Source organism: Peribacillus sp. NPDC101480 (genome assembly GCF_050277335.1).
Taxonomy (GTDB): domain Bacteria; phylum Bacillota; class Bacilli; order Bacillales; family DSM-1321; genus Peribacillus.
This window is the reverse complement of the sequence record NZ_JBNNSB010000003.1, coordinates 393368-451038: the sequence shown is the minus strand read 5'-3', so window position 1 is coordinate 451038 and position 57671 is coordinate 393368. Positions and strand designations below refer to the sequence as shown.

The window sequence follows — 57671 nt, the reverse complement described above, 5'->3', positions numbered from 1 at the left end:
CGCCATCTTTCATGAAATATTTTTGCACAAGCTCAGCATGGTCACGAGCAGCTGTTAAAATATCTGTAAAGATGACGCCTTGCTCTTTCACGTTTGCTGACAGATTGATATGTGCCGGCGTATTATTGCGTTGAATGTATAAGTTTTCATTTTCTTCAATGATGGATTTAATTTCCTCCGGAAGCTCCTCTAAAGAGGCAAAAGCTTCACTTTCAACCGTATGGTTCTGGAAAGAAGTAAAATTCCATTTATCGATCTTCGTTTTATCCGGCTTGGGCATCGGGAGCTTTTCTAATTCAGAAAACGCTTGAATCCGAAGCTCGGATAGCCAAGCTGGATCATTATTTTTAGTTGAATAGGAGCTTATATCCTCTTGTTCAAACGGTAATTTCGTTTCTGTAGTCATTGCAAATCCTCCTACTTACGCTTCTTCGCCAACAGTTTCGTCTTCAATGCCCAATTCTTGTTTGATCCAATCATAACCTTCCGCTTCCAAGCGGGCAGCAAGTTCAGGACCACCTGATTTTACGACGCGTCCTTGCATCATTACATGTACAAAATCAGGAGTGATGTAATTTAATAGACGTTGGTAGTGAGTGATGATCAAGCATCCAAAGTCTTCTCCGCGCATTTCGTTGATTCCTTTTGAAACGACTTTAAGTGCATCGATATCTAGACCTGAATCAATCTCATCCAAGATTGCAATTTTAGGTTGGATCATCATTAATTGGAGAATCTCGTTGCGTTTTTTCTCTCCGCCAGAGAAACCTTCATTCAAATAGCGTTGCGCCATATCTTCATCCATTTCAAGGAATTCCATTTTTTGATCCATTTGACGGATGAATTTCATCAATGAAATTTCATCGCCTTCTTCACGGCGTGCGTTAATGGAAGAACGTAAGAAGTCAGCATTTGTAACACCGCTGATTTCACTTGGATATTGCATAGCCAGGAATAGACCGACACGAGCGCGCTCGTCGACTTCCATTTCCAATACATCTTCACCATCGAATGAGATGCTTCCGCTCGTTACTTCATATTTAGGGTGACCCATGATCGCTGATGATAAAGTGGATTTACCAGTTCCATTTGGTCCCATGATCGCATGGATTTCTCCACCTTTAACTTCAAGGTTTACCCCTTTTAAAATCTCTTTACCTTCAATTGATACGTGAAGATCTTTAACTGTTAATGTAGAAGCTGACATAATAATACCTCCGTGAACTAATTCCAATTTTATTACCAGAAAGTAAAGATTACTTTCTATCACTATAATTTACGTAAAAGCATTCTCACTTTATTCTCATTCCAATTTTATAACAAATCCAATTTGGAATCAACTAAATAGATAGGGTTTCCACTTCTTCCATGTTAAAAACCTGTCCCAATTCTTACTATACTAACAGATATAGCCTATTTACTGCATAATCATACTTATTTTAGTTTTTGTTAAAATTATCTTATTATTCGGCAAATCTTCGTCCTTATTAATATATGTTCGAAGAATTCGAATGCAAGGTATGAACGTTCCGCTTTAAAAAGAAAAAAATCGGACTGTCAGGCATTATGTAAGTTTATCCAATAAGGAAACCCTTATTTTATGGACCACTTTCCATTTTACCTCTACAGACCGATCTTTTAAAGAATTCTTTTATATGCTTAGCCGTGAATTTTGCGTTGTAGGTCCTGGACCATTTTGTTGCACTTTACATGTTCCCTATCCCGTTCTTTCTCGACCTCGATACGGAGGTCTAAGTTTCTACTGTACTCACTGTAGCCAATCCCATGTGAAGACTGCATCGCCTTTTCCATTTCGCTTGTTACATTTAAATCCAGAGTATTGATAGTGAACCATCCTTTCAAATTTGTGTATCATTTTTTTACCTGCATTATCTCTATACCCTTTCCTTTCCTGATTAAACATGAAATGAATTAAATTAAGCCGCAGACTAAAACAAACTGGATCATCAATGAGTTTGTACAGTTTTTTAGGTTTTTAGGTTTCAAAATTTGAACGTTACTTTCCACTTCAGGCACTAGCTTTCCGCGGGCGGTCCGGAAGCCTCCTCGGTGCTTTTGCGCCTGCGGGGTCTCCCTTGACTCGCTTTTCCCGCAGGAGTCTCGTACCTTCCGTTCCATTCCACTAAGACTAAACAATCAGATAGGCAAAGTGCCTCACTTCTCTAAGCACGGAAAAAAATTATGAGCGACGCACTATGTGAAAGCTGAATGGACAAACCAGCTCGCTTATTCATTTATGCGTCAGAAGACCGTAACGGATTTGTGTTGGGACGATAGTAATAACCGGAAATACTCGTATTAAGAGCCTCTGATTGAACAAGTGATTAAGAAAGCTGGAAAACCTGAATCTGTTGACGCAGATTCCGCAACCATGGCTATGTGTAATATGAGCGTTTTGGTTGTTATCTCTGCCCATCGGCACTCAACAACAAATAAAGAGGGCAATTATCGGTTCAAATCCAATATAAAAACAAAAAGGTTTCGGAATGAGATCATTCCGAAACCTTTTTGTTTTTAAACTGCGGCCTGAGTTAAATCAGGTTGCCATTCTTGAATTATTTATCCGCCGGTACAACTGCACCTTTGTATTCTTCAAGAATGAAATCTTGAATTTCTTTAGAATGCAATACTTCTACAAGCGCTTTTATTGCTTCTTTATTTTCGTCACCTTTGTTTACGGCAATGACATTCACATATGGTGATTCCGAATCTTCAATCGCAATCGAATCTTCAAGCGGATTCAAACCGGCATCAATTGCATAGTTGGAGTTGATCAAGACTGCATCGCCTTCGCCACTCTCATAAATTTTAGGAAGCAGGGCCGCTTCATAATCAGCATCGAATTTAAGGTTTTTCTTATTTTCAACGATGTCTTTAGTTGTAGCCGTCGTTTTATCGACGCCTTCTTTCAAAGTGATCAGGCCATTCTTTTCCAAAAGGGATAAAGCGCGCCCATGATCAGCAACAGAGCTGCTCATAATAATTGTTGCGCCTTCCGGAAGTTTATCAATGCTTTTATATTTTTGTGAATATAGAGCAATCGGCTCGATATGGATTCCGCCAGCATTAACGAAGTCATATCCATTTTCTTTAATTTGCCCCTCTAAATATGGAATATGTTGGAAATAGTTAGCATCCAATTCCTTATCATTCAACGCCTTATTCGGTAAAACATAGTCCTGGAAAGTTTCGATTTCCAATTCGATTCCTTTTTCTTTAAGAAGCGGCTTAGCTTTCTCAAGGATTTCAGCATGAGGAACATTGGATGCCCCTACAACTATTTTCTTCGATTCTTTCTCCGTATCACTGCCGCTTTTATCCTTTTCACTTCCACAAGCAGCCAAAGCGATAGACAACACTAAAATTAATGCAAATCCTAAAAACTTTTTCATCCTATTCATCTCCCTTTATCTTTTGTCCAATTTAGATGTAATCACATCTCCAATAATTTGAATTATGAAGACGATAATTAGAATAACGATGGTCGCCACTAGTGTAACGTCATTTTGATTTCTTTGATATCCGTCCAAATAGGCTAGATTACCAAGCCCGCCTGCGCCGATGACCCCGGCCATTGCGGTATATCCAACCAATGCAATCGATGTTACCGTAATCCCGGAAATAAGGGCAGGCATTGACTCTGGAAGAAGGACCTTCCAAATGATTGTGCTCGTTTTTGCTCCCATCGATTTAGCGGCTTCAATTACACCTTTATCGATTTCACGAAGGCCGATTTCTACCATACGCGCATAAAATGGTGCCGCACCGATAATAAGTGCCGGCAGTGCAGCGTTCTCTCCGATCATGGAACCGACTAGCGCTTTAGTGAAAGGAATGAGCAGCACGATCAAAATAAGAAATGGAATGGAACGGAAAATATTGACGACAGCACTCATGATCCCGTTGACTGCCCGGTTTTCCCACATATTACCCTTCCCTGTCAGGAACAGGATCAATCCTAATATTATGCCTATAAAAAAGGTTGCCACTACAGAGACGCTTGTCATGTAAAGCGTTTCCCTCGTAGCTTCAATAATGTCTTCCCAATCAACATTCGGCAATAATTCTTCAAGCATGAGTAATCACCTCCACGCCTACCTGCTGTGCTTTAATGAATTCGATTGCGCGGAGCATTTCATCCTCAGTGCCATCAAGATGGATAAACAATGTTCCATATGAACCGCTTCTTGTTTGGGATATCTTACCTTGAACGATATTGACATCCAACTCGAAGTTACGTACAAGCTTGGTGATCAACGGGCTTTCGGCATGATCGCCTACAAAGGTCAATTGAATCACTTTGCCTGCAGGATAGCGTTCGAGCAAATGGTCCATCGTTTCTTTCGTTTCTTCCGGTTCCGTTACCTGTTGCACGAAACGCTTTGTCATTTGTTCTTTAGGGTTCTTGAAAACATCCAGGACAGGTCCCTGTTCAACAACTTGCCCACTTTCCATCACGGCGACGCGATGGCAGATTTTGCGGATCACATGCATTTCATGTGTTATCAGGACGATCGTCAACCCCAAACGCTGATTGATGTCAACAAGCAATTCGAGTATGGAGTCGGTAGTCTGCGGATCCAAGGCAGAAGTCGCTTCATCACACAGCAGCACTTTAGGGTCATTTGCCAGAGCCCTGGCTATTCCCACCCTTTGCTTTTGCCCTCCGCTTAATTGTGATGGATAGGCCTTTTCCCTGCCTTCCAATCCGACTAACTTGATCAATTCGTTCACACGCTTGGTTCGTTCAGGTTTAGAAACTCCTGCAATTTCCAATGGGAAAGATATATTCTCCTGAACGGTCCTCGACCATAATAAATTGAAATGTTGGAAAATCATGCTGATTTCTTGACGGGCCTTGCGGAGCTGAGCCCCTTTAATTTTTGAAATTTCCTTCTCAGCAACTACAACGGATCCCTCTGTTGGTGTTTCCAATCCATTGAGCATTCTGATCAAAGTACTTTTCCCCGCTCCACTGTAACCGATGATACCGAAAATCTCGCCTTTATTTATTTCAACATTCACATTATTTACAGCCTTGATTGTCTCACTGTTTCCTTTTCCTGTTCGGAACAGCTTACTGACTTTCGTCAATGTAATCATTAACCCTCACCTCTTTTATCCAATAAAACCTATGAACTTAGTTGATTTCTCTACATTATTAGTCTGTTTCTCATATCATGTAAAAGTTTACCCAATTAAAACAGAAAAAACCTTTCTGCATGAGCAGAAAGGCAGGTGAAGAAACAGGCCTTCCTCTCATCTTCCAAAGTGATTAAACTTTGTGTGAATTGGCACCTTTCCAAGGAAATCTCCTTGTCGGTTGCCGGGTTTCATCGGGCACATCCCTCCACCTCTCTTGATAAGAGCTAATATATAGAATATTTGTACATCATTAAGTTCTTTAGTATGGAGAAATTTTATCATAGATAAAAAAGGAGCGCAATGTATAATATTTCTAGTACAAGCATATAGAAACTTTACTTAAACCGTTTTGGATGTCAAGGAGACGATATTCGTCGCTTTTTCAATTGCCTGCTCCAAATCTTCTATTAAATCCTCTACATTTTCAATCCCAATCGATAAACGGACTTGGTCGGCACTCACACCCGCTTTCGCAAGACCTGCCTCATTCAATTGTTGATGGGTCGTACTGGCTGGGTGGATGATCAAGCTCTTCGCATCCCCAACATTCGCTACATGGGACCATAATTCCACCGAATTGATAAGTTTTGCCCCAGCTTCTCGATTACCTTGTATCCCAAAAGTCACAACAGATCCAGCTCCCTTTGGCAAATATTTTTCCGCAAGGGCTTTATCGGGATGATCCTCATCACCAGGATGTGAAACCCAAGTCACCGCAGGATGGTTTTTTAAATATTTAATGACAGACTTGGTGTTTGATAGATGCTCTTTCATCCTTACATGCAGCGTTTCAAGTCCAAGCGTAAACTGGAATGCACTTTGGGCACTTAGCGCAGGTCCTAAATCACGGAGTAACTGGACTCGGGCTTTCGTTATGAATGCGGCAGGTCCAACTGCCTCGGCGTATACCAGATTGTCGTAACTTGGGTCAGGCTCTGTGAAGCCAGGGTAATTTGGCGAGTTCCAATCGAATTTCCCTCCATCCACGATGACACCGCCAAGCGTAGTTCCATTTCCCAGAAGCCATTTTGTAGCGGAATGGATGACAATATCCGCTCCAAAATCAATTGGTCTGCATAGATACGGTGTCGCAAAGGTATTATCAATGATTAAAGGTATTCCGGCATCATGGGCGATTTTCGCTACCGCTTCAATATCAAGCACCCTCAAACTTGGATTTCCGATGGTTTCAGCAAAAATGGCTTTAGTTCTTGGCGTAATCGCCCTTTTGAAATTTTCAGGGTCATCTGGAGAAACGAACTTCACTTTAATCCCGTATTTAGGAAGAGTATTTTCAAAAAGGTTATACGTACCGCCATATAATGTAGATGCTGAAACAATCTCATCCCCTGCAGCGGCAATATTCAGGATTGAAAGTGAGATGGCAGCCATTCCGCTTGCTGTTGCCAATCCGCCGATTCCGCCTTCCAATAAGGCCATTCTTTCCTCAAAAACGCTGATCGTGGGATTATGGAGTCGTGAATATATATAGCCATTCTCCTTTAGGCCAAATAAATTCGCTGCATGGTCGGTGTCCTTGAACAAGTATGCATTGCTTTGGTAGATAGGAACTGCACGTGCACCTGTTTCATCAGCTTGCAGACCGCCATGAACACTCAATGTTTCGAAACGCAATTTTTTCCCTGACATATGATTTCACCTTTTTCTATGGATTTAGTTGGAATTATATGATGTCTGGCCTTTTATAAACAAAAAAACCACTTCAATAAGAAGAGGTTTCAAGAATACACCTCATCTACCAGAGCCAACACTCTGCTGGAATTAGCACCGTATATAAAAATTTATACCGGTTGCCGGGCTTCGTCGGGCCAGTCCCTCCGCCACTCTTGATAAGAACTATTAAATTCTGCCGTTACTTAATTCAAAATATAGCATTTTAGTTTAAATCAGTCAATGAATTGTTAGAATATTCTTTGTTTAATTTCATCTAACATTCATATGTCCGCAACAAAGAAACCAACCACGGTTCCGATTGGTTTCTTAGCTGATTTCCTTAAGCAATCCGTACAAATAAGGAACGGATTGAAAGGCATATATTTTTTTGTGCAGCCGTCCTTCTTTGAAAAACAATAAACATGGAACACTTTCGATTTCATATGATTCGGCAATTGCTTGGACATAATTCATATTCATTTTGCCTGCCTTCAATTCCGGGAATAGCTCCAAGGATATCGTCAGCATCTTGGAGGCAACCTGACAAGTGCCGCATAAAGGGGTATATAAATATAAGCAAAAGGTTTCCCCATTTTCAACAGCAAGCTTACACTCTTCTTCTTTCCATTCCTGCATCAATTAGTCGTTCACCCTTTGACTTAAAAATTTCATTTTCACATTCATATTGGCAGATAGAAGCACAGTTGCGATATGATGTTCGGGTGAGCTTTCCACTTCTTTGTACATTTTATTAATATACAGGTGGTTCGCCTCAGGCATTTCCCTTCGGAACTGCTTCCGCAGCTTTTCTCCTGATTCATCTGCGTCAAAAAGGAGATAAACATCACGGTCCATCAATTCATCCACTAATTCATCCAGCTTAGTTAATGATATGGTCCCATTCGTACATCTTATTTCCACATCTTCATTTAAAACGGAGGCAACTTTTCTTCTATCGGAACTGCCTTCTACAATGATCACTTTATCGAATTCGCCCCACTCCATGTCATCACTCCATCTCACGAATTATGTGCGCAACTGCCACGGTACCAAATGAAAAAGAGAGCAGGCCTTTTCAGTCCCCCCTCCCTTTTTTTTAACCGTTGATTAAACTCTCATACTCTTCAGCGCTCATCAAGCTTTCAATATCACTGCTATTAGATGGTTCAAGCACGACCATCCATGCCTTTTCATAAGGAGACTCATTTACATATTCAGGGTTGTCACTTAAATCTTCGTTTACTTCAATAACCTTGCCACTGATAGGTGCATAAAGCTCAGAAACGGTCTTAACGGATTCAACACTTCCAAATGGTTCGTTCGCTTTCAATTCATCGCCGATTTCCGGAAGCTCAACGAATACGATGTCCCCAAGCTCGGACTGTGCGAAAGCTGTAATTCCAATGCGCACTGTTCCATCTTCCGTTTTGACCCATTCATGTTCTTTTGTGTAACGAAGTTCTTTTGGTGTTGTTGTCATTATTAACCCTCCATATGTACATCTTATTTTATCTATTCCATTATAAGGTAGATTGTTTGTTTAAGTAAGGAATTAACCAAATATTTCGAGAAATTTTCAGTTCCAAACCTGTTCGAATTGCTCCTCTTTGAAACCTACCGTCACTTTGGTGCCATCCGTAACAATCGGCCTTTTCAGAAGCATGCCATCTGTGGACAATATATCAAGCATCTCTGCTTCAGAAGCTTCTTTCAGCTTATCCTTTAAGCCAAGCTCCCGATATTTTTGACCGCTAGTATTGAAAAACTTCTTCAACTCCAAATTGCTGATTTTATATAGTTGTTCTATTTCTGTTCGCGAAGGCGGATTTTCCGCTATATGGATTGCTTCATACTGCAGTTCATGATTATCAAGCCACTTCTTCGCGTTACGGCATGTGCCGCATTTTGGGTACCAATATAATGTTAAGCCCATCATTTCACCACCTATCAATAGAATACCCGTTTTCATCACGCAATACAACGAATTGTCTTTTGAATTTCCAATGCGATTTCATCAAAGGAAATAAGGGAATGCCTTCTCGGGCATTCCCTTTACTGATTTTGATTCATTTCTTAAAGAGCATATTTTTCAGCTTCGATTACCTTGACGGAAGCTTCACGTTTTTTCGCAATGACATTGATCGGATTATGCCTTGTCAGCTTACGGAGCGACGCAAGCATGATGCGAAGAGTATCGCCTGTTTCCACTGCGATTAACGTTTCCTTTGCGTGCTGTTCTATTTCATTGAAAGCTTCCTGAACGAAGATTTCTGTGTAAAGCACTTTTTGTTTGTTCTTCTCCAGACCTGTAGCTGCTATTGCTTTTTCCGTACGCAATACCACGGATTCCGCTGCATAGGCAAGGGATGCGATATCAGCAATGTTGGAGAGGATTTCTTGTTCTTGATCAAGAGTTTTGCCGTATTTCTGTGCAGCAAGGCCAGCTGCCAGAATCCCGATTTTCTTAGCATTTCTAACAAGCATTTTTTCTTGTGCCAATGGCTCATCACCAGGTTCTTCCGGCATCATCATCATTAATTCCTCTTGCAGGCTTTGAGCCTTTTGAAGAAGCGGCAATTCCCCTTTAAGTGCTTTCTTCAGGAAAGTTCCAGGGACAAGCAATCGATTGATTTCATTTGTACCTTCAAAGATCCGGTTAATCCGGGAATCACGATATGCTTTTTCAATTTCATACTCCTGCATGAAACCATAGCCACCATGAAGCTGTACGCCTTCGTCCGTAACATAATCCAACACTTCGGAAGCGAAGAATTTATTCAATGAACACTCAATGGCATATTCAGCGATTGCAGCAGCCATTGATTTCCCATCTTTCACTTGCTCATCCGTCAATTTGCTTTGTCTTTGTTCATAAAGGCCAACGGTACGGTATACAGAGCTTTCTGCTGCATAAATTTTGGATGCCATTGTTGCAAGTTTTTCTTTCGTCAAGTTAAAATCGGAAATTTTCGTTTTGAACTGTTGACGTTGATTCGTATAAGCTGCTGTAATCTCAAGGGCACGTTTAGATCCGCCGACAGCACCGACACCTAATTTATAACGGCCGATATTCAGGATATTGAAAGCGATGACATGTCCTTTTCCGGCTACACCCAAAAGGTTTTCGACTGGCACATGTACATCTTCAAGGATTAATGTACGTGTAGATGAGCTTTTGATTCCCATTTTCTTCTCTTCAGCACCAGTTGATACGCCATCATAATCACGCTCAACTATGAAAGCGGAGAATTGTTCGCCGTCGATTTTGGCGTATACACAGAAGACATCTGCAAAACCTGCATTTGTAATCCATTGTTTTTCACCATTTAAAATATAGTGTGTTCCTTCGGCATTCAATTTCGCTGTCGTTTTTGCTCCCAAGGCATCTGAACCTGAGCTTGGTTCCGTTAAGGCATACGCTGCAATCTTCTCACCCGTTGCCAGTAAAGGGAGGTATTTTTTCTTTTGTTCTTCATTCCCGAATAATACGATCGGCAAAGATCCGATACCTACATGTGCACCATGCGTAATTCCAAAGCCGCCTGAAAGTGCCATTTTTTCTGTAATCAATGCCGAACTGATTTTATCAAGACCCAATCCGCTGTATTCCTCAGGAACGTCAGCACCAAGTAAACCGATTTCACCTGCATGCTTCAGTAATTTAACGGAACGGTCAAATTCATGGTTTTCTAAATGTTCAACCTGCGGCAGAATTTCATTCTCTACGAAATCCTCGGTAGTTTTGGCGATCATTTTATGCTCATCAGAATAATCTTCCGGTGTAAACACTTGATCATACGTAATATCTTCTACTAAAAAGGCTCCGCCTTTAATGAGGTTATCTGTAGTTTGATTGGACATGTTATTTCCTCCTAAGTATTTAAGATAGTAAATCCGCCGGAAGCATGACAGCTTCCGGGGGGGGATTAAGCCAATAATTCAAATACTCCAGCAGCACCCATTCCGCCGCCGATACACATTGTCACGACTCCGAACTGTTGGTTTCTGCGCTTCATTTCATGTAGCAGGCTTAATGTCAGTTTTGCCCCCGAACATCCTAGTGGATGGCCTAAGGCGATGGCTCCGCCATTTACATTGACAATCTCTTCATTCAAACCGAGCTCACGAATGATTTGAATGGATTGGGAAGCAAAGGCTTCATTCAATTCAAATAAACCAATATCCGATAACTCAAGACCCGCTAGCTTCAAAGCTTTAGGAATGGCTGCAATCGGTCCGATACCCATGATTTCAGGCGGTACTCCCGCTACAGCAAAGGAACGGAACTTACCCATCGGTTTCATCCCTAATGAAGAGGCCTTTTCCCCATCCATGACCATGACCGCGGCTGCACCATCACTCGTTTGTGAGGAATTCCCTGCTGTTACGGAGCCTGTAACAGAGAATGCAGGTCTTAGTTTTTTTAGCACTTCAGCAGTGGTGCCTGGACGAACGCCCTCATCCTGTGTAAATGTAAATGTTTTTTCCTTTAACTTAAGATCTGGTCCCACTGAACGAAGGGTTACGTCAACCGGCACGATCTCATCCGAAAACTTTCCTTCTGCAATGGCCTTCGCCGCCTTTTGATGACTACGAACAGAAAATGCATCTTGATCGTCACGGGAAATGCCGTATTTTTTTGCAACGGCTTCAGCAGTGTGGCCCATACCCATATAATATTCCGGTGCCGTTTCCGCAAGTCTCGCGTTCGGACGTGTTACATGGCCCATCATTGGCAAAAGGCTCATGGATTCCGCTCCGCCTGCAATGACAGTATCACTTTGGCCGAGCATGATCCTTTCCGCTCCATATGCGATGCTTTGCAGCCCGCTTGAACAGTAACGATTAATCGTTATGGCCGGTACTGTATAAGGTAATCCTGCCAATGCACCAATGTTACGAGCCATGTTCAATCCTTGCTCCGCTTCAGGCATTGCACAACCGATAATCAGGTCATCGATGGTGCCTTCATAATTTCCTGCACGCTTTAACGTTTCCTTTACGACAAGAGCCCCTAAATCATCAGGACGTACACTGGCAAGAGAACCTTTTTTCGCTCTTCCAACCGGAGTCCTTGCTCCAGCTACTATTACCGCTTCTTTCATGAGGATCCCCCTTACTCATTTTTAAGCTATTGATCTATTAATCTTCGTTTTGGCCATTTCTTCGTCCATTCATCAATTACGGAGTGGTTTGCCTTTAACAAGCATATGCTGCATCCTTGCTTGGGATTTCGGAGTCGAAACCAGTTTCAGGAATGCCTGTTTTTCTAGGTTCAGGATGTATTGTTCATCTACTTCCGTGCCAAATGGGAGTTTTCCCCCCGCCAGCACATATGCAAGCTCTTTGGCTATGACAAGGTCATGTTCTGATAAGAAACCTGAAAGGCGCATGGATTCCGCCCCTAATAGAAGTGCGGCATATCCCGTTTCACCTACGACAGGGATTTTTGTGCGGGCCGGAGCGATATAGCCTTGTTCATGCATGGAAATTACCGCCTGTTTCGCATCATATAGCTGATGATCCGCATTTACGCTTATTCCATCCGCTGAATTAAGGAAATTGTTCCCTCTCGCTTCCTCGGCGGAGGTAGAAACTTTTGCCATGGCGACCGTTTCAAATACTTGGTTGGCCACTTTCTGTAAGTCGAAGTCGACGCCCTTCGGCATATTCCTCAACGTCTTCACATAAAGTTCTTTAGTCCCGCCGCCGCCTGGAATCAAACCTACACCAGCTTCCACTAGTCCCATATACGTTTCTGTCGTTGCCTGGATGCGCGCTGCCGGAAGGGATACTTCAGCTCCCCCGCCAAGTGTCATATTAAACGGTGCAACCACTACAGGAACAGCACTATACTTGATTTTAAGCATCGCCTTTTGGAATTGGCTGATGACCATATCGAGTTCAAAAATGTTGTCATCCTGTGCTTCCATCAGCATCATTGCAATATTAGCGCCTACACAGAAGTTCTTTCCTTGGTTTCCGATGACCAAGCCTTTAAAATTCGCTTCCGCTTCGTCGACCGCCGCATTGATCATTTGTATGATATCCAGACCGATTGCATTATTCGGTGAAGTGAATTCAAGAAGAGCCACTCCATCGCCGATATCCATCAGGCTTGCACCACTGTTTTTCTTGATTACGCCTTTTTGTTTCTTTATCGCTTTAAGATTCATCACTTTAGGATTTGCAACAAGTTCCTTATATTCACCATTATCATAATAGTGAACTATGCCATTTTCTTCTTTATAGAAGGAAGTGATGCCTTTAGCGAGCATATCCTTCACCCATTGCGGAACGGTGATGCCTTCCGCCTCCATTCGGGCTACCGATTTTTCTACCCCTATCGCATCCCATGTTTCAAATGGTCCTGTTGACCATCCGAAGCCCCATTTCATCGCTTGATCGATCGCCACGATGTCATCCGCGATGTCCCCAAGCAGCTGGGCAGAATACACAAGCGCCGGATTCAGGACATTCCAAAGTAATTGGCCGGTACGGTCTTCGCTATAAACAAGCGCTTTCATTTTATTTTCAAAGCCCTTGGCCTGTTTAGCCATTTCAATGGAAGGCGTTTTTAATCTTTTTCGTGCACCATATTCAAGGGTATCGGGATTCAGTTCAAGGATTTCCTTTCCTTTTTTCAAGAAAAATCCTTGGCCTGACTTGCTTCCAAGCCACCCATTCTTAAGCATTTCATTCATGAAATCAGGTATTTTGAAAACTTCTTTTTCTTCTCCATCCACCTGTTCATATACGTTTCTGGCAACATGTGCAAAGGTATCCAATCCAACTACATCAAGTGTCCGGAAAGTCGCACTAGTTGCCCTTCCAATCAACGGACCTGTAACCGAATCGACCTCACCAACACTGTATCCGCCTTTTTGCATTTCCCGCAGAGTGACCAATAAACCATAAGTTCCGATTCGGTTTGCGATAAAGTTAGGGGTATCCTTGGCTTCGACGACACCTTTTCCCAGTACATCTTCGCCGAATCGTTTCATGTATTCGAGCACTTCTGGTGAAGTTGCTTTAGTTGGAATAAGCTCCAACAACTTAAGATAACGCGGCGGATTGAAGAAGTGGGTTCCCAGGAAGTGCTTTTGAAAGTCCTCCGAACGGCCTTCTGCCATTGCTTCAATTGATATTCCGGAGGTATTCGATGAAACGATGCTTCCTGGTTTACGATGCTGATCAACCTGGGCGAACACACTTTGCTTAACCTCAAGCTTCTCAACGACCACTTCGATGATCCAATCGACATCCTTTAAACGACTTATATCATCTTCCAGGTTTCCTGCCTCGATCAACGCAATGTTTCCCTTAGCCGAAAGCGGAGCTGGTTTCTGTTTTAAAAGTTTCGTAATCGCTGTTTGGCTGATGCGGTTACGCACTTGTTTATTATCTAATGTCAGTCCCTTTTTCTTTTCATCCTCAGTTAGTTCACGAGGTACAATATCCAATAATAAAGTCGGAATGCCGATGTTAGCAAGGTGTGCAGCAATCCCTGATCCCATAACTCCTGACCCTAGAACAGCAGCCTTTCGTATTTGTCGAACCAAGTTCATATCCCCCTTACACAATTTATTGAATGAATGCTCATTCATTTTTAATTCAAAAAAATTTTGAATATTTTTTCTTATTACTAATATAGAATATATTTGGAAATTCCGCAATGATTAAACAGGAAAAAAATATTTTTTTCTCCGAGTTCCTTCGGTTATTTCTCCTCCGTTCAGTAAAAAATAACCGGGGTGGAGGTGACTAATATAATGAAGCGTAAAGATAATCCTTCTAAAGCAGCCGTAAGCGCAGCAAGCGTTAAAGGCAATGCCGGCCCTGGCGCTGAACGTCAACACGGAATCAATAAAGTGAACAGCCAGAACAATCAGTTCAAAAGATAATCTTTCTTAATTTGAGCAGCCGTCCCTTTTCCGGGGCGGCTCTCGCTTCCTATTTCTTGAATAGGCCTTTTAAAACGAAAGCAATATTGGCCGGTCTCTCTGCAAGGCGGCGCATGAAGTATCCATACCAATCCGTACCATAAGGAACATACACCCTTACCTTATATCCTTCTTTAGCAAGTTCGAGCTGCTTTTCATTGCGGATGCCATATAACATTTGGAATTCAAATCGATCACGGGGAATTCCCTGATCTTTGACCAAGTCCCTCGTATAATCAATGATCTTGTCATCATGTGTGGCAACGGCTGTGTAATTGCCATTTTGCATATGCTTCTTGATGATTTTCTTGAAATTCTCATCCACATCTTTTTTCTCGGGAAAAGCCACTTCCCTTGGTTCTTTATAAGCCCCTTTAACAAGCCTTAGATTCGGATGGTATGCATCCAGCTCCTCAATATCCTTCTCAGTCCGATACAGATAAGCTTGGATGACAGTCCCCAATTCATTATATTCAGACTTCAGGTTTTTGAATACATCCAAAGTCGGCTGACAGCGCGGAAAATCTTCCATATCAAGCGTCACGAAAACCTGATGGGCTTTAGCTTCATCCAAGACCCTCCGCATGTTATTCATTACGACTCGTTCGGACACATCCAAGCCCATCGAGGTCAGCTTCAGGGATAACTGTGAATCCAGTTCATTTCTGCCAATCATGCGGATTGCTTCAATGCACTCATCTGCCATCTTCCCTGCTTCTTGTTCATCTTCAATGAATTCACCTAAATAATCAATAGTGACGGCAAGCCCTTTCCGGTTAAGATCTGCAATCACTTCACATGCCATATCCAAGGATTCTCCTGCCACGAAACGAGATGCCCCAAACCGCAGCCCGTATTTTTTCGCTGCCTTTGTCATGCCCTTGTTCTTTGATAAAAAAAGGAATAGATTTTTCAATATTCTTTCCACTGCATTCCCCTCCAAATCATTTTGGAAAATAGATGCACAAGATTATTTTACCATTTAATGCACTTTTCAGATATTTAGAATCAAGAATAAAAAAAATCCAGAAGGGAAAATTAAGCTCGTTTAAAGAACACTTAAGGAGGTAGCAATGATGGAACAGCAAAATTCGTTTAACAGCCAACAGCAGTCCACCGGCTTTATGAAACAGCCGCCGGAAATGGTTACGGTGAAAGATAGCTTATACTTAACCGATATGCTTGCATGGAATCTGAATGCAATTAAAAAAGCACATTTTTTTGCCACACAATGCAAGGACCCGCAAATCATTGATGCTTTAAATCGGTGCGGACTCATGCATCAACGTCATTACGATACCATATTAAAACATTTGAACCCCGACCAAAATCAGGGTCAACAACAATACCAATAAAGGAGGGTTCTTGATGCCCAATGAAAACAAAGTCCAAAATCCAGAATCTCCCGTGGCAAAGACACCGCAAATGAATGACAGGGATTTTATAAATGATATGCTTTCAACTGAAAAGTACTTTTGCAACTCCCTTTCCGTTGCCCTGCATGAAATGAGTAACCAAGCCTTATTCCAAGACATTTTCTCCGTTGCCAAAGAAAATCAAGAGATGCAGCGTGAACTCTATAACCTTATGTTCGAAAAAGGCTGGTATAGTTTAGAAAAGGCGCAAGCTACCAGCTTAAGCCAATCGTATCAACAATTTTCCGGTTATAAAAATCAATTTCCAACTGGAACGAACATTCAATAAGCAAACATTCAGGGGAGATTCTGCTCCTTTTGTTTTTTTGCTACAAATAAAGCCGGCCCATCGGGGGCCGGCTTTATATTTAGATATCCGTTGAAAACATATACTTCTTATAGTGATACCGAATGCTGAATATTAAGCCCATGGCCATCATGTTCCCCATTAGCGAGCTTCCTCCATAACTGACAAATGGAAGCGGAATCCCAGTTATTGGTAAAAGGCCTACAGTCATGCCGATATTTTGAAAAACGTGAAACGTCAACATGCTTATAACGCCAACACAGATATATGTATAGAAGTTATTTTTCGTGTCCATTCCCGTTTTTGTTATATGGTAAATCAATAGGAAAAACAAGGAAATAATGATACTTGATCCGATGAAGCCGAATTCTTCACCGATGATGCTGAAAATGAAATCCGAATGACTCTCAGGCAAATACACTTCCCTCGAGCCGATTCCCTTGCCTGTGGTCTGGCCGGAGCCGATGGCCAGTAAAGATTTGGTTAAGTGATATCCTTCGGAGCTGGCATAATTATATGGATCCAGCCAAGAATAGATACGGCCGAATTGATAGGATTTTACCCCTAGGTATTTTTCCAGGATTTCCGGCTTCCAAAGGACAAAGTATAGGACCGTTGATGCGACGACAATTCCTCCTGAAACGATCGGCAGCAGGATCTTCCATGTTACCCCTGAAATGAAAATCATTCCGAGCATGATTGACATGATGACAAGCGAGGTACCCAAATCTGGCTGTTGCATGATTAACAATAAGGGGGCACCGGTCACTAGACCGATTTTAATAAGCAGCCAGATATCCGTTTGAATCGTTTTCAGCGTGTTTTTGAGATGATGGTTTGAGATGACATTCGCTAAAGCCAGGATGAGGAAAACCTTCATGAATTCCGATGGCTGAATCGAACCGATTCCCGGAATGATGAACCAACTTTTCGCACCATTCCGGACAGGAACGATGCTTTCCGGCATAATGATCAGCAAAAAAAGCAAAAACAATCCGAAGCCATAGGCGTACCAAGATATTTTTTTCAACTGATCAGAATCCAAGGTGATGAAACCTAATACGATTCCGATTCCAACTATATACCAAAAAATTTGTTTAATTAAGAAGTTTTCAGCGTACTGTCCAGTCGTTTGGGCACTATAGATTGCTAAGCAACTTCCAACGCATAATAACAGCAATATTGTGACCAAAGAAAAATCTATTCGTGATGAAAATTTATTTTGTTCTTCCATACTTAACTCTCCCTTAAAAAGGCTCCTGCGATATATCTATAAATACACTTATTCATTATACTTTAAACAAATAAAATCACAACTATATAGAAGAATAGTTTACAGGCTTCATGGAGTTATTTCCATGAAGCCTGTATGCAGAGAGAGCTATGCATGTGATTCCTTTGATTTTCTCCGTTTCAGCAATAAGCTGACCAATCCATGGTTTGGGGAAAAGAGAAAGGCCATTCCGAATAATATGGCGGCCGACCCCACCATGCAGCCTGAAATCGAGGCATCCAAAATGGTGGCAGAATAGTAGCCGATGACGGAACTTAGCACCCCTACCCCGATACTGACCAATATCATGCTGCTTAAACGGTCTGACAGCAGGTATGCTGTTGCCGCAGGTATGATGAGCATTCCAACTACTAAAATGGAACCTACACTATCAAAAGAAGCTACAGTTGTCAGTGAGATGAGGCTCATCAATAAGTAATGGAAGAACAGTACAGGAATACCCATTGCAGCCGCAAGTGACGGATCAAAAGACACGAGTTTAAACTGTTTGAAGAAAAGGAAGATCAGTACGAGATTCAGGATGAAACAACTGCCGACTATCCAAACAGCTTTTGGTCCAACTTCGATTCCCGCGATTGTCATTGTGTTCCAGGGAGTATAGGCTATTTCGCCATAAAGGACATGTTCCAGGTCAAAATCTATTTGTTGCGTATACAGGCTCACAAGTACGATTCCCGTTGCAAAAAGGGAAGTAAATACAATCCCGATCGCTGCGTCAGCTTGAACGCCCGACGATTGGAAAAGCTGGATCAAGAATACGGTAAGCAAGCCGAGCGCAGCAGCCCCGATCAGCATTGGAACCGAATCACGGGTCCCCGTTATTAAAAATGCCAATACGATTCCCGGCAAAACAGAATGACTGATGGCATCCCCAATCAACGTCATTTTCCTGACTATCAAAAAGCATCCTAATACACTGCAAGAACCCGCCACTAATGCTCCGACTAAGATAATCCAAAAATCATTCATGATGAGTGGCTCCCTTTCCTTCTATCCTGTTCGAGAGAATATTTCTTTTTCGTCGATACCCTTCTCCATACAGATGAAAGCACTCCGCGTTTAGGTGCAAAAAGCATGGAAAAGAAAAACCATACCGTCGCGGATAAGACAATTAACGGTCCTGTTGGCAAATCATTGACCGATGTACTGATCAACGTTCCAGACACACCGCTCAACATTCCGAATACACCAGACAGGATGACCATGATATGCAGCCGCTCCGTCCAATACCTCGCGGAAACCGCAGGAGTTATCAGTAAAGATGCCATCAATACGACGCCTACAGCCTGGATACCGATCACTACAGCTGCCACGATCAGCATCATGATGAAATAATCCAGAAAAACAACCGGCAATCCCATCCCCTTAGCAAACCCAGGGTCAAAGGACAGTAATTTGAATTCTTTAAAAAATATGGTACAAGTGAAAATGAGAATGAAGGAAACCGTCATCATCATATATACATCGGACATGACCATTGACGCCGTCTGTCCGAATAAAAAGGTATCCAATCCACTCTGGTTTCCATACTCGCTCTGCTGGATCTGCGTAAGCATGACAATTCCGAAGCCAAAGAAAGAAGATAAGACGATTCCCAAGGCCGCATCCTGCTTGATCTTACTGTATCTCGTAAGCACACTGATCAAGAAGACAGCCACTAGCCCTGCCAAGGCAGCACCTATTAGAAAGTAGGAAGTGGATTTCACTCCAGTTAACATAAAGGCGACACAGATACCGGGTAACGCTGCATGTGCGAGCGTGTCGCCAAGCAAAGACTGCTTTCTGAGGTAGGCAAAGCTGCCGATGACCCCGCTGCTTAATCCGAGGAACATCGTGCCAAGCAATATCCACCTTGTATTTGGATCAGTAATAATATCCAGTATGTTCATCGTGTACACCTCATTTTAATAAAAGGCCGGACTTAGTGTCTGATAGTATTGCTAGACGGCCTCCATACGTTGCCTGTAAGTATTCGGGAATGAACACTTCTTCTGTCGGACCTATTTTCATCACCTTTTTATTTAATAACATCGTCCAGTCGAAATATTCCTTCACAGTGGATAGGTCATGATGCACAACCAGAACTGTTTTGCCTTTTTCCTTCAATTCCATAAGCAATTGTATGATTGCTTTCTCAGTTGCCGCATCCACCCCTACGAACGGTTCATCCATAAAGTAAATATCCGCTTCCTGTGCCAATGCACGGGCCAGGAATATCCGTTGCTGCTGTCCACCTGATAGCTGGCTGATCTGGCGGTTAGCGTATTCAGCCATTCCCACCTTATCCAGGCACTCCATCCCCTTTTGCCTCTCGGACTTCCCTGGTCGCTTCAGCCATCCGAGATGACCATATCTGCCCATCATCACGACATCGAGTGCGTTGGTTGGAAAATCCCAATCCACTGACTCACGCTGTGGTACATAGCCAATACTCTTCCTCATCGATTTATAAGTCGAACCCTTTATTGTGATTTGCCCCGATATTTTTGGGATCAATTCCAGTATTCCCTTTATCAAAGTGGACTTCCCTGCTCCATTGGGGCCTATGATACCGATTAAATTCCCTTCCGGCACCTCAAATGAAACATCTTCGACAACCGGCTTCTTATGATATGCAATCGTTAAATTCTCGACCTTCAAAGCTGCTTGATTCATAGTTTCTCCCCCTTATTTCAAAGCATGGACGATGGTGTCGGTATTATGACGGACCATCCCGATATACGTTCCTTCTTCCGTCCCTTTTTCACCCATTGCATCCGAGAATAATTCACCGCCGATTTCAACTTTGTGGCCCTGCTTCCCTGCACCTTGAATGACAGCCTCGATAGCCTTCCTTGGTACGCTTGACTCAATGAAAATCGCTTTTATTTTGTTCTCCACAAGATAATTCCGCATATCAGTAACATCTTTTGATCCATATTCCGATAATGTATTGATTCCTTGGAGACCCCTTACGTCCAGGCCATATGACTTACCGTAGTATCCAAAAGCATCATGTGCTGTAACGAGCACCCGTTGATCTTCTGGAATTTTATTAATTTCATCTTGAACATATTTATCAAGTTCCTCCAATTGCAGGACGTACTCTTCATAATTTTCACGAAACTCTGCTTCATGGTCCGGATCATTGGCAATCAACTCTTTCTTGACTGTGTCCGCCGCTACGATCCAAAGCTTTACATCAAACCATACGTGGGGATCATGCTCCGTAGCACTCACTTTACGAAGCTGGTTCTCCTTGAAGTCCTCCGTTACGGCAATCGTCGGTTTATCCTTGCTCATCATTTCGAATATATCCGTCATTTTCCCTTCAAGATGCACACCATTATAAAAAATCATATCAGCCGAATCCAGTGTCTCCACATCACCCTGTGTCGCTTTATATAGATGGGGGTCGACTCCCGGTCCCATTAAACTGGTGACCTCGACATGTTTACCGCCGATATTCTCAACCAAATCCCCAATCATTCCCGTTGTTGTAACGACATTTAGCTTGCCATTGCCTTTATCCCTATCGGCTGTATCATTACCGCACCCCGTTAAAATCAGCAATGCAGCAAGCACACCCCCAATAGATTTTAGAAAACCCATCCATATTCCCTCCTCTTTTTCATTTCCCTAAAAATGTTTGCCGAACGCAAAATTAAGTGTAAATTTTTTTACATTGTCGTAAATGCTAAAAAGTTTCCTCTACACAACTTATTTTATACTATACACAAATATACAAAAAAAGTGCAACTATTTTTTAAACATTTCAAAAAGGCGAATGACTTTTACACACAATAAAAACTGTCAGGAATCTCACTAGGGAGCTCCCTGACAGCCAGTCATTCCGTACATGAAACGTAACGAGAAGTTATATTTATATTGTGGAGTTTTAATGGTGAATATAATATAGGGGAGCTATTTCTGGACGACATGAAATTCACGAGTAAATGTGTGAATTTCACGAGTAAACTGCCAAAATTCACGAGTAAACGTGGTTTCCTCGCGTAATACCGCGGAATTCTTGACTGGCATTGCCACTCATTTTTCCTGTTTCAATGAAATTGCCAAGTACGCAAATCCCAATTCGATTCCGCAAAGCACAACCAGGGTGATTAAAGTTTGGAACATCATGATTTCCTCCTCCTCTAAGACTTAAACAAATCTTAAAGGATGAAACCAATACCAGAACAAGACCTTATTTGAAGAAATCTTCAGCAGTCCCACACTGTTCCCTTGCCCTGAAATGGGTTTCATACTGTACAATAAAAAAAAAGAAAAAACGGTGATACCATGACAAATATTAAAGAAATAGCTCAATGTGCTGGTGTATCTGTCTCAACAGTGTCTCGTGTATTGAATGATCATCCATATGTAAGCCCCGATAAAAGAAAGAGCGTCTTAGAAGCGATCAATCGTTTGAATTATACGAGAAACATCAACGCCATTCATCTTTCAAAAGGCAAGACCAATCTTATCGGCATCATCATCCCCTTCAACAATCACCCATATTACGGGGCAATCGTTAACGGAATCACTAAACAGGCAAATGCAATCGGCTGTCATATCGTCATCTTTCAAACAAATTATGATAGAGAGAAAGAAATCCAGGCTTTTAATATGCTGCAAATGAAGCAGCTCGATGGCATTATCGTTTGTTCAAGGATTTCAGAAATGAAAATCCTCTTGGAATATCAAAAATACGGACCGATTATTTTATGTGAAGATACAGCTCAGGCTGAATTCTCATCCATCAGCATTGATCATTATGCAGCTTTCTCCTGTGCCCTTGAGTACGTGATCGCTAAAGGATATAAGAAAATCGGATACAGCCTCGGCCGTAAAAAAAGCAGAAATAGTTCCCACCGCACAAAAGCCTTTAACGATATCATGAGTAAACATCAACTGATAAACAATAAAGAATGGCTGTTTGAAGGCAGTTATCACATCAAAGACGGTGAACAATTGTTTCAGGAATGGAATTCGATGATGGATAAACCTGAAGCCATCATCATCACGAATGATGACACGGCGGCAGGGTTCATTCTTACCGCTAAGAAATCGGGTATAAGGGTACCGGAAGATGTGGCCATTCTCGGCTTCAATAATGATAGCCTTGGCGAAATGCTCGACATCACGACCATTTCCTTACCGCTGGAATGGATTGGGAAAATGGCAGTGGACCTATTTGAGAATCCTGGAGAGGTCAAACATGTAAAACTGGACTACGCCCTAATAAAAAGGAAAACCGTTTAGTTATCAGGATGCTTTATTTTAGTATATCGTCACTTGAATTCTTCCTTACTGCCATCATTCAACTAGGAAAAAATAACCACATAAAATAATCATTGCGATATCCCAGAAGTTATTTTATAATTTTGATATAGTAAAGTTTACTCAATTACTAGCAATCTATTAACGATTGCATGAATTTCATGAGTACAATCGTCCGGCGTCACCTATTAAACTGACGCAAACGATTTTAGAAAATTGAATACTTCCTCATTTACCGATGAGTTAGAGGCTGCAGCTTATAAAAGTAAAACGGACGAGATTCTGGAAAATTAAAGACTCCGTTTGAAAGGATAAGTTGCCGAAGTTAGGGTATATTCCATGTATATTCTTGCTGGCGGTGTAACCGAACAGGAACACCACTGTCACGTTTTTTCAAAAAAGCGTGGGGAGCTATCTTCGGAAGGATAAACGGGTTTATTATAAACAGCCGTCGATCTTTTTCGACTGCTGTTTTTTTATTTTTCGTTCCCTTCCAATAAAAAGGAGTGTAACATCAATTGTCAAATTCTCAATCACCATCAAGCCCTACTGAACTGAAAAGGAGCCTGAAAGCGCGTCATTTAATGATGATTTCATTAGGTGGAACGATTGGAACAGGTTTATTTTTAGCTAGTGGCGGGGCCATTCATTCAGCCGGACCTGGCGGTGCCTTGGTGGCATACGCAATCATCGGCATCATGGTTTATTACTTAATGACAAGTCTTGCAGAAATGGCAGCGTTCATGCCAGTGGCCGGTTCGTTCCGTGTCTATGCATCCAAATTCGTCGATCCGTCTTTCGGTTTTGCGATTGGTTGGAACTACTGGTATAACTGGGCAATCACCATTGCTGCCGAATTGGCAGCCGTTGTCTTAATTATGAAGTTCTGGTTCCCGGATAGCCCTTCAATTATCTGGAGTGCCATTGCGTTAATCATTATGTTTCTTATCAATTACATGTCAGTTAAAGGTTTCGGGGAAACAGAATTCTGGTTTGCCATGATCAAGGTCGTGACAGTCGTCATATTCTTGATCACGGGTGTTCTGATCATTCTCGGAATCATGGGTGGCAAAGACCCAATCGGTTTTTCCAATTTCACAATGGGCGAAGGTCCCTTTAACGGAGGATTCTTCACGATTCTAGGCGTATTCATGGCTGCCGGCTTTTCATTCCAAGGTACGGAATTGCTTGGAGTGACTGCAGGTGAAAGTGAGGATCCAGAAAAAAATATCCCAAAAGCGATCAGATCCGTTTTCTGGCGTATCATCTTATTCTATATCTTAGCCATTTTTGTAATTGGCATGATCATTCCGTTTACCGATTCACGTTTATTGAGTGAAGATGTTGCCGTAAGTCCATTTACGCTTGTATTTGAAAGGGCCGGCCTTGCATTTGCTGCATCCATCATGAACGCGATCATTTTATCATCCGTACTCTCAGCCGGTAACTCTGGCATGTACGCTTCAACCCGTATGCTATGGGACTTGGCACGTGATGGTAAAGCACCGAAATTCCTAGGCAAGTTAGATAAAAGAGGAGTACCCGTGAATGCCCTTATCGTGACTTCTTTAGTTGGCTGCGTTGCATTCTTAGCTTCGTTTTTCGGTGATGGCGTCGTTTATATCTGGTTATTGAACGCTTCAGGCATGGCGGGATTCGTCACCTGGGTAGGGATTGCGATTGCCCATTATCGGTTCCGCAAAGCCTACGCAGCTCAAGGCCTTGATATGAATGCTTTACCATTCCGGGCACAAGGCTTCCCATTCGGGCCTATATTCGCACTTGTCCTTTGTATTATCATTATTATCGGACAAGGCTATCAAGCTTTCAGCAGCGATGGGATCGACTGGAATTCAATGTTCGTTTCCTACATTGGCTTGATTCTATTTTTCGTCTTATGGTTCGGCTATAAAATTAAGCACAAAACGAAAATCATTCCCCTAGAGGAATGTGACCTTAAATCAAAATAATACGCAAAGGACCTGTTCTTCCTAATCGAAGAAGAACAGGTCCTTTTTTCATTTCAATTGATAAACACGGCATTCATATGGTTGCAGGGGTTTGCTGGAGATTCCTTCTTCCTCCTGATCATAATTGCCGATCAGCTTTGTGGCAGAATATGCATGCAGCTCTTCAGGCAAAGTATAGGAGGCCTGCTCTTCTTTAAAGTTGCATAGCACCAACAGCTTTTCTTCTTCCAACGATCTCGTGTAGGCAAATATTCGTTCATCATCAGGGAACAGCAGTTCAAAACGGCCATAAACGACGATATCATGTTCCTTGCGTAATTGGATAAGCTTTTTATAAAAATGAAAAATGGAATTGTGATCATTGTAGGCCTTTTCTGCATTAATCTCGGGGAAATTGGGATTAACCTTAATCCAAGGAGTCCCTTGCGTGAATCCTGCGTTCCGGGAGTCATTCCACTGAATCGGTGTTCTCGCATTATCTCGGCTGCGGGCGTGAATGGCTGACATCATCCTCTCTTTTGACCAGCCATGAGAATTGACTAGTTCGTCATATGAATTCAATGTTTCGATATCCCGGTATTCATCGATGCTTTCAAATGCAACATTGGTCATGCCCAGCTCTTCCCCTTGATATATATAAGGTGTACCCTGAAGCATATGAAGACAAGCAGCAAGCATCTTAGCGCTTTCAATACGATACTTTCCATCATTACCAAACCTTGAGACAACCCGGGGCTGATCATGGTTGTTCCAGTATAAACTGTTCCAGCCTTCCCCCTCCAAACCAGTCTGCCACTTGGAAAGAATTCGCTTTAAATCGGTAAGCTTCCACTTATCATTACTCCACTTTCCTTCAGGCCCTCTCCCCAAATCCATATGTTCGAATTGAAAGACCATATGTAGCTCACCACGATCTTTACCTGTGAACAATTGTGCGTCCTCCGGTGTGACGCCTGGCATCTCCCCAACCGTAATCACGTCATACCCAGAAAGCGCCCGTTGATTGATTTCCTGTAAAAACTCATGTATGCGCGGGCCATTCAGGAAAAATGGGCTTCCGTCACCAAACTGCTTCTCATGGCGAACGGCTCCATCCGAATAGCTTTGATCTTTTGAAAGGAAGTTGATGACATCCATCCGGAAGCCATCGACACCCTTATCCAGCCACCATGTCATGATACTGTAGATTTCTTCACGGAGCTTAGGGTTCTCCCAGTTTAAATCCGGTTGTTTCCTGCTGAATAAATGTAAATAATATTCATCGGTTCCTTCATCATATTCCCATGCCGAACCTTTAAAAATGGACTCCCAATTATTTGGCTCTTTCCCATTCCTGCCAGGTTTCCAAATATAATAATCACGTTTCGGATTATCTTTTGAGGATCGCGATTCCTCGAACCACGGATGTTCGTCTGAAGAATGGTTGACCACCAGGTCCATCATGATCTTCATTCCACGTTCATGAACTGCCTTCAACAACCTATCGAAGTCAGCCATTGTCCCGAATTCAGTCATGATTGATTTATAATCACTGATATCGTACCCATTGTCATCATTGGGGGATTGATAAACTGGGGATAGCCATATCACGTTCACACCCAGTTCTTGTAAATAATCGAGTTTCATCAATATCCCGTTTATATCCCCTATCCCATCACCATCACTATCCATAAAACTCCTTGGATACACTTGATACACAACTGCCTCTTTCCACCATGCTTTGTCCATGCTTTTCCCCCTTTTTAGCCGCATTAGCACAATCATTACACCAATACCCTATTATAAAGGGGGAAACTCCAGAATATTCTACTTTTATTCAGCTATTCCCGTTTGAATCATTTCAATATCCAGATCGACCTCGATCGGAATATCGGGATATGCCTCCTCCCAATGTTTTTGATCGAAATTTCTTGTTTTACTTTTAGCGTGATCACCGAGTGCAAGCGGATCTATATTGTTCTCCTGAAACATGGTTACCATCTCATTTAATTTTTTACCAATGACCCGCTCGGCCCTGGCCTCTATTCTATTCAGGTCGACCGCTTTGCCCAAGTCATAGCCTTGGACCTCTAGCAGACTCGCTTTCATTTTCACTCCAATCCTGACCTTGGGGTCTTGATTGGCATTCGAAATATGATACTGGACACGTGACTCCACGTTATTGATATCGGTAAAGTCATTTTCCTTCCATTTAATTTCATAACTCCCCAGCTTAAAGTTTTCACTAAGGACTTTATATAAAAAGCCGTCTTCATAAGGGATATATTTACCGATATAACGATCCTTTTTAAACAAGGCGATCCCTCTCACCCGTATTTGGTCTCCTGTTGTTTCCAATAAAGGCATGACCGGATCGATTCCTTTACCATGATACGCATATAAATACCTGTGAAGATCTACATCAGGCAAATTAGTCCTTATATTCTGTTCGATCAGCTCTTTCACTTGAACTCCTGGAGTTTTAATCAACTTCGGCTCCATTTTAACTACATCCTCCGCTTTGCCATGAACGACAGCTAAATACAAATCCCTTCCCACCATTGGGTCACGCCTATATGTATCGACATAATCATTCAACCCCTTACTTGCCAATTCTTCACCATATAGAATGACTGACAGTCTTCCGCCGACAATCGGGTATGGTGTTTTTGCATTTTCTTGCTGGCGGGCCGACTTTATATCATGGGAGTTCGCTTCATATACTTCTTTACCCAGATCTGCTTCCTCCCCAGGCTGAGGAACACTGACAACGACCGTACCTTGGATTCTTTTCTCTTCGGCATCATCATAACCTACGACTTCAGCAATTAATATATCTTCTAATATTTGCTTTTCCACGCCGCACGCCGTCATCAAAAAGCCTGCTAATATTATCAAGAGTAGTTTGATTTTCATGATTTATGCCCCCTGACTTTATAGACGATCGACTGCCATAGGAATAGGAGTGGAAGATACAAATAAACGATATAGAAACCAATTTGCGAACTGATCGTGTTAAATTTATCGATTCTATAGCGGTTATCCAAAAAAATGCAGGAAACTAAGATGATGATCAGAATGAAAACCAACATCTTTTTCTGTCTTAATCCAAATACTCTTTTTGCTGTCCTGCTTGCTGCCCAAACCCCTATGCAAACATTCGGCAGCACCATGAACAGCCAAACGGAAATCCCTATGTATTCGAACCTTTCAATGAATGGAAGGTCTACGATTTTCCATAACGTCAAAGTTGCCCAAATTACATCTTTCAGCTGATCTTGATGATAGTAGGCTAATGAAACAACAATCGATACTAAATAGATCGACATAGTAAACAACGCCCCTAAGTGGGCCCACTTTTGAGATTTTTCACGATTTTTAATGAAAGGATAATAAATGAGGAGCAATTCAAAGCCAAGGTAATTCAGGGTCATTTTCTTACAGGCCTTCATGATTGCCAAAAAGGAATGATCAAGAAAAGGACCCAAATTTTCAAAGTGGGCAAACTTCAATGGGAAATAATTCAAAAGGAATAATGGCGATCCGATAATAAGCCCGATTATGCAAAAACCGGTAATGACCCTGAACCCCCCCTCCACAAAACTATACACGAGCATAAGAATGATGGTTGTTAGCATCAGGACATTGACACCAGGGAACATCCAAACCTGAATGACTTCTAAATAAGTCCTGATAAGAATGATGGAGATCATTATAAAGTAGAGGATGAATAAAATATTGAAAGCATTTCCGACCCATTTACCAAACAAATCCTTGTGGATGGCGACCAAGTCAATTGTTTGGGGACCCCTGCCTAAAAGCTTGAAACACATCCAAAGCAGAACATTTATGATCAACCCTGATATGAGGACCGATATCCATGCGTCTTGGCCAGCCTCTTTCGCTATGATCCGTTCAAACCCCAATATCCCTACTCCAATCTGCATGCCCGGCATCAGAAAAAAAACAAAAAATGGAGATATTTGTTTAGTTTCATTTGGTTTGACTTCCATACCTTCTCACCGCTTTCTATACCTTATTCATCGATATCATTATGGGAGTTTTGCGTTTCCGCCTCTTTCCTTATCCTTATTGGATTTTCCGTCCGCAGAAACTGCGGGCGTTTTTTCTGTTTTGAAAATGGGAGGCGAATCAGACTATCTTTAAAGTCATGAATTCTTAAGGGGTAAAGCGGGTCTAAATATGGACTGCCAAGCGAAGTCAATTTCAATAAATGACTTAAAATGAAGGCACTGCATAATGCTATTCCAAACAGCCCGTATAACTGGGCTGCAATTAGAAAGGGGAAGCGGATAAGACGAATCGTATTGCTGATTTGATAAATCGGCACCGTAAATGAAGCCAATGCAGCCAAAGCGACAAGCATCAACAAGACATTACTGACAAATCCCGCTTCCACAGCGGCTGTACCGATGACTATACCGCCAACAATGCCGATGGTAGAGCCAACCTTAGCAGGCAGCCTGACCGCCGCTTCCCTCAGCAATTCGATCGTCCCTTCCAGCACGATCGCTTCCAAGATCGGCGGAAAAGGGATCACTCCCCTGGATGATATTAAGATTGGCAGCAAATCCGTTGGAATCACTTGATAATGATAGGTTAGAACGGCCACATATAGAGGTGAAGACAAAACGGAAAACAGCACTGCGAAAAGCCGAATCAAACGGAATGAAGTACCGAGATTCCAAATTTGAAAATAATCTTCAAATGACGAGAAGAATGAAATGATGGTATTTGGACCAACCAATGCATGAGGAGACCCATCCAGCATGATCCCTATTTTCCCTTCCGATAATACACTGGCCAGATGATCAGGCCGCTCCGTGTCAATCAATTGCGGAAACATCGAATTCCGATTATCCGTGATCATCTGGCTTACAAACGAAATATCGACGATTGTATCATATTCTATATCTTCAATTCTCTGCATGACTGTCTTAATGATCTTTTGATTTACCACCCCATCTATGTAGAGTACCGCTATCCTTGTTTGCGAGATGCTCCCGACCCGAAATTCCTTGGACTGCAATTCAGGAGTGGGCAACCGGTTACGGATCAGATTCAAATTAGAATCAAGCGATTCAACAAAGGCCTCCTTGGACCCAACGACGGTATACTCCGACTCGGGTGTGGAAATTTGCCTTTTCACACTGTGAACACATGGAATGAGCAAACATATTTCATCATCTTGCTTGAATTGGATCATGATCGATCCTGCCAAAACCAACCTTTGAATGTCTTTTAGATCAGCAGTCAACTTCATATCTTCCATCGGAATATCGCCTTTTAGTTGCTTAAGGACCTTCTTTGGTTGATTCGACATGACTGCCAATACTTGTTCATGAAGCTGTTGTGCACTAACCAGTGAATTGAAGTAAGAGATGATATAGCCATCATCATTCGGGAATTGGAAGGTAAGAAAATCATCAGATGCCTTAAATTTTTTAAGGAGTTCCTGAAAATCCTTGGAAGTAACCTGAAAGGATGCTGCATCCATTTTCCCCCTGCCCTTAAAAAACCTCACCATCCCACCCCCATTACATTTCAAAAGTTTTTTAGTTCATTCGATTATTGTAACCACCCTATTTAAAGTTAGTCATGATCCACCGATATCCTTAAAATAGGAAAAGACCTATCCGGAATCCACCGGATAAGTCTTTAATTCAATAATAACCAATTACCTTTGACTTGGAAAAATCCGTGTTACAAGTTCACGGAACTCTTCAGCGAATCCTGCAACGGGTTTTCCATTCTCGATATCATTCGCATACCCTTCAATTCTTTGAACAAAATCCGGGTTTGCCGACACATAAACTTGGTCTACTGATGGATCGGCTCCCCTTACTGTATCAGCAACCCTTTCTTTAAGGTCATTCGAGATATCCTTATCCCCGCCATCTTTTAATACTGCCCCTACATAAGCATTATTTTCAGTCACGATGACACTCGCGTTACTTACTTCCTTCATGGCTTCAACTCGATTTGAAATATCATCGGAGACTCTCATATCGTTAATACCATTATTATTATTAGCATTATTTTCATCATTAACATTTTGCCTTGTGTCGCTTACATTCATCGGATTATCTAAATTATCCTGATGGGAACGATTCAGGCCAAGATTTTCACTGGCTCCTTCGTTATCATTAGTCGCACAACCTGTAATCATTAAAGCCATCATCGCACTTGATACTATCGCTTTATAATTCATATTCTTCACTCCTCAAAAATCATTTAACATTACTATTTGCGAGGAGTGGATAGATTATTCAGAAGAAGTGACCTTCAAGCCGATTATTCCCACCAAAATGAAACCGACGAATACCAAACGCATCGCATCCTTAGGCTCGTTAAATACGATGATGCCTACCAGAACAGCTCCAAGAGCCCCTATTCCTGTCCAAATTGCATACGCTGTCCCCATAGGCAGCGTTTTTATAGCCGATGACAAAAAGTAAAAACTAATAACCATGCCAGCAATCGTAATGATAGAAGGTAATAATTTCGTAAAACCCTCGGTATACTTTAAACTTGTCGCCCATACCACTTCAAATAATCCTGCAATCACCAATTGAACCCATGCCATCTATTTTCCCTCCAATTACAAAAAAAGCCCGAAAGGTCATAAATCATAACCTCCCGGGCTTTTTTCCCTCCGTGTACGCAGGTTCCTGCGCGTTTCTCTTGGACCATTCCGGTAAAATTCAGCCGAGGAACCCTAGAAACTTATTCTTTCCATACTATATCATGTACATTTCAAATCGGTCAAACACTTATGCATCGCTTCTGTTTCTAAGCTTCCACTTGTCACCTTTAATTGAAAACCAAATATTTTTAAAGGGTTCAGGTATTTCTTTAGCCGCCTCAACCGTATATTGCACGGCCTCTTTTTTATATTGGACATCTTCAGTGATTTCTTGCTGTGTCATGGCGAGTTGGTCCGTCTCCGATTTAATCTGGTCCGTTTTGGCCTGGATGCGTGTAACGGTTTCAGTCACATTTTCAATTGTGGGTTTGGAATCCTTAAATGTTTTAAAAGCAAAAAACGCTAAATAGATAATCGCTCCGATAAAGAGGGCAAGACTAATATATACAATGACCACCTAGATTCCTCCTTTTATTTTACCTTTACTATACCCGTAATAATTGAGCAGAAAACGAATCCCTATGTATTTTCTTTTATGCCTGGTCATATTATTGAAAGAAAAAGGAGGAATGAAAATGAATCAAATGCCTCTGCTTAAAGCCTGTTTTAAAGCTGGAATCCACTTTATCAGACATATGACCATACAGCAGGCTGCCACTATTGCAGGAATCATTTTTTTAATCATTCATCCAGAAATTTTCAGTCCCCTTTGGCTTACACTGGCAACATCCGTCTTGATTCTGCTCCTGCTTTGAAGATTGTAATTAGTCTCCCGCACACTGGTTGAGTTATGGATTTCTTCGCTGACACCCACATCAGGAAAACACCGAGGGTATGCGCAACATTCAGAAGTACATACGGAACCAGCAGGCAACAGGCCGGCGCGTTGGATTTCACCCTTACTGCTAAGTGATTTCAATTCCTTCATAACGATGATCTATAAAGTTTAATCAAACGATTGATTAAAAAGGAATTTGACTTGAACCCCCTTGCGACAGAAGAACTTCCCTCCCCCTTCATAAATTGTTTACACTACATTTGCCATTTTATCAAACGGAAAGTTATTAGAAAATTACAGAATTTGTGTATAATTAGGCTATATTCATTAACTCTTAAGGAGGAATCATAGTCATGGATACTCTTATTCAACAGTTCAGGAATTTGCCCACCACGGCGATTTCTGATGCAATGGACGGGTTGAGCAATCTGGAATCGGCGATTAAACCCTTAAAGGAAGAGTTTCGTCTGGCCGGACGAGCTTTGACCGTACAGATGCCCGTCGGTGATAATTCAGCCGTGTTAAAAGCAATTGGTGAAGCAAAGCCTGGGGATATAATTGTCGTTGACAGCAAGGGTGATACATACCGGGCTATAGCAGGAGACTTTGTCGTCGGCATGATGCAGACCATGGAAGTTGGCGGTCTCGTTATCGATGGAGTCATTCGCGATCTTGAAGCGATTAAAGAATTGAATTTCCCTGTTTTCAGCAAAGGGACGACGGTTGCCTCAAGCGGCAAGGCAGGTGTAGGCCAAACAAATATCACCATTTCCTGTGGAGGTGTCACGGTACTTCCAGGTGACATCATCATAGGTGACATGGATGGAGTCGTGGTCGTGCCACAAGCAAAGGGTGAAGAAATCCTGAATAAAGCGAAGGATAAAATCATGAAGGATGAACAGCGTGCTGAAAAATATGCAGGGAAGCCTGATGAAATTAGAAAGTATATTGCCATGATGACCAATAAAGAATGACACATATAAAAAACAGGCAGGAAGCGATGGCTTCCTGCCTGTTTTTTCATTAGCCTTATTTATCGGTCTTATCTTCCTTAGAAGCCTCTTCATCATATGTGTAATCATAATCAGCAGGGTCTATCGGTTTAAAACCATTTGGAGTGTAGAAACGGAGTAAGTCGCCGTTCACTACTTGGTCGGATAAATTGAGCATCGTTTCAGCTCTCTTTTTATAATTGAGGATATCATCATTTTCCTCGACCAATTCTCCTGTTTTAGTATCGTAGTATTTCCCTTTAATGGAAGTGACATCAGGTGTTACAAAATCACCATTCCTGAAAGGTACTACTTCATTATGATCTTTTGACAATAAATCTGAACCGAATTGTACATAATCTTTAGATTCAATTCCTAACAGATGCAATAAAGTCGGGAGAAGATCAATCTGTCCTCCGTATTGGTGCATTTCCCCGCCTTCAACACCTGGAACATGAATCAATAATGGTACACGTTGCAATTGGGCATTCTCAAATGCGCCAACATCCTCGCCAAGAACTTTTGACATGGCTTCTTTATGGTTTTCGGAAATACCATAATGATCACCATACATAACGATTACCGAGTTATCATATAGACCGGATTCCTTCAGATAATCGAAAAACTCTTTAAGCGCCTCATCGGCATAGCGTGCAGTTTGGAAGTAACTATCAACGGAAGCATCACCTGTCGTATGCTTACCGATTGTTGCTTTTTCCTGGTCCATTGCATATGGGAAATGATGAGATACCGTTATGAATTTTGTATAGAAAGGCTGTTTAAGCGTTTCTAACATTGGAATCGATTCCTTAAAGAACGGCTTATCCATTAATCCATAACTTAGTACTTCCTCTTTATTCTCCATATTATAATGGTTTGCATCAAAGAACTGATTGAAACCAAGAGACTTATACATATTATCCCGGTTCCAGAAAGATTTGTAATTACCATGGAACACAGCAGATGTGTATCCTTGTTGTCCTAAAATAGCTGGTGCTGCTTGATACGTATTTTGGGAACGGTTTGTGAATGCTGCCCCCTGTGGTAAGCCAAACAGGGAATTTTCAAGCATGAATTCAGCATCCGCCGTTTTACCTTGGCCTACTTGATGGAAGAAATTATCAAAGTGCATGAAATCTGATTTATCATGTGCAAGTGAGTTCAAAAATGGAGTTACTTCTTCCCCATTCAACTTATAATCGATAAGAAAATTCTGCATCGATTCCAAATGCAGGTAAATGACATTCTTGCCTTTGGCTGCACCAAAATACTCAGGGTTCGGTTCAGCGCTTGTTGCTTTCGTATAGTTGACGACTTCTGCGATATCCGTGCTGTTAGCAGTCGCACGCTGAGCGTATGTTTTAGTGTTCTGAACGGCATCATAAACCGTATAGTTGAACATGCCCAAATATTTGACGATATAGTTTCGGTCGAATGTTCTTGATAATAATTGTGGGCGATCCTTTTCAGCAAGTCCTAAATTGATTGCGAAAATTGCAAGTCCCGCTAGGTAAACCATTCCGACTGTACGGCGTTTGACTTTGAAGTCTTCCACTTTAAAGTCTTTGAATCTGTACAATACGATCAAAAGAACCGTATCAAGGAAATAAAATACATCATGACCTTTAAATAATTCTAAAATACTCGGTCCTAAATCCCCGGCATTTTGTACTTGCGTCAGGGTTGGCAATGTAATGAAATCGGTAAATGACCGGTAGTATACAATATTGAAGAATAACCATAGGGACATCAATAGATTCAACCTGATGATCCATTTAAACGATTTTTTGCCTCTAGCCAATAGTGCCAAGCCAAAGAATAATATGGCTGAACTAATCGGGTTTATGAACAGCAAGAACTGTTGCAGGCCATTCTCAAGACCTAAGTTAAATTCAATTCGATATCCAATATAAGTTTTTATCCAAAACAAGACTACCGCAATAAAGAAAAAGCCTAGTATGTTATCTGCAAATAAATGCCGGCTTTTTTTAAGAAAATTATTCATGCTTTCACCTCTATTAATCTAGTGGTTTATTTATATAAATTTTTACAAACTTACAAAAGACGGAAAATCGGAAACCTTATAATAGCATTCTTTCACTTGGATAGTCAAGATTGTGAAAACCACCTTTTGTCACATCCATAACTCTAAATCCAGAACACTTCTTTAGCTTATGAACAAGCCTTTGAAAAAATACAGAGGTTCGCCCGTCTCGAATGTTCAGCGCACCTATAACAAATATATAGGAACTCCATGTCTTAATCCAATAAATATTACCGTAACTTTTTGGGGTGACTGCGGATGACAGTCACTGTTTTAGTTTCACGTCCTTGAACCTTTTTCATTATAAACGACTCTTAATAAAAAAACCAGTACATTACAAAATATGTAAAGATATAAATCTTCAATTATTGAAGAATACCTGTAATTCCGAGGATTCCTTTCCCGATATTTCGACAGTTGAAACTGGATTGCCGAATACATGGATGCATCTCTCCTCCGCACTTTTGTTACCCCATTCAAAATCCAAGCCTGCAAAAGTTTGACTCATTCATAATTGCATCCTGCCGCTCCAAAATCCCATAAAATAACAAATGGATTTCGTGTAATATCGACATCATTCCCTCCAATTTCTTTATTAGCTTTTTTCAAAAATATTTCCTGAAAATCCTGATCATATTAGTTTTATATTTATACTTTAAGGATAATTTTTATCATCCATAAAAGATTTGATTTACCAAAATTAACTTATATTACAATTTATAAAACTCCTCTTGGAAACGGAAAGCTTCAAGTATCCATGGATTTGACATTATAATAGGAAGAAACTGAATTTTTTCATATCGACTGTAGGGTCACATTCCTTCGATTTCAGCCCATATAAGCTATAAAAAGCAACTGGAGTGAATATACCTTGTCCTTTTCCCATTTCCCCTTAATTTGGTCGTGGGGGACCTTATAAGCTTACCTGTGTTTCTCAACTTTATATGTGAATTCTTTCGCCCCCTTTGTTAGTATATTGGTTTCATCGAGCTTTATTATAAAAAATAAAAAAATCCTGCCCTCGATCGAGGACAGGATTTTCTTTAATCATATTTATATTACTTAATGCCTTCTGAAACTTCTTTAACCATAGCGTTAACAGATTCTAAACCGCCGCCTGATAAGTACCAGTAGTTAGGGTCTAGATAAATGATGTTACCTTCTTTAAATGCCTTTGTATTTTTTACGATGTCATTTTCAATCGTTTCTTTCGCTGCAGCACCATCACCGGCAACAGCATCTCTATCTACAACGAATAGGTAGTCAGGATTCTTTTCAGCAATATATTCGAAAGAAATACTTTGACCGTGTGTCGATACTTCCAATTTATCATCTACTGCAGGTACTCCGAATACATCATGGATGATTCCAAATCTTGAATCCGGTCCGTAAGCACTTACTTTTCCACCGCTGGAAAGAACGATTAAACCAGTTTTGTCAGTTGGAGCTTTTTCTTTCAAAGCATTGATGTTTTCTTCAACACTTGCCAATTCTTTAGCTGCTTCGTCTTCTTTATCGAAGATTTTACCCAAAAGTGTTACGTTTTCTTCAAATGATTCCATATACTTTGTTGTATCTACACCAACAAAAACAGTAGGGGCAATTTTGCTTAATTCCTCATATGCATCAGATTGACGGCCAGAAATAAGGATTAAGTCAGGAGCAATTTCGTTAATTTTTTCGAAGTCAGGCTCTTTTAATCCGCCGGCATTTTCAGTTGTACCTTCATATTTAGAAAGGTATTTTGGAAGGCCATCATGAGGAACAGCTGCCACTTCTACACCCAATTTATCAAGAGTATCAAGAGCACCCATATCGAATACAACGACTTTTTCAGGGTTTGTTTTTACTTTCGTTTCTCCTAGTTGGTGCTTAACTGTAATTTCTTCGCTTTTAGCATTTTCTTTTTTCGCGCTTGATTCTTCTTTTTCCTTATCTGATCCACAAGCTACAGCCACTACAGCCAGCATTGCAACCAAAAGCAGTAAAGATAATTTCTTAATCATTATGGTCACCTCGAAAAGTATTTTTTTATTTAAAATTACATATTGAATCCTCACCTTCACAGAGTTTACCTTCATCACTTTCCCTGCCATATGAACAGGAGGCGGCTAAAGTCCTGGGCGCCCGCCAACTCTTAACAGCCTAATGTGCGTTTGAGATATTCTGGGACGGCTACGAATACTGAAGTAATTTAAAACCAAATGGAATTGTCTTAAGTGAAGTACACACAGATCTTATTGTCATTGATATTTTGGATTTCAATATCCATATCATAGATTTCCTTTAATACATTGGAATTGATGACTTGTTCGGTAGGTCCATTATGAACAACCTTGCCATCCTTCAATGCGACTATATAGTCGGAATAACAGGATGCAAAATTAATATCATGAATGACGATAATGACCGTTTTCCCTAATTCATCGGCCAATCTCCTCAATACCTTCATGATTTGGACGGAATGCTTCATGTCAAGATTGTTCAGGGGTTCATCAAGTAGTACATACTCCGTGTTCTGAGCAATAACCATGGCAATGAAGGCCCGCTGTTGCTGCCCGCCGCTAAGCTGGTCAAGAAACTTATCCTGCATGTCTGCAAGTTCCATATATTCAATCGCTTCATCGACATATTCCCAATCCTTTTTGGTCAGCTTGCCTTGTGAATACGGAAAACGGCCAAAGGCGACGAGTTCACGAATCGTTAATCGGATATTGATGTGGTTAGCCTGCTTTAAGATGGCAATCTTCTTCGCAAGTTCATTGCTATTGAATTTCCCCATATCCTTACCATCGATCAGGACTTCTCCTGAATCCCGGGTAATGAGCCGGCTGATCATCGAAAGGACGGTACTTTTCCCCGCTCCATTGGGACCGATGAAGGATGTGATTTTGCCTTTCATTATTTCAATGGAAACATCCTCGACAACCGTTTTACTATTATATTTTTTGAATAAATTTTTCACTTCTACCATGATTTATTCTCCTTTAATAGAAGATAGATGAAATAGACACCGCCGACAAAGTTGATGATGACACTCAATGTGGTAGTGAACGTAAAGATCCTCTCCACAATGAATTGGCCGCCGACCAGGGCAATCACACTGATCAGCATTGCACCCGGGATGATATGTTTATGCTGATAGGACTTAATGAATTGATAAGCCACATTTGCAACAAGCAATCCGAGGAACGTGATCGGACCGATCAGGGCAGTCGAAATGGAGATTAAAACCGTAACGACGATTAAAACCCGCTTCGTGACAAAATCATAATCCACACCCAAGTTTATGGCTTGGTCCCTCCCTAGGGACATGACATCTAAATACTTCAAGAATCTCATGAAATATATCATTGCCGCTATCATGAGGATAATAGCTAAAGTTAACAGGTCCGTGTTGACATTATTGAAGCTGGCGAACATTTTATTTTGAATGATTTGAAATTCATTCGGGTCAATCAATACCTGCATGAATGAGGACATGCTGCCGAATAAGGTTCCGAAGATGATACCGATCAGCAATAGGAAGTAAATATTGCGGTTTTTCTTGAACATGAACTTGAACAGCAGGCTGGAAAAAATAAGCATGGCCGCAAGTGTAATCAGGAAATTGAGATTTTTATTCACGATCATGATATGCGTTGAACCGAAGATGAAAATGACTCCCGTTTGGATCAGCATATACATGGAGTCCAACCCTAAAATGCTTGGTGTCAAGATTTTATTATTCGTGACCGTCTGGAAAATCACTGTTGAAAAAGCTATTGCACAACCAACCACGATGATGGCGATGATTTTTATGACCCTTCTCGGCAGAGCATAATCCCAATTCGGGCCAAGGTCCCAAAAGATATAACCTGCCGTTAAAGCTGCTGCAAGAACAGCCAATATAATGATTCTACTTTTATTATTCATATGCCTTTCTCCTCATTATCAGATAGATAAATACGGCGCTTCCTATGACACCAACCACGAGTCCGATCGGGATTTCAAATGGATATATGAGGATCCTGCCCAGAATATCGCAGATCAATAGGAAAACTGCCCCTAGTAATGCTGTATGAGAAAGACTCTTTTTCAAATTGTCACCAAGGTAAAGGGATACAATATTTGGTACGATCAGTCCTATGAAAGGAATCGTTCCCACCGTTAACAAAACGACAGTGGAGGATAATGCCACGATGATCAACCCAAAATTGACTATAAGCTTATAATTGAGTCCTAGATTGATAGCAAACTCCTCACCCATCCCTGCCACAGTGAATTTATTGGCAAAGAAGTATGCGAGAATGACGAGAGGGATACTTAGATATATAAGTTCGTACCTTCCCGACATGATCATCGAGAAATCCCCATTCATCCATGTGTTGAGGCTTTGAATCAAATCATATTTATAGGCAAAGAAAGTCGAGATGGATCCGACGATATTACCAAACATCAAACCAACCAATGGAATGAAAATCGTATCCTTATATTTCACTTGATCAAGAATTTTCATGAACAAGAATGTACCTGCCAAAGCGAATATGAATGCGAATGCCATTTTCTCAATAAGTGCCGCCGATGGAAAAATGATAATGGCAAGAAGAAGTCCCAGCCTTGCAGAGTCCATGGTACCGGCAGTCGTCGGGGATACAAATTTATTGCGGCTCAATTGCTGCATGATCAGACCGCTTATACTCATCACAATACCGGCAATGATTATGGTCACCATTCTGGGGAAACGGCTTTGCAGCATGATTTGCACTTTATCATCACTTAGATCCAATAAATCCAGGGGGGTAATATCTTTTACACCAATGAATAATGACGTAAATGATAAAACAATTAACGCCATGAATAAATATCTTATCTTCATCTACATTTCCTACTCTTCCTATCTCACTTAATACAGCGATAATATTTTTAATTAAATATATTTGAATACAGACTATCGCAAAGTCCACTATTGAAATCGCGATCATGAAGTTGCAATAGTTACAAGGTTCTTCCATTCGTGATAATGAGATTCATTATCATTATCAGTCATTCTTATTCTATCATCTCTCAGATATGTGTCAATATATACAAGTGAATTAGTTTGATATTCTCCGGATAGTCAGATTGTAATGAATTTGGATGAACCAATCATGCATTTCGTTACAGGAAATGATAAAATCAAAATAACAAATATTTACTCTTCCAATGAAAGAAGCGATATGATGAAAAACTTTTTATCCAAAGTGTTCTCAAAAAAGGCGAAAATCCAAATTGAATTTTGCCAAAATAATCTTGACCGCTTCCTTAATGAACAAACTGTTGCCGATTATGGTAAGTTCTTAGAGAATCCAAGGATTCAATATAAGGAATATGAATGTTTAAGTGAGTGTAAACTTTGTAAGAATACCCCCTATGCGAAAGTGAATGGCAAGATAATGAGTGGCGAAGATTCACAGGATCTTTTAAATAAGTTACAAGATCAATTGAAATGATACGGGCCAAGCAAATTGCTTGATCGTGTCATTTTTACTTCCCACCTGTAATTATACAGAATACAGGTGATGAACATCTATTAAAAGGAATTGCGAATTGTGCTATGGAATCATTAATCTAGTCGTTACTTCCTGTTTTTCACTATTTCAAACGTTTTCACTGTATAGATAGCTTGAAATATGATAATTTATGGAAAAAGATAGACAGGAGGACGTCCATGAAAAAAATCATTCCTACCATCGTATCAGTCGTAACACTAGGCCTTGTCACTGGATTGCCTGGCCCTATAGCCAAGGCGGAAGAATTCACCCCTTATTATGGAAATGGTCCAAGCTACATTCAACCAGATAACCTCTCCCACCTTTTCCCTGACCCTAATGTTTCTTTCAAGACCCCTGCCTTTAAACAAAACAAGATCGCCTTTACGAGCCAGGAAGAATTGTTGGATTCCATCAGGTCCCTCTCCCATAAAAACAAAAACATCCAGGTCAAGACGATAGGTAAATCCACAGAAGGACGCGACATCCCGATGCTTCTTTTCAGCAAGGATTCAAAAAGGCAGATTAAGAATTCCCATAAACCATTGATTTGGATTCAAGGTCAAATCCATGGCAATGAACCCGCCTCAGGTGAATCTACATTAGTCCTTGCACAATGGCTGGCTGAAGGCAAGCTTGGTGATGTCCTCGATAAAGTGAATGTTGCCATCGTTCCACGAGTCAATCCTGATGGCTCTTATTATTTCAAACGATATACCGCAAATGACATGGATGCGAATAGGGACTACTTAAAAGTGGAGTATCCTGAAGTGCAGACGATTCATCAGTCAATCGATGATTATGAACCTGAAGTCATTCTGGAAGTACATGAATATACAGTGAATCCTGCCCCCCTGAAAAAGGTGGGAGCAAATGGATCGATCGCTTCCTATGATTTACTCATCTCCTCAGCCAAGAATTTAAATATTCCCGCACAGCTTCGAAAAGCTTCCGATGAACTGCTTTTGCCTAATGTTTTTAAAACTTTGGAAAAAGAAAAGCTTTCCTATCATGATTACTATACACTGGCCACTTCTGATGATGGAGTCCTTACCGCCACAGAAGGAAGCACAGAAGCCCGGATTGGCCGAAACGCCCTCGGTTTGAAAAATACAATGACCTATTTAATTGAAACAAGGGGGATCAATATCGGCCGTACGGATTTTAAACGACGTGTTTTTGCACAAGCTACAGCACAGGCAGCATTCATCAAAACGGCAGCCGAACAGGCCAATAAGGTTAAAAAAGCCGTTAGTCAGGCAGAAACTGAAGTCGTGCGAAAAGGGCGAAAAGCAAATGATAACGATAAAATTGTCATCACCAGCGAAAATAAATTGATTAAGGATCAAAAATTGACAGTAGTCGATTTAGCGAAAGCTAAAATGGTCGATGCCTCCATCGATTGGCTGGATTCTACCGATGCCTACCCTACCCTTGTCAGAGATCGTCCGACAGCTTATATCCTTCCACCAGAATATAAAAATATCGCCCAGAAACTTCAGATATTGGGAGTGGAAGTGAAAAAATTAAAAAAACCTATGAAAGTAGCTGTTGAAAGCTATAGGGTCAAGGATTTAAAAGTTTCCGCTGAACTGGAAAGCGGACATTCCACAAGGGAAGTAACGACCACGGTTACTTCAAAAACCCGGGATTTCCCAAAAGGAAGCTATGTTTTCGACATGGCCCAGCCTGATGCCAACTTCATCTCCCTTGCCCTCGAACCTGAAGGCATGGACAGCTATGTGACATTCAATTTCATCCCGGCTGACAAGGGAAAAGAATTGCCGATTTACCGCTATATGCAGCCATCTTCCTTACCCGTTAAATGATGCATAGTATCTAAATGACGCTTTGGCAGCTTTCATTGCCAAAGCGTTTTTTAGTTTCCCCCCTCCTTTGATTTCTTGAATGCAACGACAAGTTTTGAATATACATATTAACGGAAAATGTGTTTTTAGAGGAGGAAAGTCATTGAACCAACATGTACAATTGGAAATCAACCGCCTTGTTCACCGCTTGAAACAAGACCAATCCGCTGATGGTTCGTGGAATTATCCCTTCGACACCGGGATAACGGCAGATGCCTATATGATCATATTATTGAAAATTTTAGATATGGAAGACACTCCTCTTATAGAGGCTTTAGTAAAAAGAATCGAAAGCAGGCAAACGGAAAACGGTTCATGGAAACTTTTCCAAGACGAGAAGGACGGCAATGTTACGGTTACGATCGAGGCCTACTATGGCCTTCTTTTTAGCGGACTCCGCAATAAGAATCATCCCCATATGAGAAAAGCCAAACAATTCATTCTTTCCAAGGGCGGCATCAAACAGGCCAAAATGTTAACGAAAATGATGCTTACCGTCACCGGACAATATCAATGGCCTCGCCTATTCCCCATTCCTCTCGAAGTGGTCTTACTGCCTCCGACCTTTTTCGTCAGCATTTATGATCTTTCCGTATATGGGCGGGTCAACATGATTCCATTGCTATTGCTTGGCCATAAAAGGTTTCAAATCAAGACCCCTGACACGCCAAATCTAAAAGATTTATTTCAAACAAGGGAGGACCGATCCGAAGAGCGTATGTGGGAAGAGTATCGTACCGAAGAATATCGTTCCTTTTTCTCTAAACTTCAAACAGGCGTTAAAACCTTGATTGGTTATCCGGATTATTTGCATTCCTTAGCATTGGATTCAACAAAAAGGTTCATGCTCGACAGGCTGGAACCAGACGGGACACTGTACAATTATTTCGGTTCTACCTTTTTCATGATCTTTGCCCTCCTTTCCATTGGATATTCGAAAAGAGATCCAGTGATTCTAAAGGCCATGGCCGGTCTGAAGGGGATGGCCTGCTCCATTGAGGGACACACACATATCCAGTTCACTACACCCCATGTTTGGAATACCTCCTTAATAAGCTACGCCCTTCAAGAAGCGGGAATGCCTTTCAAAGACAAAGCGGTCAAGGCGGCCAATCAGTACTTGCTGTCACGCCAGCATTATATGTATGGAGATTGGCTGATCCATAATCCTAACGCGATTCCAGGCGGCTGGGGGTTCTCGGATTTAAATACCATGAATCCGGATGTCGATGATACGACCGCCTCACTGCGGGCGCTGGCTAAGCAACTTCAAGCAAAACCGGATAATCGGGACAGCTGGCAGCGCGGTGTCTCCTTCACGATATCCATGCAAAATGATGATGGCGGATTTCCAGCCTTCGAGCGGAATAACGACCATAAATGGCTGCAGCTTCTTCCTATAGAGGGTTCTAAATATCTCCTGACTGACCCTTCCACCGCTGATCTGACAGGAAGGACGCTGGAATTCCTGGGGAACTATACAAATATGAAAAAGCCGGAAGAAGTCAGTAAAAGAGCGGTGGATTGGCTATTGGAAGACCAGAAGCGTGATGGCTCCTGGTATGGGCGCTGGGGCATCTGCTATCTATATGGCACATGGTCTGCACTGACCGGCATGAAGGCAGCAGGGCAAGCCACTGGACATCCATCCATCCAAAAAGCCCTAACTTGGTTGAAGAAAATTCAAAATGAAGATGGCGGCTGGGGTGAATCTTGTTACAGTGATATCAAGCAACGATATATCCCCCTCGGAACTAGCACACTGACACATACAGCCTGGGCTGTGGATGCGTTGATATCGGCATCAGAAAAGCCGACAGCAGAGATTGAAAAAGGCATTGCCTATCTCATCCGTGCAGGTCAACAAGAAAGCTGGACCAATGATTATCCTGCAGGCCAGGGAATGGCAGATTTTTTGTATATCCATTATCATAGCTATCGCTATATTTATCCCCTTTTAGCCTTAAGTCATTACAATAAAAAATTCCTGGAGACTTAATCGCCAGTGTTTTTTTCATATTAAAGGTGAATATGTGGATTACCTGTGGAAAAGTAGTGAATAACACCGGAAAGTTATCCACAATCCGAGGTTATCCACATTCATTTATACGTAAAAGTGCAAAATGCAAGAAATTCCCCGTCATATTGTTGATTAATTCATTTCAGCGATGTAAGGATGACTTGGTTTATACAGGCTTTGTGGATAGTTTGGGGATGATCACGATTATGTGAAAACTTTATCCAGTTTATCACTATAAAATTTTATGGCCTTAGCATAAGATTGTATTTCTTGATCCCTCGACGTTTCGGCAATGATCTTCAATAGAGATTCCATCGCAAGATCATGTTGGCCCAAATTATAAAATGCCATGGCCCTGAATACCAATAAAGCCTTATCCCCAGGAAACTTCGCCAGCCCGGATTCCAATGTCCGTCTTGATTTTTCATATTCCCCTATGGTGCGATATGTACTGCCCAACCCGAGGTATGCCCCTTTGGCATCCTCCTCCGGCAAACCTAATTCGAGTGCCGCTTCATAATAGGGCACCGCCTTTACCTCAAGTCCGAGAATATCCAAACTCCAGGCACACTGATACTGTATGACTGCATCACCGGGATTTTGCTTTGCCAGACCCATCAATAATCGATTGGATTTTTCGAATTCTTTCCTTCCTTAATGACAGTGCCTCTTCCAAATTTCCCATAATCAATCCTCCATTGAATAAATTCTTATTGCCTCTATTCGCGTTTCTTCTTTTTAATTCCTTTATAACCGCAGATGTTTTCAGAGTATCATCAGCTACATGCCCGTTCTCCCACCCATACGCCTCTTCATCGAAAGGAAGTTTCTACTTCCTTCCCCCTAATTTCGCTTTAGATTCATAATCGCAATTAAAAAAAGGATCTGCCACTTGGCAAATCCTTCATACAATTCAGTTCAAGAGCATTCATATATCAAATATTGCTGATTAATCTTCCAATTGGTTTTTCAATACTTTACCTGTGGTTGCATCCACCACAACATCATATTCCTTTTGTCCTTGTTTTATTTCCAGCTCGTACACAAGGGTGCCATTCTCTGAATCAAGCTCCATATCCGTTACTTGACCATCCACCGCTTTCAAGGCAATCTTTTCAGCTTGATCACTGCTGACTTTTGCAGTTTCCACGGCTTGTTGTGTGCTCATATCCTCATCGTCATCGTCTTCCATCTCCTGAGAAAGAATCTCTCCCTTTTCAGCATCAACATCAACGTCTTGATAGCCTTCTTTTGTTTTAACGGTCATCTCATATATCATCGGCTGGTCCCAATCCTTTTCAAATTGAGTAACTTCCCCGCCTAGTTTTTCTGAAATCATTTTGACAGCCTCATCCTCGGATAGATTCCCCTTATTGACTGCATATACTGCCGTTCCAGCAGCACCGCCGAAAAGCAATACGGAAGCTATGGACACCGTCATGATTACCTTTTTCCTTTGAATGATGCCTTCTTTAATCGTACTCCACTGTTTTTTCATGAATGAATTCCTCCTTTAAGTTGTTACCTTAATAATAAGCACCCTTCATGAAACGAACATGAGCGTTAGATTAGAATTTGATGAGAAAGAGTAAGAGTCACCAACGTTCCCTCTCCCACCTCACTTTGAATCTCCAAATTACCGTCGAATGACTCTACAAGCGTCCGGGCGATGGAAAGCCCAAGTCCATTGCCTCCCGTTTTCCTTGCCCTTGAAGAATCAACGCGATAAAAACGGTCAAATACATGTGGGAGATGTTCTGATGATATCCCTCCGCCGTGATCTTTCACACCGATGACAATTTCATTATCCTGCCGTTTTATCATGATCTGTATACTTGATTCACTATATTTCATTGCATTGTCCAATAGGATGACAATTACCTGTTCAAGCTTACTGGAAATGGTCATTGCATAGATTTCCTTAAACTCTGACTCTATCGTTATTTCACGATTTCCCGTCCTTCTGAATGTTTGGGCAATCCCTTCACAAAACGAAATGAGTTCTATTTTCCCTTCCACATCTTCTGAAGGTTCCGTTTGGGAAGCTGACTGCAGAAGATGTTCCGTCAGCTTTTTCATCCGGACGGCTTCATGATGGATTGCCTCCACTGCCTCTTCCTGAATAGCCTGATCCTTCATTCCCCAGCGTTTCAATAGAGAGGAGTAACTTTCGATTACCGTAATCGGTGTTTTCAATTCATGTGAGGCATCTGAAAGGAATTGCTGCTGTTGGTTATAATTCCGCTCCAGCCTTTCCATCATCCTGTTGAATGCCGCTCCCATCACCTGCAGCTCGTCCTTTGATTGATCCGATAGCGGTATCCGTTTGAATTCCCCGCTTTTCTCAATATCCTTCATCGTTCCGCTCATGACCGATATCGGTTTGAGGATCAGGTTGGCCAGCCACTTACCGGCAAGAATCGATAACAGAATGACAAAAAAGGATGCACCGCCCAAAACGAGGGCAAGCGTCGATAAATTATCAAGGAGGGTATCCTGCGGCTGTGTGACCTCGATCATCCCCAGCTTCTTCCCCTCATCAGGATAAGGAAAACGGTAGGTCAATACATATTCACCGTCAACTTTGGCAAAATCATATCCTTTCTCGTCAATGGCTTTAACCGCAAGCCCCTTAAGGTCCTCTTCATCCGTAAATGATTTTACCAGCCTTCCATCCGTGTCGAATATCCGCACCATTCCATCGTCCGGGATATATGGCTCCATTAAATCGGAATCACCGGAAATCAAATCTTTCGTCAGGATATTTTCTTCTATTAATGAAGCTTGATCTTCAAGCAGATCCCGTTCCCTCTCTAACGATATCCAAAGGAAGGCGATTAAAACGATGATACTCAACAAGATAAGCATGACACTTAAAAAAAGACTGGAATACGATTGGATTTTCGTCCGAATCTTCATACTGGCTCCTTCAAGCTGTAACCTACCCCGCGGTAAGTATGGATGAGCTGCACCTCAAAGGGATAATCTATCTTTTTGCGCAAATAACGGATATACACATCAACCACATTCGTATCCCCTGCAAAGTCATATCCCCATACATGGGTCAGGATTTGCTCCCTTGAAAGTACTTGATTTTTATTTTGCAAAAGATAAACCAGCAAATCGAACTCGCGGGAAGTCAACTCAATCCTATTGCCTTGCCTGTGAATGTCCCTTGTACCGAGGTTCAACTTCAGATCATGGATTTTTAGTTCATCCACTTCCACTTCTGATTGGCTCTCCCGTACATTGGTACGAAAACAAGCACGGATCCGTGCAAGCAGCTCTTCAATTTCAAACGGTTTCGTTACATAATCATTCGCACCATGGTCCAGGCCATTCACCTTGTCTGGCACAGCATCCCTTGCGGTTAGGAGGATGACCGGTGTCGATCCATTCTTTTTCCGGTAACGCCTAAGTACTTCTATGCCATTCAACTCGGGCAGCATCACATCCAATAAGATTAAATCCCACTCTTCTGCTTCTGCTCTTTCCAGACCAGCCTTTCCGGTAAAAGCCGATTCTGTTTGATAACCCTCATGATTAAGTTCCAGCTGGAGAATCCTCGCTATTTTTTCTTCATCCTCTATTATTAAAATTCTCTTATTCATGATCATCACCACCTACCCCTTAGTGTACTGAAGAAATATGAAAATATCATGAGAAATTGACCCCTGCGCATAAAAATCCGATGAAATAATGATTTGAATTTTTGTACCTTTAAAAGGTCAAAAAAAGAACCGGATGTGTAAGCACACCCGATCCATTTCATTCACCGTTCCAATGCTGGTCAATGAATTCATCACGTCCCGATTTCGCACGGTCCGCTTTATAATCATCTTTGTTTTTTTTATGATAGCCTTGATGGTATTCCTCGGCAGGATAAAAGGTTTGGGCCGGAAGGATTTCAGTTACGATTGGTTTCTGGAACTTCCCGCTGCCTGCTACCTCTTCTTTCGCTTCAAGAGCCAGTTTTTCTTGAGCTTCATCATGATAGAAGATGGCCGTCCGATATTGGCTTCCTCTGTCATGAAATTGACCGCCATCGTCGGTTGGATCGATTTGCTGCCAATATAGCTCCAGCAATCTTTCATAAGGAAATAACTGAGGATCGAAAGTGATTTCCACGACTTCATAATGCCCCGTAGTTCCCGTCTTCACTTCCTCGTAAGTCGGGTTTTCAACATGTCCTCCCGTATAACCGGATACGATTCCCCCAATCCCCGGTTGTTCTTCAAATGGTGTCACCATGCACCAAAAGCAGCCTCCAGCAAATGTAGCCTTTTGCATAATGGTCATCCTCTCCGTATGTAATAAAAATTAATATACCATATTCAATTCTGACACTGCGCTTTTTTGATTTGCGAGGCCGCCATGGATTTACCTTTGATCAATCTTTTGACCAGCCCTTTTCCTTGAATCTTACAATCGCTTCAACGCGGTTGCTCACATCCAATTTATCAAGGATGACCGATATATAATTACGAACCGTTCCATTGGTCAGATAAAGCTGGCTTGCGATTTCCTTTGTGGTCTTACCATCCGCGATCAATTTGAGCACTTGGCACTCTCGTTCAGTCAAAGGGTTTTCTTCTTCGAAAGCCATATCCACCAGCTCAGGAGCATAAATGCGCCGACCATCCATGATGACACGGATAGAGTTCGCCAGTTCGTCACTTGGGCTATCCTTCAGAAGATATCCGCCTACCTCGGCCTTTCTGGCTCTTTCAAAATACCCAGGACGTGCAAAGGTGGTTAAAATGATGACCTTGCATTGGTGGCCTTGATCCTTGATCTCCTCCGCTACATCGAGCCCGGTTTTAACTGGCATTTCAATATCTGTTATGCATATATCCGGCTTTAATTGATTGACGAGATTCATTGCTTCTTCCCCATTGCTCGCTTTTCCTACAACTTCCATATCACTTTCCAAATCAAGGATGGAACCTAACGCGCCAAGCAGCATCCGCTGATCTTCGGCAATTACGATTCGAATCAAGGTTAATCCCACCTATCCATTATTTTTTATAGCATTCGGAACCCTTATATAAAGTGTCGTTCCCTCTGTTGATTTAATATCCAGGCTGCCATTAACAAATTCTAGCCTTTCTTTCATTCCTTGAAGTCCATTGCCTTTAATATACTCTGATCTATGTGAAAGTCCCACTCCATTATCCTGTACTGTGATCGTCACCCCTGTTTGTAATTCTTCGATGACGATATTACAGCAGTCGGCACCGCTATGTTTGACGATATTGGTCACAGCTTCCTTCAAGCACATGCTCAAAACCGTTTCAACAAGCAATGGGGTTTCTTGTAATTCCGTGGTCCCTTCCAAATTGAATTCTATCTCTGCGGCTTTCAATATTTGCTTGACCCGGATGATTTCATCGCTTAGCTTGGACCCACGCATTTCCGACACCATTTCACGTACTTCCTTGAGTGCCGTCCTCGCCGTTTGACGGATATCCTTGATTTCTTTCTTGGCCGTCTCCGGATTCAAATCGATCAACTTCCCTGCAAGGTCACTTTTCAAGCCAATCAAAGACAGCTTTTGGCCAAGTGTATCATGTAAGTCACGGGCAATCCGCTGACGTTCTTCCATTTTGCCAAGCTCTGATATTCTTTTATGAGCGTCCTCCAATTGTTCTTCCAGCATGCCCCGTTTATTCCGATTATACGTGTTGAAAGGGAGCAGGATCACACCTACCACACAAATGAGCATAAAGGGAAATTGCGAAAAGAAGGTAGGGTCTTTCATGATGAAGCCAATATTGACAGACACGATGGTAGCCAATAGCTGGATTGAATATAATACGAAAAAGCCAACCTTATTTTGAACATTCCCAATAAAGAATGCTAAAAAAAGTGAAAAGTAAATGTAGCTGAAAAATATGGTCATCGATATCGAAATGATTATTTGTATCGCGGTCCATACGTATACGGGCCATCCCTTCGAAACGAATGAGAGACCATATGATATGAAAAACAATATGATCATGACGATTCCAAAGACTATCTCCAACATCGAAGAGGATTTGAAGATGAAATAAAAAGGAAGGATACAAAAAATGATCCAGACATAAGGGCTCAGCCCTGTGTTTTTCGGAAAGATATGATACCAACTTTGCATGGCGCCGCCTCTATTTCTTTTTATCCTAGTATATACTAAGGAGTTTCATCAAAAAACCATCCAATGGGAATCGAATGGTTTTTTGGTGAACAATTTATTTTTTTTGAAGACTTGGACGTTCATTATTGAGTTCAATTTTTGATTTTGCTTCATTTAGACGGTCCTTAATCTCTTTAAAACTGACAAACGTCTTGTTTTCGCCATCATAAAGGCGGAAGCGAAGTGATTTTAAACTTGAACTAAGGGTGATTGTCGTTGCCTGCTGCAAAGGCAGGGTGGATTCATGGACTTTTTCCAGATTATAGTTCGGCACTCTTGGACTAAGGTGATGCACGTGATGAAAACCGATATTACCAGTTACCCATTGCAAAACCTTTGGAAGTTTATAATAAGAACTTCCATCAATGGCAGCCTTCACGTAATCCCATTCAGATTCCTCTTCGAAATAAGAATCTTCGAACTGATGCTGTACATAAAACAGCCAGATGCCAAGTGATCCCGTTACAAAAAGCATCGGTACCTGAATCATCAGGAATGCCTGCCATCCGATAGCCAAGCATAAAAGACCATAAATTGCCACGATTGCAGCATTTGTCAAATACGTATTCATCCGTTCTTTCTTTTTAGCGCCCTTTTTATTCAGACGGTTCGATACAAGAAATAGATAAAATGGACCCAATCCAAACATGACGATCGGATTTCTATATAAACGGTAAGCAAGACGCCCCCAGAATGTAGCGGCGATATATTCATCAACGGTCATGATCCAAATATCCCCTGTACCGCGTTTGTTTAAATTACTGCTTGTTGCATGATGTATGGAATGGCTATGCTTCCATTGCTCATACGGAAATAATGTAACGATCCCACTGATTGTACCCAGGATGCTATTCGCTTTCCTGCTTTTGAAAAACGATTGATGACAGCAATCATGGAAAATGATGAAAATCCTGACTACGAATCCTGAAGCAAGAACGGCCAATGCAAGTGTCAGCCAGTATGAAATGGTTAAGCTTTGATATGCTAAAAACCATAACAGGAAAAATGGCGGAAATGTATTTATGAGCTGTTTCACGCTTGATTTAGTATTGGATTTTTCAAAAGGGGCAACATCTTTTCTCAATTGTTTTTGATTATGATTACTCATGATTTCCTCCTCAAAAAATATAGGAATGAAGTGTTTAAATGGATCGGTTATGCTTGCATCTCTTCTTTAAGTATAGGAATAATAACCGATTTTCTATAGTCATAAACGTCAAATCCCTGCCATGACACTTGTCATATACTTGTCTGCTTCAAAACTTTTCACACGTATTTTTTCCTCATTCATCATTTTTACACTAAAAAAAAACGATGAATTCACATCAATCTGATTCCAAGAAATAGCCTTACATTTATTCGAGCAAATAAAAAAGGATCCGCCGCTTGGCGAACCCATTTATATCTTGATGGCATAAACCCTTTCAGGACGTCCTACCGTGCCATATGTTAAATCGGCATCAATTTTTTCCTCTGACATCAAGTGCTCCAGATAACGCCTTGCCGTTGTCCTGCTCACACCGATTTCCTTTGCCACTATTTCGGCAGTTAAACCCGGGGAGGATTTCCCCAACACAACCATCACCTTCTCCAAAGTCATCCGATCGATCCCTTTTGGCAGTAAAGTCTGTTCCCTCTCTTTTTCATTCATTTCCTTTCGCAAAAGCTTATCCACCTGTTGCTGCGTTACAGGAAAATTGCCCTTTTCCAATTCAGACAGTTTAATGTGATACTCTTGATACCTGCGTAAGGACTGCTTGAAACGTTCAAATGCGACAGGCTTGATAATATAATCAAATATGCCGATTTTGATGGCTTCCTGGACTTTTTCGATTTCTTTAGCCGCCGTAATCATGATGACATCCATTTGTTTGCTTTGCTGCTTGATTTCCTTCAGGATATCGAGCCCATTCATATCCGGAAAATACATATCGAGCAGCAATAGATCCGGCTGCATGATTTCGATGAAGCTTTTAGCCTCGTCATAGCTTGACGCGATTCCGATCGTTTGAAACCCCTCAATCTTTTCGATGAACAGCTTTTGTATCTCCGCAATCCGCAGGTCATCTTCTACGATCAAAACTTCTATATCGCGAATGGCCATCATTTAATCACCCCTCTATTTTTTGGCAGTGCAACAGTAAAAATCGTATATTCCCCTTCTTTCGTCGAAAAAGTGATATATCCCCCTAATCCATCAATCGCTTCCTGAACAAGGCTCAATCCTATACCTGAATTGGTTTGATGGCTTTTCGTCGTAAAACCGTCCTGGAAAATCAATTCGGTAACATTTGAGTTCATCCCTTTTCCATTATCTTCAACCTCTATGATCAACTCTTTACCCAAGTCCGTGACGAACAACGATACCCTCTTTTCTTCCCTTTCGTTTTCCCGTACAGCTTCAAAGGCATTATTGATGAGATTGCCGATGATCGTCACCAATAAATCTCGATCTATTACAGATGGAATATCTTTAAAACTGCTTTCTCTATCAATGGTAAAATCAATTTTCAGCTCACTGGCTAAACTTACCTTCCCTAAGATGAACCCAGCAATGATCGGATCAGGTACTTCCTTCATTAGAAAGTGAATGAAGCCTTGGGTGACATCGACTTCCTTCGATATGAAATCCATTGCTTCTTTATATGAACCGAGTTGAATCAAGCCTAGCAGTGTATAGAGCCGGTTCGAATATTCATGTGTCTGGGCCCTCAGCCCTTCTGCATACGCCTTTACATGTGACAGTTCCTGAAGTAGATTGGATAGTTCCGATTTATTTCTCAAACTTGCAACTGCACCAATGATTTCTCCCTGTCCATTCAAGATCGGAATCCGGCTAGCCAAAAAAACTTCACCGTCAATCATGAATTCCTGATCATACTCGGCCCGTGCCGTGCTGACTACATCAAGCAAATGTGTATGCGTTATGACTTCTTCGATTTTTTGCCCGCGAAGCATGACGTCTTTAGGAATATGAAGGATTTTATGCGCCGTTTCATTGACGACCGTGATTTTTCCATGAACATCAATGGCAATGATGCCTTCATGAATGGATTCCAAAATGGCATGCTTTTCTTGAAACATCCAGGCGATCTCTTTCGGCTCCAGGCCCAATATCGCCTTTTTTATATTGAATGAAATGAAGAAGGCTACCAACAAACCGCCGACTAATATAAAAGAGATGATCCAGACGATCTTTCTTTGTATACTGGACAATTCTTTTTCAATATCGTCCTGAAGGTAGCCAACGGAGACGACACCAATGACCTTTTCATTGGCGATAATCGGGGATTTCCCCCTAATGGAAGGTCCCAATGTCCCAGTGGACTCCGTGATGATGGATTTCCCATCCCACACCTCGGCGTTATCTCCCCCTACCATTTTCTTCCCGATCAAGTTTGGATCTGGATGGGACAGCCTTGTTTCATTCTCATCCCCTATTACTATGAATTCCGCATCGATCTGCCTGCGAATTTTTTCCGCGATGGGCTGGATGATTACAGAAGGATTGTCCGTTCTAAAAGCTTGTTTAATTTCAGGCAGCAAAGAAATGGTCTGGGCAACCGACAATGCTTTTTCCCCTGTTTCCTGCTTCAGGTTATTTTCTAGGATATTTATGAAAATAACTTCAAAGATTCCACCCATTAAGATGATTAACGTACAGATGCCCAGCATCAACTTGGTGTGTAAACGCATTCAATCACCTCTACTTACATCATATAAAAAAAAACCCCTTTAAAAAAGGAGTTTTTTCACAACATTCAGAAAATATTAGTTAACCTTCAATATTGATGACAACATCCTTCCCTCTCTTCTTGAGTAAAACCGGAATGAGCAGCCATAATGCCGTTACGATCAGGAATGTCAACGAAAGCGGCCGAGTGAAAAACAAACTATAATCACCATCGGATATCGTCAGTGCCCTGCGCATATTATTTTCTATCATCGGTCCTAAAACCAGTCCTAATACCAACGGGGCGATTGGATAATCATTTTTACTTAAGAAATATCCCAAGATCCCGCATCCTAGTAATAGCAATAAATCATAAGTCGATACTTGTACCGCATAAACGCCAAAAATGGAGATCGCGATAATGATTGGTATCAAATACTTCTTTGGCGTTTCAATGATTTTCGCAAAAACCTTAACGAGCGGGAGATTAAGGATGAGGAGCATCAGATTCCCGATGAACATACTGGCGATAAGTCCCCAGGCCACCTGGGGATGGTCTTCGAATAATAATGGACCTGGCTGAACATTGTACATCATCAGCGCACCCATTAAAATCGCCGTTGTACCTGAACCCGGAATTCCCAGCGTCAATAATGGAATCATCGCTCCGCCAGAAGCCGCATTATTGGCCGTTTCAGGACCAGCCACTCCAGCGATTGCTCCCGTACCAAATCTCCCGGGTTTTTTTGATATCCGTTTTTCCATAAGGTATGAGAAGAAGGAAGCAAGAGTGGCCCCTGCACCTGGCAGGATTCCTACAAAGAAACCTAAGAGCGATCCCCTCGCAATCGGCCCTGCAGATTCCTTGAATTCTTCTTTTGAAGGAATCAAATTATTGATCTTTGCAATTTCCCCATCATCCTCGTCTTTTTCCAGGATTGTCTTGAATACTTCCCCAAGGGCGAATAGGCCTACTGCGATCGTCAGGAATTCAACCCCTTGATACAGCCAAGGAATGTCGAATGTAAAACGGGCGATCCCGGATACATTATCGATGCCTATCGTCCCGATCAACAAACCGCAAACCGTCATGATCAGTGCCTTGGTTACGGATTTTCCCGCGAGGCCGCTGACTGCCGCCAACCCTAGAAGCATGAGCGAAAAATACTCAGCTGGACCGAATTTAATGGCAATCGTCGATAATGGCTGAGCCAAGGCAATCATGGCGACAAGGGTGACAATCCCTCCGACGAAGGAACCGATTGCCGAAATCGATAAAGCACTCCCGGCTCTTCCCTTCTTAGCCATTTGGTAGCCATCCAGTGTGGTGACGACAGAAGAAGATTCACCAGGAGTATTCAATAGGATTGAAGTTGTCGATCCTCCATACATCGCTCCATAATAAACACCTGCAAGTAAAATGATGGCGCTTGTTGCCGCTTGCTCTGGGGGAAGTCCCCCTGTAATCGAAGCGGTTACCGGAATTAAAAGAGCCACACCGCTCATAGGCCCGATCCCCGGCAAAACGCCGACAGCCGTACCGATCAATACTCCGACAAATGCAAAAAGTATATTATACCAAGTTAGTGCCGTTTCAAAACCATGCATCAAATAATCAAAAGTGCCCACTTCACATCCCCCTCCCCTTTATGAAAACCAGATTGGCCAACCCGGCAGTGTTCCCTTTAAAACATTCACGAATAAATAATAGATGATTCCGGAAAATCCTGCGGATATGATGAGCGATGTCACCCATTTATTTCGCTCCATCGTTTGAAAGCAAACAAACAAAAACAGAAAGGTCGTAATGACATATCCTATCGTTTCCAATGTCAAAATATAAATCAAGGTGGAGAGCAGAATGATGATAAAAGGTTTATATTCCAGCTTTCCCTTACCCGATTCCTGTACATTGCTCCGAAATGCCTCATAAAACAGGCGAATACTTAAAACAGCAAGAACGAGTCCCAATACAAAAGGGAAAATGTCCGGTCCTACCGAACTTCCATAAGAAGAACTGGCCAGCTTTCTGCTTCCTATCATAAACAGCACTCCGACAGCCAGAAAGGCTACAGATGCAAAGCGATCAAATTTAACATCCATCACAATCCCTCCATTTCAGAAAATAAGAAGAAGGTGAAAGCACCCCCTTCTTCTCGATTATTTTTCCATGCCTAAGGCTTCCAATAATTGCTGCACCTGTTTCTCCTGTTCTTCTAAAAACTTGCTGAATTCTTCACTATTTTTATACTCTTGTTCCCATCCTTGAACTTCCACTTCCTTTTTCCATTCAGAAGTTTCAACTAGCTTCTCAATGGTTCCGTCCCAAAAGGCTTTCGCTTCACCAGACATATTCTGAGGTCCAAAAACGCCTCTCCAAATCGTGAATTCAGCATTAACACCCTGTTCCTTTGCCGTCGGTATGTCTTTTAGATCTCCACCTAAACGTTCCGTCGAGGTTACGGCCAACACTCTAATCTTTCCTGCCTTTAAAAATTCCCTGACACTGGATGCATCCGTTCCGATCACATCTGCATTTCCGCCAAGCAATGCCGTAATCGCTTCCCCTCCACCATCGTACGAAACGTATTTAAGTTCGGTTGGATTCAAGCCATATTCATATGCTGGAAGAATGGAAATCAAATGATCCATGGATCCCGGAGCCGATCCTCCTGCGAAGGTCAATTTACGCGGATCTTTTTTCACTGCTTCCAGCACTGATTTCAAATCCTTGAATTCAGAATCTGCCTTTACCACTATTGCCCCATAATCCTTTGTCAACTGCGCCAAAGGAGTCGTATTTTTATATCCATAAGGACTGTTGCCTTCTTTTTTAAGGTTATTGATGATGACAGGCGGTGAATTCACGAACAGCATGTCATTGTTATCAGCTTGCTGTGTTGCATAATCCGCCATGAAGACAGCGCCCCCGCCACCGGG

The 57671-nt window shown here is 41.7% G+C and carries 55 protein-coding genes and 4 riboswitches (2 of these 59 running past the window's edge); of the genes, 10 read left to right on the top strand and 45 right to left on the bottom strand.

Annotation, left to right across the window (positions count from 1 at the left end; genetic code table 11):
• The 13 genes from sufD to ACQKMF_RS13370 form a co-directional block, all read right to left on the bottom strand.
• Positions 1 to 406: the 5' portion of a Fe-S cluster assembly protein SufD gene (sufD, locus tag ACQKMF_RS13430; RefSeq protein WP_101223653.1), read on the bottom strand. The gene continues 896 nt to the left of window position 1, outside the view; the window shows 406 of its 1302 coding nt (coding positions 1-406); it begins with the start codon at positions 404 to 406; the stop codon falls past the left edge of the window.
• Between the two features lie 15 nt (positions 407 to 421).
• Entirely contained in the window at positions 422 to 1207 is a 786-nt protein-coding gene (gene sufC / locus ACQKMF_RS13425) for a Fe-S cluster assembly ATPase SufC (protein ID WP_101223654.1), read from the bottom strand.
• A gap of 1369 nt (positions 1208 to 2576) precedes the next feature.
• Positions 2577 to 3413: a MetQ/NlpA family ABC transporter substrate-binding protein gene (locus ACQKMF_RS13420; protein ID WP_101223655.1), complete on the bottom strand. Its 837-nt coding sequence runs from the start codon at positions 3411 to 3413 to the stop codon at positions 2577 to 2579.
• Between the two features lie 15 nt (positions 3414 to 3428).
• On the bottom strand, positions 3429 to 4097 hold the full coding sequence (locus tag ACQKMF_RS13415) for a methionine ABC transporter permease (protein ID WP_101223656.1): 669 nt from the start codon (positions 4095 to 4097) through the stop codon (positions 3429 to 3431).
• Positions 4090 to 5124, bottom strand: a complete 1035-nt coding sequence (locus ACQKMF_RS13410) for a methionine ABC transporter ATP-binding protein (protein WP_101223657.1) — start codon at positions 5122 to 5124, stop codon at positions 4090 to 4092. The genes ACQKMF_RS13415 and ACQKMF_RS13410 overlap by 8 nt, the downstream gene beginning before the upstream one ends.
• 153 nt (positions 5125 to 5277) lie before the next feature.
• Positions 5278 to 5390, bottom strand: a riboswitch (SAM riboswitch).
• 115 nt (positions 5391 to 5505) lie between these two features.
• Positions 5506 to 6816, bottom strand: coding sequence for an O-acetylhomoserine aminocarboxypropyltransferase/cysteine synthase family protein (locus ACQKMF_RS13405; protein ID WP_202190602.1), 1311 nt, complete (start codon positions 6814 to 6816; stop codon positions 5506 to 5508).
• 99 nt (positions 6817 to 6915) lie between these two features.
• A riboswitch (SAM riboswitch) is annotated at positions 6916 to 7023 on the bottom strand.
• Between the two features lie 144 nt (positions 7024 to 7167).
• Entirely contained in the window at positions 7168 to 7476 is a 309-nt protein-coding gene (locus ACQKMF_RS13400; protein ID WP_101223994.1) for a thioredoxin family protein, read from the bottom strand.
• Between the two features lie 3 nt (positions 7477 to 7479).
• A complete protein-coding gene (locus ACQKMF_RS13395; RefSeq protein WP_048688210.1) occupies positions 7480 to 7845 on the bottom strand; it encodes a toprim domain-containing protein in 366 nt (121 codons plus the stop codon).
• Positions 7846 to 7936: 91 nt separating this feature from the next.
• A complete protein-coding gene (gene gcvH / locus ACQKMF_RS13390; protein WP_402943681.1) occupies positions 7937 to 8320 on the bottom strand; it encodes a glycine cleavage system protein GcvH in 384 nt (127 codons plus the stop codon).
• Between the two features lie 96 nt (positions 8321 to 8416).
• Positions 8417 to 8773, bottom strand: coding sequence for an arsenate reductase family protein (locus ACQKMF_RS13385; protein ID WP_063234020.1), 357 nt, complete (start codon positions 8771 to 8773; stop codon positions 8417 to 8419).
• A gap of 140 nt (positions 8774 to 8913) precedes the next feature.
• Positions 8914 to 10701: an acyl-CoA dehydrogenase family protein gene (locus ACQKMF_RS13380; protein WP_101223660.1), complete on the bottom strand. Its 1788-nt coding sequence runs from the start codon at positions 10699 to 10701 to the stop codon at positions 8914 to 8916.
• 65 nt (positions 10702 to 10766) lie between these two features.
• Complete coding sequence (locus ACQKMF_RS13375) at positions 10767 to 11945, bottom strand: acetyl-CoA C-acetyltransferase (protein WP_101223661.1); 1179 nt, start codon at positions 11943 to 11945, stop codon at positions 10767 to 10769.
• 72 nt (positions 11946 to 12017) lie between these two features.
• A complete protein-coding gene (locus tag ACQKMF_RS13370; protein WP_427573628.1) occupies positions 12018 to 14408 on the bottom strand; it encodes a 3-hydroxyacyl-CoA dehydrogenase NAD-binding domain-containing protein in 2391 nt (796 codons plus the stop codon).
• A 201-nt stretch (positions 14409 to 14609) separates the two neighbouring features.
• Here ACQKMF_RS13370 and ACQKMF_RS13365 point away from each other — a divergent pair, with 201 nt between their 5' ends.
• Positions 14610 to 14744 (top strand): YuzL family protein, encoded by a 135-nt coding sequence (locus tag ACQKMF_RS13365; protein WP_072273724.1) that lies wholly within the window; start codon positions 14610 to 14612, stop codon positions 14742 to 14744.
• A gap of 49 nt (positions 14745 to 14793) precedes the next feature.
• Here ACQKMF_RS13365 and ACQKMF_RS13360 read toward each other — a convergent pair whose 3' ends face one another.
• Positions 14794 to 15660 (bottom strand): proline dehydrogenase family protein, encoded by an 867-nt coding sequence (locus tag ACQKMF_RS13360; RefSeq protein WP_427573764.1) that lies wholly within the window; start codon positions 15658 to 15660, stop codon positions 14794 to 14796.
• A 199-nt stretch (positions 15661 to 15859) separates the two neighbouring features.
• On the opposite strand from ACQKMF_RS13360, the gene ACQKMF_RS13355 reads away from it, so the two are divergent.
• Together ACQKMF_RS13355 and ACQKMF_RS13350 are read left to right on the top strand one after the other, a co-directional pair.
• Positions 15860 to 16138 carry a hypothetical protein gene (locus ACQKMF_RS13355; protein WP_101223664.1) on the top strand — a complete coding sequence of 93 codons (279 nt, stop codon included), beginning with the start codon at positions 15860 to 15862 and terminating at the stop codon, positions 16136 to 16138.
• A 13-nt stretch (positions 16139 to 16151) separates the two neighbouring features.
• The gene (locus ACQKMF_RS13350) at positions 16152 to 16487 is read left to right on the top strand and encodes a spore coat protein (protein WP_101223665.1); all 336 of its coding nucleotides are present in this window, start codon (positions 16152 to 16154) and stop codon (positions 16485 to 16487) included.
• Positions 16488 to 16566: 79 nt separating this feature from the next.
• On the opposite strand, the gene ACQKMF_RS13345 is transcribed toward ACQKMF_RS13350, so the two are convergent.
• The 5 genes from ACQKMF_RS13345 to ACQKMF_RS13325 all read right to left on the bottom strand — a co-directional run bounded on the left by ACQKMF_RS13345 (position 16567) and on the right by ACQKMF_RS13325 (position 21390).
• Positions 16567 to 17739 (bottom strand): FtsW/RodA/SpoVE family cell cycle protein, encoded by a 1173-nt coding sequence (locus ACQKMF_RS13345; protein ID WP_048688186.1) that lies wholly within the window; start codon positions 17737 to 17739, stop codon positions 16567 to 16569.
• Between the two features lie 147 nt (positions 17740 to 17886).
• Positions 17887 to 18768 carry a metal ABC transporter permease gene (locus ACQKMF_RS13340; protein ID WP_402943669.1) on the bottom strand — a complete coding sequence of 294 codons (882 nt, stop codon included), beginning with the start codon at positions 18766 to 18768 and terminating at the stop codon, positions 17887 to 17889.
• Complete coding sequence (locus tag ACQKMF_RS13335) at positions 18765 to 19688, bottom strand: metal ABC transporter permease (protein WP_427573625.1); 924 nt, start codon at positions 19686 to 19688, stop codon at positions 18765 to 18767. The genes ACQKMF_RS13340 and ACQKMF_RS13335 overlap by 4 nt, the downstream gene beginning before the upstream one ends.
• A 10-nt stretch (positions 19689 to 19698) precedes the next feature.
• Entirely contained in the window at positions 19699 to 20454 is a 756-nt protein-coding gene (locus tag ACQKMF_RS13330) for a metal ABC transporter ATP-binding protein (RefSeq protein WP_063234010.1), read from the bottom strand.
• 12 nt (positions 20455 to 20466) lie between these two features.
• Positions 20467 to 21390: a metal ABC transporter solute-binding protein, Zn/Mn family gene (locus tag ACQKMF_RS13325; protein ID WP_427573622.1), complete on the bottom strand. Its 924-nt coding sequence runs from the start codon at positions 21388 to 21390 to the stop codon at positions 20467 to 20469.
• A gap of 687 nt (positions 21391 to 22077) precedes the next feature.
• Between ACQKMF_RS13325 and ACQKMF_RS13320 the strand changes: the two genes are divergently transcribed.
• Together ACQKMF_RS13320 and ACQKMF_RS13315 are read left to right on the top strand one after the other, a co-directional pair.
• Complete coding sequence (locus ACQKMF_RS13320; RefSeq protein WP_101223671.1) at positions 22078 to 23040, top strand: LacI family DNA-binding transcriptional regulator; 963 nt, start codon at positions 22078 to 22080, stop codon at positions 23038 to 23040.
• 254 nt (positions 23041 to 23294) lie between these two features.
• Positions 23295 to 23480, top strand: a riboswitch (Lysine riboswitch).
• A gap of 96 nt (positions 23481 to 23576) precedes the next feature.
• The gene (locus ACQKMF_RS13315; RefSeq protein ID WP_427573620.1) at positions 23577 to 25028 is read left to right on the top strand and encodes an amino acid permease; all 1452 of its coding nucleotides are present in this window, start codon (positions 23577 to 23579) and stop codon (positions 25026 to 25028) included.
• A gap of 48 nt (positions 25029 to 25076) precedes the next feature.
• Here the strand turns inward: ACQKMF_RS13315 and ACQKMF_RS13310 are convergent, their stop codons facing one another.
• The 7 genes from ACQKMF_RS13310 to ACQKMF_RS13280 form a co-directional block, all read right to left on the bottom strand.
• Positions 25077 to 26756, bottom strand: coding sequence for a glycoside hydrolase family 13 protein (locus ACQKMF_RS13310; protein ID WP_427573618.1), 1680 nt, complete (start codon positions 26754 to 26756; stop codon positions 25077 to 25079).
• Between the two features lie 84 nt (positions 26757 to 26840).
• On the bottom strand, positions 26841 to 27923 hold the full coding sequence (locus ACQKMF_RS13305) for a Ger(x)C family spore germination protein (RefSeq protein WP_427573616.1): 1083 nt from the start codon (positions 27921 to 27923) through the stop codon (positions 26841 to 26843).
• Positions 27920 to 29020: a GerAB/ArcD/ProY family transporter gene (locus ACQKMF_RS13300; RefSeq protein ID WP_230176183.1), complete on the bottom strand. Its 1101-nt coding sequence runs from the start codon at positions 29018 to 29020 to the stop codon at positions 27920 to 27922. The genes ACQKMF_RS13305 and ACQKMF_RS13300 overlap by 4 nt, the downstream gene beginning before the upstream one ends.
• A gap of 23 nt (positions 29021 to 29043) precedes the next feature.
• On the bottom strand, positions 29044 to 30555 hold the full coding sequence (locus tag ACQKMF_RS13295; RefSeq protein WP_427573613.1) for a spore germination protein: 1512 nt from the start codon (positions 30553 to 30555) through the stop codon (positions 29044 to 29046).
• Positions 30556 to 30705: 150 nt separating this feature from the next.
• Positions 30706 to 31239: a YhcN/YlaJ family sporulation lipoprotein gene (locus tag ACQKMF_RS13290; protein ID WP_402943649.1), complete on the bottom strand. Its 534-nt coding sequence runs from the start codon at positions 31237 to 31239 to the stop codon at positions 30706 to 30708.
• Positions 31240 to 31293: 54 nt separating this feature from the next.
• Positions 31294 to 31614 (bottom strand): quaternary ammonium compound efflux SMR transporter SugE, encoded by a 321-nt coding sequence (gene sugE, locus ACQKMF_RS13285; RefSeq protein ID WP_101223677.1) that lies wholly within the window; start codon positions 31612 to 31614, stop codon positions 31294 to 31296.
• 48 nt (positions 31615 to 31662) lie between these two features.
• A riboswitch (guanidine-I (ykkC/yxkD leader) is annotated at positions 31663 to 31761 on the bottom strand.
• A gap of 40 nt (positions 31762 to 31801) precedes the next feature.
• A complete protein-coding gene (locus tag ACQKMF_RS13280; protein ID WP_101223678.1) occupies positions 31802 to 32131 on the bottom strand; it encodes a DUF948 domain-containing protein in 330 nt (109 codons plus the stop codon).
• A gap of 118 nt (positions 32132 to 32249) precedes the next feature.
• On the opposite strand from ACQKMF_RS13280, the gene ACQKMF_RS13275 reads away from it, so the two are divergent.
• Complete coding sequence (locus ACQKMF_RS13275) at positions 32250 to 32429, top strand: hypothetical protein (protein ID WP_101223679.1); 180 nt, start codon at positions 32250 to 32252, stop codon at positions 32427 to 32429.
• 376 nt (positions 32430 to 32805) lie between these two features.
• Entirely contained in the window at positions 32806 to 33426 is a 621-nt protein-coding gene (locus ACQKMF_RS13270; protein ID WP_427573610.1) for an RraA family protein, read from the top strand.
• A 55-nt stretch (positions 33427 to 33481) separates the two neighbouring features.
• Here ACQKMF_RS13270 and ACQKMF_RS13265 read toward each other — a convergent pair whose 3' ends face one another.
• From ACQKMF_RS13265 to ACQKMF_RS13240, 6 genes are all read right to left on the bottom strand, one after another.
• Positions 33482 to 35449 carry an LTA synthase family protein gene (locus ACQKMF_RS13265; RefSeq protein ID WP_402943642.1) on the bottom strand — a complete coding sequence of 656 codons (1968 nt, stop codon included), beginning with the start codon at positions 35447 to 35449 and terminating at the stop codon, positions 33482 to 33484.
• 400 nt (positions 35450 to 35849) lie between these two features.
• On the bottom strand, positions 35850 to 35996 hold the full coding sequence (locus ACQKMF_RS13260) for a hypothetical protein (RefSeq protein WP_402943639.1): 147 nt from the start codon (positions 35994 to 35996) through the stop codon (positions 35850 to 35852).
• Positions 35997 to 36546: 550 nt separating this feature from the next.
• A complete protein-coding gene (locus ACQKMF_RS13255) occupies positions 36547 to 37491 on the bottom strand; it encodes a siderophore ABC transporter substrate-binding protein (protein WP_427573762.1) in 945 nt (314 codons plus the stop codon).
• Positions 37492 to 37703: 212 nt separating this feature from the next.
• Positions 37704 to 38462, bottom strand: a complete 759-nt coding sequence (locus ACQKMF_RS13250) for an ABC transporter ATP-binding protein (RefSeq protein WP_402943633.1) — start codon at positions 38460 to 38462, stop codon at positions 37704 to 37706.
• Complete coding sequence (locus ACQKMF_RS13245; RefSeq protein ID WP_402943630.1) at positions 38456 to 39403, bottom strand: iron chelate uptake ABC transporter family permease subunit; 948 nt, start codon at positions 39401 to 39403, stop codon at positions 38456 to 38458. Before ACQKMF_RS13245 ends, ACQKMF_RS13250 begins: the two co-directional genes overlap by 7 nt.
• Positions 39396 to 40346 (bottom strand): ABC transporter permease, encoded by a 951-nt coding sequence (locus ACQKMF_RS13240; RefSeq protein ID WP_260358723.1) that lies wholly within the window; start codon positions 40344 to 40346, stop codon positions 39396 to 39398. The genes ACQKMF_RS13245 and ACQKMF_RS13240 overlap by 8 nt, the downstream gene beginning before the upstream one ends.
• Positions 40347 to 40617: 271 nt before the next feature.
• Between ACQKMF_RS13240 and ACQKMF_RS13235 the strand changes: the two genes are divergently transcribed.
• The 3 genes from ACQKMF_RS13235 (at position 40618) to shc (ending at position 44865) form a co-directional block, all read left to right on the top strand.
• Positions 40618 to 40959, top strand: a complete 342-nt coding sequence (locus ACQKMF_RS13235) for a DUF1450 domain-containing protein (RefSeq protein ID WP_402943626.1) — start codon at positions 40618 to 40620, stop codon at positions 40957 to 40959.
• Between the two features lie 218 nt (positions 40960 to 41177).
• Positions 41178 to 42827 (top strand): M14 family metallopeptidase, encoded by a 1650-nt coding sequence (locus tag ACQKMF_RS13230; RefSeq protein ID WP_402943623.1) that lies wholly within the window; start codon positions 41178 to 41180, stop codon positions 42825 to 42827.
• 142 nt (positions 42828 to 42969) lie between these two features.
• On the top strand, positions 42970 to 44865 hold the full coding sequence (gene shc, locus ACQKMF_RS13225; RefSeq protein ID WP_427573605.1) for a squalene--hopene cyclase: 1896 nt from the start codon (positions 42970 to 42972) through the stop codon (positions 44863 to 44865).
• Between the two features lie 225 nt (positions 44866 to 45090).
• Here shc and ACQKMF_RS13220 read toward each other — a convergent pair whose 3' ends face one another.
• The 13 genes from ACQKMF_RS13220 to ACQKMF_RS13160 form a co-directional block, all read right to left on the bottom strand.
• The gene (locus ACQKMF_RS13220; protein WP_427573603.1) at positions 45091 to 45444 is read right to left on the bottom strand and encodes a tetratricopeptide repeat protein; all 354 of its coding nucleotides are present in this window, start codon (positions 45442 to 45444) and stop codon (positions 45091 to 45093) included.
• Between the two features lie 391 nt (positions 45445 to 45835).
• Positions 45836 to 46384, bottom strand: a complete 549-nt coding sequence (locus ACQKMF_RS13215; protein ID WP_427573601.1) for a PepSY domain-containing protein — start codon at positions 46382 to 46384, stop codon at positions 45836 to 45838.
• 65 nt (positions 46385 to 46449) lie between these two features.
• A complete protein-coding gene (locus ACQKMF_RS13210) occupies positions 46450 to 47805 on the bottom strand; it encodes an ATP-binding protein (RefSeq protein ID WP_427573599.1) in 1356 nt (451 codons plus the stop codon).
• Positions 47802 to 48497: a response regulator transcription factor gene (locus ACQKMF_RS13205; protein ID WP_101223998.1), complete on the bottom strand. Its 696-nt coding sequence runs from the start codon at positions 48495 to 48497 to the stop codon at positions 47802 to 47804. The genes ACQKMF_RS13210 and ACQKMF_RS13205 overlap by 4 nt, the downstream gene beginning before the upstream one ends.
• Before the next feature lie 157 nt (positions 48498 to 48654).
• The gene (msrA, locus tag ACQKMF_RS13200; RefSeq protein ID WP_402943607.1) at positions 48655 to 49176 is read right to left on the bottom strand and encodes a peptide-methionine (S)-S-oxide reductase MsrA; all 522 of its coding nucleotides are present in this window, start codon (positions 49174 to 49176) and stop codon (positions 48655 to 48657) included.
• Positions 49177 to 49276: 100 nt separating this feature from the next.
• Entirely contained in the window at positions 49277 to 49885 is a 609-nt protein-coding gene (locus ACQKMF_RS13195) for a response regulator transcription factor (protein ID WP_101223691.1), read from the bottom strand.
• Positions 49886 to 49897: 12 nt separating this feature from the next.
• Positions 49898 to 51019, bottom strand: coding sequence for a sensor histidine kinase (locus ACQKMF_RS13190; RefSeq protein ID WP_101223692.1), 1122 nt, complete (start codon positions 51017 to 51019; stop codon positions 49898 to 49900).
• Between the two features lie 94 nt (positions 51020 to 51113).
• Positions 51114 to 52166 (bottom strand): fatty acid desaturase, encoded by a 1053-nt coding sequence (locus ACQKMF_RS13185; protein WP_427573595.1) that lies wholly within the window; start codon positions 52164 to 52166, stop codon positions 51114 to 51116.
• Positions 52167 to 52457: 291 nt separating this feature from the next.
• On the bottom strand, positions 52458 to 53165 hold the full coding sequence (locus ACQKMF_RS13180; protein WP_402943600.1) for a response regulator: 708 nt from the start codon (positions 53163 to 53165) through the stop codon (positions 52458 to 52460).
• Positions 53162 to 54754 carry an ATP-binding protein gene (locus ACQKMF_RS13175; RefSeq protein WP_427573593.1) on the bottom strand — a complete coding sequence of 531 codons (1593 nt, stop codon included), beginning with the start codon at positions 54752 to 54754 and terminating at the stop codon, positions 53162 to 53164. Before ACQKMF_RS13175 ends, ACQKMF_RS13180 begins: the two co-directional genes overlap by 4 nt.
• A 79-nt stretch (positions 54755 to 54833) precedes the next feature.
• Entirely contained in the window at positions 54834 to 56360 is a 1527-nt protein-coding gene (locus tag ACQKMF_RS13170; protein WP_101223696.1) for a tripartite tricarboxylate transporter permease, read from the bottom strand.
• Between the two features lie 18 nt (positions 56361 to 56378).
• Complete coding sequence (locus ACQKMF_RS13165; protein WP_101223697.1) at positions 56379 to 56834, bottom strand: tripartite tricarboxylate transporter TctB family protein; 456 nt, start codon at positions 56832 to 56834, stop codon at positions 56379 to 56381.
• 57 nt (positions 56835 to 56891) lie between these two features.
• On the bottom strand, positions 56892 to 57671 hold the 3' portion of the coding sequence (locus ACQKMF_RS13160) for a Bug family tripartite tricarboxylate transporter substrate binding protein (protein ID WP_402943591.1). It continues 243 nt past the right edge of the window; 780 of the gene's 1023 nt are visible here — the last part of the coding sequence; its start codon lies beyond the right edge, outside the window; it ends in the stop codon at positions 56892 to 56894.

What these genes read in the sequence shown, in the direction of transcription:
- sufC (WP_101223654.1), bottom strand. Translation starts at nt 1,207, where the DNA reads ATGTCAGCTTCTACATTAACAGTTAAAGATCTTCACGTATCAATTGAA.
- ACQKMF_RS13420 (WP_101223655.1), bottom strand. Translation starts at nt 3,413, where the DNA reads ATGAAAAAGTTTTTAGGATTTGCATTAATTTTAGTGTTGTCTATCGCT.
- ACQKMF_RS13415 (WP_101223656.1), bottom strand. Translation starts at nt 4,097, where the DNA reads ATGCTTGAAGAATTATTGCCGAATGTTGATTGGGAAGACATTATTGAA.
- ACQKMF_RS13410 (WP_101223657.1), bottom strand. Translation starts at nt 5,124, where the DNA reads ATGATTACATTGACGAAAGTCAGTAAGCTGTTCCGAACAGGAAAAGGA.
- ACQKMF_RS13405 (WP_202190602.1), bottom strand. Translation starts at nt 6,816, where the DNA reads ATGTCAGGGAAAAAATTGCGTTTCGAAACATTGAGTGTTCATGGCGGT.
- ACQKMF_RS13400 (WP_101223994.1), bottom strand. Translation starts at nt 7,476, where the DNA reads ATGCAGGAATGGAAAGAAGAAGAGTGTAAGCTTGCTGTTGAAAATGGG.
- ACQKMF_RS13395 (WP_048688210.1), bottom strand. Translation starts at nt 7,845, where the DNA reads ATGGAGTGGGGCGAATTCGATAAAGTGATCATTGTAGAAGGCAGTTCC.
- gcvH (WP_402943681.1), bottom strand. Translation starts at nt 8,320, where the DNA reads ATGACAACAACACCAAAAGAACTTCGTTACACAAAAGAACATGAATGG.
- ACQKMF_RS13385 (WP_063234020.1), bottom strand. Translation starts at nt 8,773, where the DNA reads ATGGGCTTAACATTATATTGGTACCCAAAATGCGGCACATGCCGTAAC.
- ACQKMF_RS13380 (WP_101223660.1), bottom strand. Translation starts at nt 10,701, where the DNA reads ATGTCCAATCAAACTACAGATAACCTCATTAAAGGCGGAGCCTTTTTA.
- ACQKMF_RS13375 (WP_101223661.1), bottom strand. Translation starts at nt 11,945, where the DNA reads ATGAAAGAAGCGGTAATAGTAGCTGGAGCAAGGACTCCGGTTGGAAGA.
- ACQKMF_RS13370 (WP_427573628.1), bottom strand. Translation starts at nt 14,408, where the DNA reads ATGAACTTGGTTCGACAAATACGAAAGGCTGCTGTTCTAGGGTCAGGA.
- ACQKMF_RS13360 (WP_427573764.1), bottom strand. Translation starts at nt 15,660, where the DNA reads ATGACAAAGGCAGCGAAAAAATACGGGCTGCGGTTTGGGGCATCTCGT.
- ACQKMF_RS13355 (WP_101223664.1), top strand. Translation starts at nt 15,860, where the DNA reads ATGGAACAGCAAAATTCGTTTAACAGCCAACAGCAGTCCACCGGCTTT.
- ACQKMF_RS13350 (WP_101223665.1), top strand. Translation starts at nt 16,152, where the DNA reads ATGCCCAATGAAAACAAAGTCCAAAATCCAGAATCTCCCGTGGCAAAG.
- ACQKMF_RS13345 (WP_048688186.1), bottom strand. Translation starts at nt 17,739, where the DNA reads ATGGAAGAACAAAATAAATTTTCATCACGAATAGATTTTTCTTTGGTC.
- ACQKMF_RS13340 (WP_402943669.1), bottom strand. Translation starts at nt 18,768, where the DNA reads ATGAATGATTTTTGGATTATCTTAGTCGGAGCATTAGTGGCGGGTTCT.
- ACQKMF_RS13335 (WP_427573625.1), bottom strand. Translation starts at nt 19,688, where the DNA reads ATGAACATACTGGATATTATTACTGATCCAAATACAAGGTGGATATTG.
- ACQKMF_RS13330 (WP_063234010.1), bottom strand. Translation starts at nt 20,454, where the DNA reads ATGAATCAAGCAGCTTTGAAGGTCGAGAATTTAACGATTGCATATCAT.
- ACQKMF_RS13325 (WP_427573622.1), bottom strand. Translation starts at nt 21,390, where the DNA reads ATGGGTTTTCTAAAATCTATTGGGGGTGTGCTTGCTGCATTGCTGATT.
- ACQKMF_RS13320 (WP_101223671.1), top strand. Translation starts at nt 22,078, where the DNA reads ATGACAAATATTAAAGAAATAGCTCAATGTGCTGGTGTATCTGTCTCA.
- ACQKMF_RS13310 (WP_427573618.1), bottom strand. Translation starts at nt 26,756, where the DNA reads ATGGACAAAGCATGGTGGAAAGAGGCAGTTGTGTATCAAGTGTATCCA.
- ACQKMF_RS13305 (WP_427573616.1), bottom strand. Translation starts at nt 27,923, where the DNA reads ATGAAAATCAAACTACTCTTGATAATATTAGCAGGCTTTTTGATGACG.
- ACQKMF_RS13300 (WP_230176183.1), bottom strand. Translation starts at nt 29,020, where the DNA reads ATGGAAGTCAAACCAAATGAAACTAAACAAATATCTCCATTTTTTGTT.
- ACQKMF_RS13295 (WP_427573613.1), bottom strand. Translation starts at nt 30,555, where the DNA reads ATGGTGAGGTTTTTTAAGGGCAGGGGGAAAATGGATGCAGCATCCTTT.
- ACQKMF_RS13290 (WP_402943649.1), bottom strand. Translation starts at nt 31,239, where the DNA reads ATGAATTATAAAGCGATAGTATCAAGTGCGATGATGGCTTTAATGATT.
- sugE (WP_101223677.1), bottom strand. Translation starts at nt 31,614, where the DNA reads ATGGCATGGGTTCAATTGGTGATTGCAGGATTATTTGAAGTGGTATGG.
- ACQKMF_RS13275 (WP_101223679.1), top strand. Translation starts at nt 32,250, where the DNA reads ATGAATCAAATGCCTCTGCTTAAAGCCTGTTTTAAAGCTGGAATCCAC.
- ACQKMF_RS13270 (WP_427573610.1), top strand. Translation starts at nt 32,806, where the DNA reads ATGGATACTCTTATTCAACAGTTCAGGAATTTGCCCACCACGGCGATT.
- ACQKMF_RS13265 (WP_402943642.1), bottom strand. Translation starts at nt 35,449, where the DNA reads ATGAATAATTTTCTTAAAAAAAGCCGGCATTTATTTGCAGATAACATA.
- ACQKMF_RS13260 (WP_402943639.1), bottom strand. Translation starts at nt 35,996, where the DNA reads ATGAGTCAAACTTTTGCAGGCTTGGATTTTGAATGGGGTAACAAAAGT.
- ACQKMF_RS13250 (WP_402943633.1), bottom strand. Translation starts at nt 38,462, where the DNA reads ATGGTAGAAGTGAAAAATTTATTCAAAAAATATAATAGTAAAACGGTT.
- ACQKMF_RS13245 (WP_402943630.1), bottom strand. Translation starts at nt 39,403, where the DNA reads ATGAATAATAAAAGTAGAATCATTATATTGGCTGTTCTTGCAGCAGCT.
- ACQKMF_RS13240 (WP_260358723.1), bottom strand. Translation starts at nt 40,346, where the DNA reads ATGAAGATAAGATATTTATTCATGGCGTTAATTGTTTTATCATTTACG.
- ACQKMF_RS13235 (WP_402943626.1), top strand. Translation starts at nt 40,618, where the DNA reads ATGCATTTCGTTACAGGAAATGATAAAATCAAAATAACAAATATTTAC.
- ACQKMF_RS13230 (WP_402943623.1), top strand. Translation starts at nt 41,178, where the DNA reads ATGAAAAAAATCATTCCTACCATCGTATCAGTCGTAACACTAGGCCTT.
- ACQKMF_RS13215 (WP_427573601.1), bottom strand. Translation starts at nt 46,384, where the DNA reads ATGAAAAAACAGTGGAGTACGATTAAAGAAGGCATCATTCAAAGGAAA.
- ACQKMF_RS13210 (WP_427573599.1), bottom strand. Translation starts at nt 47,805, where the DNA reads ATGAAGATTCGGACGAAAATCCAATCGTATTCCAGTCTTTTTTTAAGT.
- ACQKMF_RS13205 (WP_101223998.1), bottom strand. Translation starts at nt 48,497, where the DNA reads ATGAATAAGAGAATTTTAATAATAGAGGATGAAGAAAAAATAGCGAGG.
- msrA (WP_402943607.1), bottom strand. Translation starts at nt 49,176, where the DNA reads ATGCAAAAGGCTACATTTGCTGGAGGCTGCTTTTGGTGCATGGTGACA.
- ACQKMF_RS13190 (WP_101223692.1), bottom strand. Translation starts at nt 51,019, where the DNA reads ATGCAAAGTTGGTATCATATCTTTCCGAAAAACACAGGGCTGAGCCCT.
- ACQKMF_RS13185 (WP_427573595.1), bottom strand. Translation starts at nt 52,166, where the DNA reads ATGAGTAATCATAATCAAAAACAATTGAGAAAAGATGTTGCCCCTTTT.
- ACQKMF_RS13180 (WP_402943600.1), bottom strand. Translation starts at nt 53,165, where the DNA reads ATGATGGCCATTCGCGATATAGAAGTTTTGATCGTAGAAGATGACCTG.
- ACQKMF_RS13175 (WP_427573593.1), bottom strand. Translation starts at nt 54,754, where the DNA reads ATGCGTTTACACACCAAGTTGATGCTGGGCATCTGTACGTTAATCATC.
- ACQKMF_RS13165 (WP_101223697.1), bottom strand. Translation starts at nt 56,834, where the DNA reads ATGGATGTTAAATTTGATCGCTTTGCATCTGTAGCCTTTCTGGCTGTC.